Annotated in this window: 60 protein-coding genes and 1 pseudogene (2 of these 61 only partly in view); 36 read left to right on the top strand and 25 right to left on the bottom strand. The window is 68.4% G+C overall.

The window, feature by feature from the left end; translation table 11 throughout:
• From ACLIVD_RS02005 to ACLIVD_RS01985, 5 genes are all read left to right on the top strand, one after another.
• Positions 1-581, top strand: partial view of a septum formation family protein gene (locus ACLIVD_RS02005; RefSeq protein WP_280781892.1) — the 3' portion only. Its footprint begins 526 nt before the window's first position; 581 of the gene's 1,107 nt are visible here — the last part of the coding sequence; the start codon falls outside the window, past its left edge; its stop codon occupies positions 579-581.
• A gap of 1 nt (position 582) precedes the next feature.
• Positions 583-933 (top strand): metallopeptidase family protein, encoded by a 351-nt coding sequence (locus ACLIVD_RS02000; RefSeq protein ID WP_491931858.1) that lies wholly within the window; start codon positions 583-585, stop codon positions 931-933.
• 149 nt (positions 934-1,082) lie between these two features.
• Positions 1,083-1,388, top strand: a complete 306-nt coding sequence (locus ACLIVD_RS01995) for a PE family protein (RefSeq protein WP_144284647.1) — start codon at positions 1,083-1,085, stop codon at positions 1,386-1,388.
• 34 nt (positions 1,389-1,422) lie between these two features.
• On the top strand, positions 1,423-2,619 hold the full coding sequence (locus tag ACLIVD_RS01990) for a PPE domain-containing protein (RefSeq protein WP_477950792.1): 1,197 nt from the start codon (positions 1,423-1,425) through the stop codon (positions 2,617-2,619).
• Positions 2,616-3,410, top strand: a complete 795-nt coding sequence (locus ACLIVD_RS01985; RefSeq protein ID WP_491931857.1) for an ESX secretion-associated protein EspG — start codon at positions 2,616-2,618, stop codon at positions 3,408-3,410. Before ACLIVD_RS01990 ends, ACLIVD_RS01985 begins: the two co-directional genes overlap by 4 nt.
• Position 3,411: 1 nt before the next feature.
• Here the strand turns inward: ACLIVD_RS01985 and ACLIVD_RS01980 are convergent, their stop codons facing one another.
• From ACLIVD_RS01980 to ACLIVD_RS01965, 4 genes are read right to left on the bottom strand one after another with little or no spacing between them, the layout of a single operon-like run.
• Positions 3,412-4,815, bottom strand: coding sequence for a lipase maturation factor family protein (locus ACLIVD_RS01980; protein ID WP_491931855.1), 1,404 nt, complete (start codon positions 4,813-4,815; stop codon positions 3,412-3,414).
• A gap of 55 nt (positions 4,816-4,870) precedes the next feature.
• Entirely contained in the window at positions 4,871-5,542 is a 672-nt protein-coding gene (locus ACLIVD_RS01975; RefSeq protein WP_378471853.1) for a histidine phosphatase family protein, read from the bottom strand.
• Positions 5,539-6,456 (bottom strand): prephenate dehydratase, encoded by a 918-nt coding sequence (pheA, locus tag ACLIVD_RS01970; RefSeq protein WP_283332624.1) that lies wholly within the window; start codon positions 6,454-6,456, stop codon positions 5,539-5,541. The genes ACLIVD_RS01975 and pheA overlap by 4 nt, the downstream gene beginning before the upstream one ends.
• A 55-nt stretch (positions 6,457-6,511) precedes the next feature.
• On the bottom strand, positions 6,512-7,204 hold the full coding sequence (locus tag ACLIVD_RS01965) for a hypothetical protein (RefSeq protein ID WP_491931854.1): 693 nt from the start codon (positions 7,202-7,204) through the stop codon (positions 6,512-6,514).
• A gap of 116 nt (positions 7,205-7,320) precedes the next feature.
• Here ACLIVD_RS01965 and ACLIVD_RS01960 point away from each other — a divergent pair, with 116 nt between their 5' ends.
• The 4 genes from ACLIVD_RS01960 to ACLIVD_RS01945 all read left to right on the top strand — a co-directional run bounded on the left by ACLIVD_RS01960 (position 7,321) and on the right by ACLIVD_RS01945 (position 10,992).
• Entirely contained in the window at positions 7,321-8,085 is a 765-nt protein-coding gene (locus ACLIVD_RS01960) for a DUF2470 domain-containing protein (RefSeq protein ID WP_283353608.1), read from the top strand.
• 37 nt (positions 8,086-8,122) lie between these two features.
• Complete coding sequence (locus ACLIVD_RS01955; RefSeq protein WP_283332622.1) at positions 8,123-8,941, top strand: CPBP family intramembrane glutamic endopeptidase; 819 nt, start codon at positions 8,123-8,125, stop codon at positions 8,939-8,941.
• Between the two features lie 264 nt (positions 8,942-9,205).
• Positions 9,206-10,417 (top strand): LCP family protein, encoded by a 1,212-nt coding sequence (locus tag ACLIVD_RS01950; protein WP_491931853.1) that lies wholly within the window; start codon positions 9,206-9,208, stop codon positions 10,415-10,417.
• A gap of 23 nt (positions 10,418-10,440) precedes the next feature.
• Positions 10,441-10,992, top strand: a complete 552-nt coding sequence (locus tag ACLIVD_RS01945) for a ferritin (RefSeq protein WP_280781899.1) — start codon at positions 10,441-10,443, stop codon at positions 10,990-10,992.
• Positions 10,993-11,002: 10 nt separating this feature from the next.
• On the opposite strand, the gene ACLIVD_RS01940 is transcribed toward ACLIVD_RS01945, so the two are convergent.
• On the bottom strand, positions 11,003-12,193 hold the full coding sequence (locus ACLIVD_RS01940; RefSeq protein WP_491931852.1) for a lipase family protein: 1,191 nt from the start codon (positions 12,191-12,193) through the stop codon (positions 11,003-11,005).
• A gap of 228 nt (positions 12,194-12,421) precedes the next feature.
• Between ACLIVD_RS01940 and ACLIVD_RS01935 the strand changes: the two genes are divergently transcribed.
• Entirely contained in the window at positions 12,422-12,967 is a 546-nt protein-coding gene (locus ACLIVD_RS01935) for a ferritin (protein ID WP_280781901.1), read from the top strand.
• Positions 12,968-13,035: 68 nt separating this feature from the next.
• Here the strand turns inward: ACLIVD_RS01935 and ACLIVD_RS01930 are convergent, their stop codons facing one another.
• From ACLIVD_RS01930 to ACLIVD_RS01920, 3 genes are read right to left on the bottom strand one after another with little or no spacing between them, the layout of a single operon-like run.
• A complete protein-coding gene (locus tag ACLIVD_RS01930) occupies positions 13,036-13,950 on the bottom strand; it encodes a DUF5926 family protein (RefSeq protein ID WP_120659927.1) in 915 nt (304 codons plus the stop codon).
• A 33-nt stretch (positions 13,951-13,983) separates the two neighbouring features.
• Positions 13,984-14,748, bottom strand: a complete 765-nt coding sequence (locus tag ACLIVD_RS01925) for a glycerophosphodiester phosphodiesterase (protein ID WP_037228268.1) — start codon at positions 14,746-14,748, stop codon at positions 13,984-13,986.
• Positions 14,745-15,740 carry a DUF4328 domain-containing protein gene (locus tag ACLIVD_RS01920; protein WP_283354756.1) on the bottom strand — a complete coding sequence of 332 codons (996 nt, stop codon included), beginning with the start codon at positions 15,738-15,740 and terminating at the stop codon, positions 14,745-14,747. Before ACLIVD_RS01920 ends, ACLIVD_RS01925 begins: the two co-directional genes overlap by 4 nt.
• A 458-nt stretch (positions 15,741-16,198) precedes the next feature.
• On the opposite strand from ACLIVD_RS01920, the gene ACLIVD_RS01915 reads away from it, so the two are divergent.
• Entirely contained in the window at positions 16,199-17,980 is a 1,782-nt protein-coding gene (locus ACLIVD_RS01915; RefSeq protein WP_491931851.1) for a hypothetical protein, read from the top strand.
• Here ACLIVD_RS01915 and ACLIVD_RS01910 read toward each other — a convergent pair whose 3' ends face one another.
• On the bottom strand, positions 17,981-18,847 hold the full coding sequence (locus tag ACLIVD_RS01910) for a S49 family peptidase (RefSeq protein WP_491931850.1): 867 nt from the start codon (positions 18,845-18,847) through the stop codon (positions 17,981-17,983).
• Between the two features lie 41 nt (positions 18,848-18,888).
• Here ACLIVD_RS01910 and ACLIVD_RS01905 point away from each other — a divergent pair, with 41 nt between their 5' ends.
• On the top strand, positions 18,889-19,818 hold the full coding sequence (locus tag ACLIVD_RS01905) for an LLM class F420-dependent oxidoreductase (RefSeq protein ID WP_491931849.1): 930 nt from the start codon (positions 18,889-18,891) through the stop codon (positions 19,816-19,818).
• Here the strand turns inward: ACLIVD_RS01905 and ACLIVD_RS01900 are convergent.
• Entirely contained in the window at positions 19,815-20,294 is a 480-nt protein-coding gene (locus tag ACLIVD_RS01900; protein WP_280781906.1) for a RidA family protein, read from the bottom strand. The genes ACLIVD_RS01905 and ACLIVD_RS01900 overlap by 4 nt on opposite strands.
• Before the next feature lie 127 nt (positions 20,295-20,421).
• Here ACLIVD_RS01900 and ACLIVD_RS01895 point away from each other — a divergent pair, with 127 nt between their 5' ends.
• A complete protein-coding gene (locus ACLIVD_RS01895) occupies positions 20,422-20,577 on the top strand; it encodes a nuclear transport factor 2 family protein (protein WP_283332616.1) in 156 nt (51 codons plus the stop codon).
• A 26-nt stretch (positions 20,578-20,603) separates the two neighbouring features.
• Positions 20,604-20,915: a DUF3303 domain-containing protein gene (locus ACLIVD_RS01890; protein WP_005562556.1), complete on the top strand. Its 312-nt coding sequence runs from the start codon at positions 20,604-20,606 to the stop codon at positions 20,913-20,915.
• A 6-nt stretch (positions 20,916-20,921) separates the two neighbouring features.
• On the opposite strand, the gene ACLIVD_RS01885 is transcribed toward ACLIVD_RS01890, so the two are convergent.
• Both ACLIVD_RS01885 and ACLIVD_RS01880 read right to left on the bottom strand, forming a co-directional pair.
• Positions 20,922-21,515 carry an Rv1733c family protein gene (locus ACLIVD_RS01885; RefSeq protein ID WP_005248884.1) on the bottom strand — a complete coding sequence of 198 codons (594 nt, stop codon included), beginning with the start codon at positions 21,513-21,515 and terminating at the stop codon, positions 20,922-20,924.
• Positions 21,516-21,623: 108 nt separating this feature from the next.
• A complete protein-coding gene (locus ACLIVD_RS01880; protein WP_491931848.1) occupies positions 21,624-22,565 on the bottom strand; it encodes an AraC family transcriptional regulator in 942 nt (313 codons plus the stop codon).
• Positions 22,566-22,646: 81 nt separating this feature from the next.
• Between ACLIVD_RS01880 and ACLIVD_RS01875 the strand changes: the two genes are divergently transcribed.
• Both ACLIVD_RS01875 and ACLIVD_RS01870 read left to right on the top strand, forming a co-directional pair.
• The gene (locus ACLIVD_RS01875) at positions 22,647-23,477 is read left to right on the top strand and encodes a Rossmann-fold NAD(P)-binding domain-containing protein (RefSeq protein WP_491931847.1); all 831 of its coding nucleotides are present in this window, start codon (positions 22,647-22,649) and stop codon (positions 23,475-23,477) included.
• A gap of 3 nt (positions 23,478-23,480) precedes the next feature.
• Positions 23,481-23,948 carry an anthrone oxygenase family protein gene (locus ACLIVD_RS01870; protein WP_283354752.1) on the top strand — a complete coding sequence of 156 codons (468 nt, stop codon included), beginning with the start codon at positions 23,481-23,483 and terminating at the stop codon, positions 23,946-23,948.
• A 12-nt stretch (positions 23,949-23,960) separates the two neighbouring features.
• Here ACLIVD_RS01870 and msrA read toward each other — a convergent pair whose 3' ends face one another.
• Both msrA and ACLIVD_RS01860 read right to left on the bottom strand, forming a co-directional pair.
• Positions 23,961-24,671 carry a peptide-methionine (S)-S-oxide reductase MsrA gene (msrA, locus tag ACLIVD_RS01865; protein ID WP_105414062.1) on the bottom strand — a complete coding sequence of 237 codons (711 nt, stop codon included), beginning with the start codon at positions 24,669-24,671 and terminating at the stop codon, positions 23,961-23,963.
• Positions 24,631-25,824 carry an acyltransferase family protein gene (locus ACLIVD_RS01860; protein ID WP_491931846.1) on the bottom strand — a complete coding sequence of 398 codons (1,194 nt, stop codon included), beginning with the start codon at positions 25,822-25,824 and terminating at the stop codon, positions 24,631-24,633. Before ACLIVD_RS01860 ends, msrA begins: the two co-directional genes overlap by 41 nt.
• 258 nt (positions 25,825-26,082) lie before the next feature.
• On the opposite strand from ACLIVD_RS01860, the gene ACLIVD_RS01855 reads away from it, so the two are divergent.
• Positions 26,083-26,706 carry a superoxide dismutase gene (locus ACLIVD_RS01855; RefSeq protein ID WP_012691075.1) on the top strand — a complete coding sequence of 208 codons (624 nt, stop codon included), beginning with the start codon at positions 26,083-26,085 and terminating at the stop codon, positions 26,704-26,706.
• Positions 26,707-26,821: 115 nt separating this feature from the next.
• Positions 26,822-28,261, top strand: coding sequence for an amidase (locus tag ACLIVD_RS01850; RefSeq protein ID WP_477950824.1), 1,440 nt, complete (start codon positions 26,822-26,824; stop codon positions 28,259-28,261).
• 3 nt (positions 28,262-28,264) lie between these two features.
• On the opposite strand, the gene ACLIVD_RS01845 is transcribed toward ACLIVD_RS01850, so the two are convergent.
• Positions 28,265-29,614: a YhgE/Pip domain-containing protein gene (locus tag ACLIVD_RS01845; protein WP_317569617.1), complete on the bottom strand. Its 1,350-nt coding sequence runs from the start codon at positions 29,612-29,614 to the stop codon at positions 28,265-28,267.
• A gap of 199 nt (positions 29,615-29,813) precedes the next feature.
• Between ACLIVD_RS01845 and ACLIVD_RS01840 the strand changes: the two genes are divergently transcribed.
• From ACLIVD_RS01840 to ACLIVD_RS01820, 5 genes are all read left to right on the top strand, one after another.
• Complete coding sequence (locus ACLIVD_RS01840) at positions 29,814-30,341, top strand: hypothetical protein (protein WP_005248897.1); 528 nt, start codon at positions 29,814-29,816, stop codon at positions 30,339-30,341.
• A 276-nt stretch (positions 30,342-30,617) separates the two neighbouring features.
• Positions 30,618-31,328, top strand: a complete 711-nt coding sequence (locus ACLIVD_RS01835) for a TMEM165/GDT1 family protein (RefSeq protein ID WP_491931845.1) — start codon at positions 30,618-30,620, stop codon at positions 31,326-31,328.
• An 82-nt stretch (positions 31,329-31,410) separates the two neighbouring features.
• The gene (locus tag ACLIVD_RS01830; RefSeq protein ID WP_491931844.1) at positions 31,411-33,087 is read left to right on the top strand and encodes an NAD(P)/FAD-dependent oxidoreductase; all 1,677 of its coding nucleotides are present in this window, start codon (positions 31,411-31,413) and stop codon (positions 33,085-33,087) included.
• A 13-nt stretch (positions 33,088-33,100) separates the two neighbouring features.
• Entirely contained in the window at positions 33,101-34,549 is a 1,449-nt protein-coding gene (locus ACLIVD_RS01825; protein ID WP_491931843.1) for an ATP-binding protein, read from the top strand.
• Entirely contained in the window at positions 34,542-34,889 is a 348-nt protein-coding gene (locus ACLIVD_RS01820; protein WP_418341925.1) for a UBP-type zinc finger domain-containing protein, read from the top strand. Before ACLIVD_RS01825 ends, ACLIVD_RS01820 begins: the two co-directional genes overlap by 8 nt.
• A 9-nt stretch (positions 34,890-34,898) precedes the next feature.
• On the opposite strand, the gene ACLIVD_RS01815 is transcribed toward ACLIVD_RS01820, so the two are convergent.
• The gene (locus ACLIVD_RS01815) at positions 34,899-35,246 is read right to left on the bottom strand and encodes a hypothetical protein (protein WP_317569621.1); all 348 of its coding nucleotides are present in this window, start codon (positions 35,244-35,246) and stop codon (positions 34,899-34,901) included.
• A gap of 168 nt (positions 35,247-35,414) precedes the next feature.
• On the opposite strand from ACLIVD_RS01815, the gene ACLIVD_RS01810 reads away from it, so the two are divergent.
• The 6 genes and pseudogenes from ACLIVD_RS01810 (at position 35,415) to ACLIVD_RS01785 (ending at position 42,634) form a co-directional block, all read left to right on the top strand.
• Positions 35,415-36,182: an SDR family NAD(P)-dependent oxidoreductase gene (locus ACLIVD_RS01810; RefSeq protein ID WP_005562584.1), complete on the top strand. Its 768-nt coding sequence runs from the start codon at positions 35,415-35,417 to the stop codon at positions 36,180-36,182.
• 88 nt (positions 36,183-36,270) lie between these two features.
• On the top strand, positions 36,271-36,900 hold the full coding sequence (locus ACLIVD_RS01805) for a class I SAM-dependent methyltransferase (protein ID WP_491931842.1): 630 nt from the start codon (positions 36,271-36,273) through the stop codon (positions 36,898-36,900).
• Positions 36,901-37,369: 469 nt separating this feature from the next.
• Positions 37,370-39,188 (top strand): annotated as a pseudogene (locus ACLIVD_RS01800) (zinc ribbon domain-containing protein).
• A 38-nt stretch (positions 39,189-39,226) separates the two neighbouring features.
• Positions 39,227-39,562, top strand: coding sequence for a hypothetical protein (locus ACLIVD_RS01795; RefSeq protein WP_105422240.1), 336 nt, complete (start codon positions 39,227-39,229; stop codon positions 39,560-39,562).
• Positions 39,559-41,844 (top strand): TPR repeat domain-containing protein, encoded by a 2,286-nt coding sequence (locus ACLIVD_RS01790; RefSeq protein WP_491931841.1) that lies wholly within the window; start codon positions 39,559-39,561, stop codon positions 41,842-41,844. The genes ACLIVD_RS01795 and ACLIVD_RS01790 overlap by 4 nt, the downstream gene beginning before the upstream one ends.
• A 112-nt stretch (positions 41,845-41,956) precedes the next feature.
• Positions 41,957-42,634, top strand: coding sequence for a hypothetical protein (locus ACLIVD_RS01785; protein ID WP_283332599.1), 678 nt, complete (start codon positions 41,957-41,959; stop codon positions 42,632-42,634).
• Positions 42,635-42,685: 51 nt separating this feature from the next.
• On the opposite strand, the gene ACLIVD_RS01780 is transcribed toward ACLIVD_RS01785, so the two are convergent.
• Together ACLIVD_RS01780 and ACLIVD_RS01775 are read right to left on the bottom strand one after the other, a co-directional pair.
• Complete coding sequence (locus ACLIVD_RS01780; protein WP_280781924.1) at positions 42,686-43,360, bottom strand: YoaK family protein; 675 nt, start codon at positions 43,358-43,360, stop codon at positions 42,686-42,688.
• Between the two features lie 36 nt (positions 43,361-43,396).
• Complete coding sequence (locus ACLIVD_RS01775; RefSeq protein ID WP_491931840.1) at positions 43,397-44,953, bottom strand: TM0106 family RecB-like putative nuclease; 1,557 nt, start codon at positions 44,951-44,953, stop codon at positions 43,397-43,399.
• 162 nt (positions 44,954-45,115) lie between these two features.
• On the opposite strand from ACLIVD_RS01775, the gene ACLIVD_RS01770 reads away from it, so the two are divergent.
• The 5 genes from ACLIVD_RS01770 to ACLIVD_RS01750 are packed head-to-tail and all read left to right on the top strand — an operon-like array spanning position 45,116 to position 48,489.
• Positions 45,116-45,769 carry a DUF6474 family protein gene (locus ACLIVD_RS01770; RefSeq protein WP_280781925.1) on the top strand — a complete coding sequence of 218 codons (654 nt, stop codon included), beginning with the start codon at positions 45,116-45,118 and terminating at the stop codon, positions 45,767-45,769.
• Positions 45,770-45,787: 18 nt separating this feature from the next.
• The gene (locus tag ACLIVD_RS01765; protein WP_009760487.1) at positions 45,788-46,306 is read left to right on the top strand and encodes a hypothetical protein; all 519 of its coding nucleotides are present in this window, start codon (positions 45,788-45,790) and stop codon (positions 46,304-46,306) included.
• A gap of 40 nt (positions 46,307-46,346) precedes the next feature.
• Complete coding sequence (locus ACLIVD_RS01760; RefSeq protein ID WP_009760486.1) at positions 46,347-47,015, top strand: YcnI family copper-binding membrane protein; 669 nt, start codon at positions 46,347-46,349, stop codon at positions 47,013-47,015.
• Positions 47,012-47,545: a copper resistance CopC family protein gene (locus ACLIVD_RS01755; RefSeq protein ID WP_477952433.1), complete on the top strand. Its 534-nt coding sequence runs from the start codon at positions 47,012-47,014 to the stop codon at positions 47,543-47,545. The genes ACLIVD_RS01760 and ACLIVD_RS01755 overlap by 4 nt, the downstream gene beginning before the upstream one ends.
• 5 nt (positions 47,546-47,550) lie before the next feature.
• Positions 47,551-48,489 carry a CopD family protein gene (locus ACLIVD_RS01750; RefSeq protein ID WP_491931839.1) on the top strand — a complete coding sequence of 313 codons (939 nt, stop codon included), beginning with the start codon at positions 47,551-47,553 and terminating at the stop codon, positions 48,487-48,489.
• A gap of 50 nt (positions 48,490-48,539) precedes the next feature.
• Here ACLIVD_RS01750 and ACLIVD_RS01745 read toward each other — a convergent pair whose 3' ends face one another.
• Together ACLIVD_RS01745 and ACLIVD_RS01740 are read right to left on the bottom strand one after the other, a co-directional pair.
• Positions 48,540-49,469, bottom strand: coding sequence for an NADP-dependent oxidoreductase (locus ACLIVD_RS01745; RefSeq protein WP_491931838.1), 930 nt, complete (start codon positions 49,467-49,469; stop codon positions 48,540-48,542).
• 52 nt (positions 49,470-49,521) lie between these two features.
• Entirely contained in the window at positions 49,522-50,172 is a 651-nt protein-coding gene (locus tag ACLIVD_RS01740; RefSeq protein WP_280781931.1) for a UdgX family uracil-DNA binding protein, read from the bottom strand.
• A 105-nt stretch (positions 50,173-50,277) separates the two neighbouring features.
• Here ACLIVD_RS01740 and ACLIVD_RS01735 point away from each other — a divergent pair, with 105 nt between their 5' ends.
• Both ACLIVD_RS01735 and ACLIVD_RS01730 read left to right on the top strand, forming a co-directional pair.
• On the top strand, positions 50,278-50,643 hold the full coding sequence (locus ACLIVD_RS01735) for a RidA family protein (protein ID WP_009477076.1): 366 nt from the start codon (positions 50,278-50,280) through the stop codon (positions 50,641-50,643).
• A 108-nt stretch (positions 50,644-50,751) separates the two neighbouring features.
• Complete coding sequence (locus ACLIVD_RS01730) at positions 50,752-51,312, top strand: MarR family winged helix-turn-helix transcriptional regulator (RefSeq protein WP_192817853.1); 561 nt, start codon at positions 50,752-50,754, stop codon at positions 51,310-51,312.
• A gap of 9 nt (positions 51,313-51,321) precedes the next feature.
• Here the strand turns inward: ACLIVD_RS01730 and ACLIVD_RS01725 are convergent, their stop codons facing one another.
• The 5 genes from ACLIVD_RS01725 to ACLIVD_RS01705 all read right to left on the bottom strand — a co-directional run.
• Entirely contained in the window at positions 51,322-52,011 is a 690-nt protein-coding gene (locus ACLIVD_RS01725; protein ID WP_348539636.1) for a TetR/AcrR family transcriptional regulator, read from the bottom strand.
• Positions 52,012-52,031: 20 nt separating this feature from the next.
• A complete protein-coding gene (locus ACLIVD_RS01720; RefSeq protein ID WP_491931837.1) occupies positions 52,032-53,063 on the bottom strand; it encodes a Rieske 2Fe-2S domain-containing protein in 1,032 nt (343 codons plus the stop codon).
• Between the two features lies 1 nt (position 53,064).
• Positions 53,065-53,277: a recombinase-like helix-turn-helix domain-containing protein gene (locus ACLIVD_RS01715; RefSeq protein ID WP_005248918.1), complete on the bottom strand. Its 213-nt coding sequence runs from the start codon at positions 53,275-53,277 to the stop codon at positions 53,065-53,067.
• Positions 53,278-53,289: 12 nt separating this feature from the next.
• The gene (locus ACLIVD_RS01710) at positions 53,290-54,249 is read right to left on the bottom strand and encodes a PDR/VanB family oxidoreductase (protein ID WP_491931836.1); all 960 of its coding nucleotides are present in this window, start codon (positions 54,247-54,249) and stop codon (positions 53,290-53,292) included.
• A gap of 110 nt (positions 54,250-54,359) precedes the next feature.
• Positions 54,360-54,847, bottom strand: partial view of an oxygen-binding di-iron domain-containing protein gene (locus ACLIVD_RS01705; RefSeq protein WP_317569637.1) — the 3' portion only. The gene runs 247 nt beyond the window's last position; the window shows 488 of its 735 coding nt (coding positions 248-735); its start codon lies beyond the right edge, outside the window — the gene reads right to left on this strand; its stop codon occupies positions 54,360-54,362.

Genomic DNA, 54,847 nt, shown 5'->3' with positions numbered 1-54,847 from the left:
TGTTCCCCAGCGAGTCCGGTTGGGCGGCGGGCGAGCGGACACTGCGGTGCGGTCTCCAATTCTCCAGCACCGCAGGGACGTTGCTGCCGTTCACCGGCAAGGTGGCCGAGCAGGACCAATCCAACATCTGGGATCCGGGCACCTGCATCGGCATCAACCAGAACGTGCCCACCGATCCCGTCGACTGCGCGCAACCCCACGCCTTCGAAGTGATCTCCGTCGTCGACCTGGCCACCCAGTTCCCCGCGTCGATGCCGACCGTCGAAGACCAGGACAAGTACCTCGAGGGTGTGTGCACGCAGGCCGCCAACGAGTACCTCGGTTCCGCCGACGCGTTGCGGAACAAGACGCTCACGCTGTTCTGGGACAACCTGGAACTCGACAGCTGGCTCGCGGGCAGCAGGCGGGTGAACTGCTCGGTAGGCAAGGAGACCGACGCCGGCGGCTTCTCGACCATCACCGGTTCGGCGAAGGGCGAGATCCTCATCAACGGCGCGGCACCCGTGCCGCCGCCGCCGATCCCGGAGGGCAGGTCGATACCGACGCCGCTTCCCGGCGCCGCTCCGGTCCCCGGGAACTGATGTGGCGGTGAGCATGCCGCCCGACCGATTCGAGGAATTGGTGGGCGACGCACTCGATCTGATCCCACCCCAGCTCGCGGCCGCGATCGACAACGTCGTCGTCCTCGTCGACGACCGCAACGACGCGGACCCGTATCTTCTGGGCCTCTACCACGGGATCGCGCTGACGGAACGGGACAGCCATTACGGCGGATCGCTGCCCGATACGATTACCGTCTATCGCGACGCCCTCCTCGAAATCTGCAGTTCGGAGGAGGAAGTCGTCCACGAGGTAGCCGTCACCGTGATACACGAGGTTGCGCACTACTTCGGGATAGAAGAAGATCGCTTGCACGAGCTCGGCTGGGGATGAACGGTTTTCCCGAGAAGAAATTCTCGGGATCGGGGGGAACCGAAGAGCGCGTTGCAGCGTCCAAGTGTGTAGGGACAGCTGCACATGCAGTTCGTTTGCCGGGGGGCAACTGCCTTCCGCCTGCCTAGGTCAAGAAGGAGTTCGACGCCATGCCAGCTCTGCACGTCGCACCTGAAGCTCTTGTCGCCGCCGCCGTGGAACTCGACGCGCTCGCCGCGCGTCTCGAGACCGCGGTCGCTCTCAACTCCGCGGCCATCCGCGTGCTGCCCTCCGGGAGCGAAGAGGTGTCTCTGCACGCGGCCGGTTACTTCAACACCGTTGCCAACACGTTCACTCCCGCTGTCGCCCAGGGCATTCTCGAGATGCGCGAGACCGCGAACACGCTCCGCACCCAGGCCGCGCTGTACGTCGCCGAGGACCTCGCGCTCGGCGCGTCCCTCGCTGCGGGCATGTGACGGCCGGCGCCTCGAGACCACTAGGAGATCAAGCATGACCATGGGACTGACAGGTGTGATCTGGTTGCCCCGAGGGGCGACCGTCAACTCGACCACCCTCGCCGCCGGCGCGGGCCCGGTGCCGCTGAGCGTGGCGAGCGCGGCGTGGACGGCGCTGTCCACGAGCTTCGTCGACGCCAACCTCACACTGGTCCGCGTGATGGCCGAACTCGCGGCCGGCTGGCAGGGTGTCTCGGCGGTCGCGGCGCTCGCGAAGATCACGCCGTTCACGGTGTGGACGGCCGAATGCGCCGAACTCGCCGCGGACACCGCAGCGAAAGCGGGGCTCGAAGCCGGCGCCTACACCACTGCCGCGCTCATCATGCCCAGCATCCCCGAGATCGTCGCCGTGAAGACCGCGAAGGCCACCGCGTATTCGACGGGTGGCGCGCTCAACGGCACCGCCGCGGCCGCGGAAGCCGCGGACCGCGCGATGGACATTCGCGCCGGTCTCGTGATGGAGGGTTACGAGGCCGCGTCGAACATCCTGGCGCTCAAACGCACGTACAGGCAGCCCCCTCGGATCGTCACGAAGGCCGATTCGAAGGAGGTCGGGACGTTCGACGAAATCCCGTCCGACGGTGAATTCGATCCGACCCGTGCCGCAGCCGCCGCACTGATGGCCGCCGGCCAGAACCCGGCCGTCACCACGGCCGCGTCGCAGGTCGGCAGCATCGCGGGCACCACGGTCTCCACCGCCACGTCGGCGGCGAGCAACATCGGTGGCGCGGCGTTGTCCGCGGTCACCGGTGGCGGCGTCACCCCGATGGTGGGCGGTGCGCCGATGATGTCCGGTGGCGCGTACGGCGGCGGCTCTGCCTCGACCAGCGCTGCGGCAGCCCGCACCTCGGTCGGTGCGATCGGCGCCGGCGCCGTAGGCGGGGCGACCCTGCCGGAAGGCTGGGGTAAGACGGACGGCGGCCAGGGCGCGCGGCCCGGCGCACCGGCAACCGCACCCGGCGGGGTGATCGGAGACGTTCGCGCCGAAGTGAACCCGGCCGCGACGGCGCGCGGCGCCACCGGTAGCGGACCGATGACGGTCGGGCGCGGCGCGGCCGGGGCGGGTTCACAGGACGAGGACGAGCGGGAGACCCCCGACTACCTGAAGAACTTCGAGCACTTCTCCGACGGGCGCACCGTCATACCGTCGGTCATCGGTGCGAACCCCGACCACCGGGAGTCCGGACGGTGATCGATCTGGGCACCCAGCCGGGCGTACCGACCCTCCCGGCGGTGACCCTGAGCCTCGACGAAATGGACTATCTCGTCGACACGCTCGCACTCGACGTGCTGCCGGTGGTGCTCGACGCCACCCCGCGGTACGACACGTACGACGCCAGGGACGCAGCGTTCCGCGGCGCCGTCGACACCCTCGCCGCCCGGGATCTGCTCCCGGGCGGCGGGGTTCACCCCGAACTCGCCGACCGCCTCCGGGTTCTCGCCCGACCGCTGTGGGAGATCGCCCTGCGCTGGTACGTCGACGGCAGCATCTCGAGGCTGTGCATCTCCCAGGGCGAAACCCTCTCGGTCCTGGCCCTGCGCGCCGGCGACACGTACGTCGTGCAGGATGCGGGCGCCGACATCTTCGCCCCCGTCATCGGAGCGCTGGGGGCCGCCGACCCGATGATCGTCGGCGTCGTCAACGCACCCACGGTGCAGCTCGGCGAAGCCTTCGATCAGGGCGGGGACGGCAAGTCGCTCGCCGCCGCCCTCACCGCACTCGGGGTGAGCGCGGTCGACGCGACCGTCCTCGGCAACGCGATGGCAGCCTGCACCACCTACGCCGAGATCGTCGGAATCGTCTACGGCGACGGACGGTACGACCCCGTGGGTGGGCCCGTCACAGTCTTCGACACGTCGGCGGGACGCATCGTCGGCACGTCCAGTGTCTCCGCGCACGGGGTGGCGTGGTCGTCGCTCAGCCCCGGCACCCCGCAGCGCCTGCGGCAGGCGCTGGAGTCGCTGGCCGACCGGCTCCACTGACCTACACCGGTTGCCGCTTCCACCACGCGCCGGTCTCGCGGCGCTCCTTCCAGGTGGTGAATTCGTACCGGTACATGCGCGCACGCACGTGTTTCGGCGGTTCCTCCGGGAACGGGTTGTACTGCAACAGCTTCAGGGTGTCGCGATCGTTCCGCAGCAGCCTCTCGACGAAACCCCGGAACCACGGTTCGGCGTAGCCGGGCGAGATCGCCGTGAACCAGAACAACCAGTCGAGCCGCAGGTGATACGGCGCGAACTGCCGCGGTCGCCGGCGAACGTCTCCCGGTTTCCCCTTGAACCCGTACTCCTTCCACTCGGAACGCACACTGGCGTGTGTGTCCGACGTGCCCTCCACGATCACCTCGTAACGCACCCGGGTGATGCTGCCGAACGCGCCGTACGTGTTGACGAAATGCCACTTGTTGAACGACGCATTCATGCGCTGCCCATGGGAGATCAAGTTGCGGATCGGCCAGTAGCTCAACACGACGACGAGAGCCGTCACCGCGATCACCAGCACGACGAAGGGCATGGGCGCCGAGTCGCCGGCGGCCGGGACGTCGACGGGCAGCACCTTCTCGTACACGCTGTCCGGGATGACGGACAGTCCCAGCACGATGGTCGTCCAGTTCAGCCACGAGAAGTTACCGCTCGCCACCAGCCACAGCTGGGTGACGATCATGATCGTCGCGGCGACGGCGGCGACCGGTTGCGGCGCGAACAGCCCGAACGGCACCACCAACTGGGCGAAGTGGTTGCCGAGCACCTCCACCTTGTGCATCGGCTTCGGCAGCTGGTGGAAGTACCAGCTGAACGGTCCGGGCATCGGCTGGGTTTCGTGGTGGTAGTACAGGCAGGTGAGGTCCTTCCAGCATCGGTCGCCGCGCATCTTGATCAGCCCGGCGCCGAACTCGAGGCGGAACAGCAACCACCTCAGCACGAGCAGCACGAGAATCGGCGGACCGACCGACGCATTGCCCAGGAAGATGGCGAGGAAACCCGCTTCGAGCAGCAACGACTCCCAGCCGAAGCTGTACCAGATCTGGGAGACGTTGACGATCGAGAGGTACAGCACCCACAGGGCGAACCACACGAGCATGCACGCCGCGAGCGGGATGACCTGCGTCAGACCGAGCAGCGCGGCGAGGGACAGTCCGGCGCCGGTCCAGCAGACCGTCTCGAAGAATCGGTCCGAGTAGTGGAAATGGAAGATGCTCGGTGAACGTCCGAATGTGACGGCGTGGAGGAAGTTCGGGATGGGCAGCATCCCGTTGCTGCCGACGAGCGGCCTGAACTGGTTTCTCGCGGCCACGAACGCGACGAGATAGATCGCGGCGAGCCCCTCGGTGACGAGCAGCCGACCGAGCGAATAGTCATCGCCAACGAACCAATCCACCGCCGTCACTCCTCGAGGACGGTTTCCTCCATCGTCGCGCAACCCCAGGGTGCGCGCAACGACGTCACCCCATCGGGTCGTCGGCGCCGGGGATCACCCGGTGTTCGAACGGTGGCTCGACGGTTCCCCAGCGCACGCACTCCCAGCCGCCGCCCGCGAGTGGTGTCAGCTCCACCGACTGCGTGTTGGCCAGATGATTGTTGGCGGCGAACAACCCGGGCACCCCGGCGAGTTGCGCTGCCACGAGCCGGATGGCGGCGCCGTGGCTGACCAGCACGACGTCTCCCGATTCCGCCGGGTCGTCGAGGTATTGCTCACGCAGGGAGTCCACGACCGGCACATACCGTTCGAGGATGTCGTGGGCGGATTCCCCGCCGGGGACCCGGGCGTCCAGTTCGCCGGTGTGCCACAGGTGGAACGTCTTCATGAACAGCTTGTGCGACTCCTCGTCGCTGCGGTCCTCGAGTTCACCGGCCTGTGCCTCGTGCAGGCCCTCCCGCACCTGGACGGCGATGCCCGACGCGAGTTCGACGAAGCGCGCCGTCTGCCGGGCGCGCAGAGCCTGCGAGGACACGAGGGCGGCCGTCGTCGCCTTCGCGGCGAGGTCGGTGCCCAGCCGTTCGGCCTGGGAGAGCCCTTCGGGTGTCAGCCGGGCACCGGGCAGCCGGGTGTCGAGCCTGCGCTCGACGTTGGCCTCGGTCTGCCCGTGCCGGACCAGGATCAGCTTGCCGCTCACGATTCCCTCTCTCCCTGACGGATTCGTTCGATCCAGTCCGCTGCGTCTCCGTCGGACGGCGGCGGCGGGCCGCTGGGGTTCGCCGCGGGCCAGGACCCGAGGAATCGCACGTGCGACTTGCGGTGAAGCGCACGGAACGCCTCGGCGACGAGCGGGTCGTCGATGTGCCCGATGCAGTCGACGAAGAAGCGGTACAAGCCGGGGGTGGTGCGCACCGGGCGCGATTCGATCCGGATGAGATCGATTCCGCGGGTCGCGAACTCGGAGAGCACACCGACGAGGGAGCCGGGGGTGTTGTGGGGTTCGAGCACGGCCGAGGTGCGGTCGCCGCCGGTGCGTGCGGGCACCTGGGTCGGCGCGGTGATGAGAACGAACCGGGTGCGGGCGCTCTTCTCGTCCGCCACCCCGTCGGCGAGGCTGCGCAGCCCGAGCCGTTCGCCGGCGAGGGCGGTGGACACGGCGGCGTCGGCGAGGCCGTTCGCCACGTCCTCGGCGGCGCCCGCGTTGGAGGACGCCGTCTGGAGTTCGGCGCCGGGGCAGTTCTCCTCCAGCCAGATTCGCACCTGGCCGGCCGCCACCGGGTACGCCCGCACGGTGCGCACCTGATCGAGCCGCTCGATGCCGGCCCCGCCGAGGATCGTGAACGCCACGTCGAGCTCGGTCTCGGCCACGATCTGCAGGCGGTCGCCCAGCGCGAGCGAGTCGAGGGTGGGCACCACGGCCCCCTCCACGGAGCTCTCGATGGGAACGACGGCGCCGTCGACGACGCCGTCGCGCACCTTGGCCAGGCTGGCGGGCGGACTCGTCGCGGCTACCCGCTCGACCGGGCCGTCGAAGGCACCCGCGGCCTCGAGCTGGGCGAGCGCCATCTCCGTGAAGGTTCCCGAGGGTCCGAAATACGCGATCTTTGGCACGCCTACGAGATTACGCACCGAGCGTTGACGGACCGGCGCATTGGCGGTGAATGTTTTACCGCAGACCCGCGTCCGCCAGCTCACGGGCGACGAGCGCCGGGTCGTGTACCTCGACCCCCAGCAGGACCTCGCGGACGGCCTCCGCGGCCTCCGGGATCAGAGAGGTGAGCCTCGTCGGATCCGGTGCCGCGAGCGCCGCCCGCACATCGTCGCCGCGAAGGGACGCGACCGTCCCGGACAGGAGCGCGAGCACCTCGGCCGTGTCGCGTGCCCTCGCCACATACCCGACGTCCGCATGCGCGAGGACGGCCAGGAAGTCGGCGACCTCGCCGATGCCGCGCCCGCTCGCGAGGCCCGGGATGCGGCCGGCGTCCGCGAGTTGCTGCGCAGTCTCGGCGAGACCGGGGTCGTCGCTGCCGTCGGCGGTGACGAACACCGCGAGCGGAGACGGCAGCCGGAGCGCGACCGCGTCGCCGAGCTGGCCCGCGGGGCAGTCGAGGTGGAACCGGACCGCCTCGTAGGAGGCCTGCTCGCTGGTGCGGAGAACGGCGGGGTCGACGTCGAGACCCACGATGATGCGGCCGGCGTCGGTCCCGGCGGCGTCGAGCAGTGCGGACGCCGGGACCACCCGCGGTCCCAGCGGGCCGCCTGCGGCCGGGCCGGTGTCCTGGGATCCGCTGAGAAGTTCGGCGAGCAACGACTGCGGTCCACGGGAGCGCGGGACACCGAGGGAGAGAGGTATAGCCACCTCCCCACCGTAATGCCCACCTCGTGGACCGGATTCGTCTCGGGGTCTTGCCATCGCCGACCCGCCCACATTAGGTTAGGGTTACCTCAGTATCGCGGAACCCTGAAGGAGGCTCCATGCCCGTCACGACCACCGGTCCGTCCACCGCCGAGCGTGTGCGTAGCTCGTGCGCACGGACCCAGGACGCGGTACTCGCCGTCGAAGGCAGCGCACCGACCGTCACGTCGGTACACCACCTGCGGTCCGGGGGCGACGTCGTGGTCGCCGTGCCCACCGAATCGGCGGCCGCCACGCTGTCCTGGCTCGCAGGTGGCGGCGGGATCCCCGCTGTGCTCGAGCTGACCGACAACTCACCACTCGCGCTGCGTGAGCCCGTGCGGTCACTCGTCTGGCTGCGCGGCAACCTCCACGCGCTCTGCGAGGCACACACCCGGACGCTGGCCGACGAGGTGGCCTCCGAGTACCCGCACCCCGGACTTCTCGACGTCGGGCACGATGCGACGCTGCTGCAACTCCGCCTCGAATCGGCGGTGGTCGCCGATTCCAGTGGCGCCGAACCCGTCGCCCTCGACGACCTGCTCGCCGCCCGGCCCGACCCGTTCTGGGAAATGGAGACCGCCTGGCTCCAGCACCTCGACGAGGACCACCGCGACCTCATCGACATGCTGTCCCGCAAACTGCCGCCCCACATGCGACGCGGACGCGTCCGCCCGCTGGGCATCGACCGGTACGGACTGCGACTGCGCGTCGAGAACGATCACGGCGACCGCGACATCTGGATGCCGTTCTCCGCGCCGGTCGACGACGCCGTCGCGCTGAGCAGGGCGATCCGGCTGCTGGTGGGATGCCCGTTCGTGAACGGACTCCGCGCGCGCGGCTGATCGGCATTCCGGTTCGGCGCGCGCTAGCGTGTGCCGCGTGATCTCGCGTGCAACGCTCGCCTCCTGGATACGGCCCGCCTCACCCGAACCGGCCGCTCCGCCGGCCACCGGGAGTGAGCGGCGGGCCCTGTGGATCGAGATCACGATCGTCCTGCTCGTCACGTTCGGGACGAGCGGACTGTCGGGACTCCTGTCGCTGTCCGAATCGCTGCTGACCCCGGGCAACCTCGCCGATCAGGCCGTCGCCCTCAATGTCTCCCGCGCGGAGAACCAGATCATCGACGTCGCCCGGCAATTGCTCGGCGTCGTGAAACTTCTCGCCTGGGGTGCGCTGGGTCTGTACCTCCTGTGGCGCAGCGGCCTCGGCCCGCGCGCCGTCGGGCTCGGCCGGCCCCGGTGGCGTCCCGACGCGACGCAGGGTGTCGGGCTCGCCGCACTGATCGGTCTGCCCGGGCTCGGCTTCTACCTGCTGGCCCGCGCAATCGGCGCCAACCTCACCGTCGTGCCCAGCACGATCGGGGATCACTGGTGGCGGCTGCCGGCCCTGATCCTGTGGGCGATCGCGAACTCCGGCGCGGAGGAAGTGCTCGTCGTCGCATATCTGATCACCCGACTGCGGCAACTCGGGTGGAGCGAGAACTCGTCGCTGCTCGCGTCGGCGGTGCTCCGCGGGACGTACCACCTCTACCAGGGTTTCGGTGGCGGGCTGGGAAACGTCGCCATGGGTCTGGTGTTCGGCCGGTACTGGCAGAAGACTGGACGGTTGTGGCCTCTCGTGATCGCCCACGCCACCATCGATTCGGTCGCGTTCGTCGGCTACGCCGCCCTGCGCGGGCACGTCGGCTGGATTCCGTAATCCGGCGGGACCAGTAAAGTCGCGTGGGTGACCGGCGACGCCCCCTATCCTCCGCTGCCGCCCCGTCCGCCCCGGCGGACGCAGGGCGGGCAGCAGGTGCCGCCGCCCCCGAACCGCCGAATGCCGCCGCCTGACCAGCGGATTCCTCCGCAGACGCGGCGGGTGCCACCGCAAGGTCCCCCGCAACAGGGACCTCCTGCGCCCCGCCCGCGCCACCCCGCTCCCCGGCAGGGTCCCCCGGCGCCGCCGTCGGAGGGCACCCAGGTGATCCGCCGCGACGATCGGGGCGCCCCGCCGCCGCCCCAGCAGGCGTGGTCGCAGGCCCCCGAACCGCAGTTGTCCCGGTCGGCACCGCCGCAGGGACCGCGCGGCTACGCGCCCACCCAGACGCCGCAGCCGTACCGGGACGCGCCGCCACCGCCGCCTCGGGTGCCCGACCGGCGTCCCCCTCGCACGCCACCACCACCCCCGCCGCTCGCACCGCCACGGACCCCGGAGCCCCCGGGGCAGCGACGTCCCAAGCGCACGCGGAACTGGGGCCGGCGCATCGGCATCCTGTTCCTGGTGCTGGTCCTGGCGCTCGCGGGCATGACGTACTACCTCGACAGTTCGCTGAACCGGATCGACGCCGTGGCCGACTACCCCGGCCGGATCGACGACACCCCCGGCACGAACTGGCTGCTCGTCGGTTCGGACAGCCGCACCGGGCTGACCCCCGAGCAGGAACAGGAGTTGTCGACCGGCGGCAACAGCGGCCCCGACCGCACCGACACCATCATCGTGGTGCACGTCCCCAGCGGCGGCGGCCCGGCGACGATGGTGAGCATCCCGCGCGACTCGTACGTGTCGATCCCCGGCTACGGCGAGGACAAGATCAACGCGTCGTTCGCGTTCGGCGGTCCGCAACTGCTGACCCAGACGGTCGAGGAGGCGTCCGGTCTGCACATCGACCACTACGCCGAGATCGGATTCGGCGGTTTCGCCGGCATCGTCGACGCGATCGGCGGCGTCGACATGTGCCTGGACACCGCGATCGACGATCCGCTCGCGGGGATCAACCTCGCACCCGGCTGCCAGGAACTGACGGGGGCGCAGGCCCTCGGCTTCGTCCGCAGCCGCGCGACCGCGCTCGCCGACATCGACCGGATGAACCATCAGCGGATGTTCATGGCGGCGTTGATGTCGAAGGCCACCAGTCCCGCGACGTGGCTCAACCCGTTCCGCGTCTGGCCGCTCGTCACCGACACCGCCGCATCGCTGCGTGTCGACGAGAGCGACCACATCTGGCACCTCGCCGCACTCGCCTGGGCGGTACGCGGCGACATGGTCACCACCACCGTCCCCGTGGGCGGTTTCGAGGACGTCGACGGTGCCGGGAACGTGCTGCTCTGGGATCACGACCGGGCGTCGCAGTTCTTCGACGCGCTGGCGAACGACCGTCAGGTCCCGGCCGAACTGGTCACCACCGGACCGTGACCGACGCCCGTAAACTGACACTCATGTCTCAATCGGCGACGAAGACCCCCACCGAGTTCCACGCCCTCCTGCTGCAGCAGATCCGCAACGAGTTCACCGCGTCCCAGCAGTACATCGCGGTGGCCGTCTATTTCGACTCGCACGATCTGCCGCAACTGGCTCGCCGGTTCTATTCGCAGGCCGCCGAGGAGCGCGGCCACGCGCTGATGATGATCCAGTACCTGATCGACAACAACCTCGAAGTGACCGTCCCCGGCATCGACGACGTGGTCACCGATTTCGATTCGGTGCGCGCCCCCGTCGCTCTGGCGGTGGAACGGGAACGCGTCGTCACGGAACAGATCACGAAGCTCGCCCGTACGGCCCGCGACACCGGCGACTACCTCGGCGAGCGGTTCATCCAGTGGTTCCTGGAGGAACAGGTCGAGGAGGTCGCGAGCATGCACACCCTGCTCACCATCGTCGAGCGTGCCGGCGACAACCTGTTCGACATCGAGGATTTCATCGCCCGCGAGATGAGCGGGAACTCACCGATCCGGCCGGGTGCGCCGAAGAGGGCGGGCGGCGGCGTCTGACCCTGTCGGGTCAGCATCGGGTGGGCGCCGGTTCGCCGCGGAACCGCGCGGCCACGTATTCGTACGCGTCCGGAAAGCCCACCACTGCCGTCGTCATGTGCTCGGATATCTCGTACGGGACGAACGTCAGTCTGGCACCGGCGGCGCAGTAGCGGTGCGCGGTCTCGGCAATCGAATCGAACGGTGTCAGCCCGTCGAGGGTGCCGTGCCACAGGTAGAGGGGTGCGGTCGGGACACCTTCGAAGTACCGCAGACTGTTGTCGCGCAGCACCTGATGCGCGCCCGAACTCGCCATGAGGCTGGTCGATGCGGCCAGCTGTCCGGCGCTGCGGAAGGCGCCGTGAAACAGGAGGAACCGGCGGCATTCGTTCGACATCCACTCGCGCAGCCACAGTCCGGTCGCGTTCAGCTGCGACGAAATCGGTAGCTGTTCCGGGTATTCCCTTTCCAAGCCGATCGCGGCAGCGAACGCGAGCCCGAACCCCGGGTGCGGATTGAATCCCAGGCCCTGGGCCATCTGCTCGAGGTCCGCGGGAATCCCACCCGCCACCACCGCGTCGAGTTTCAGCTCCGGCGCATAACTCGGGGCCAGCGCCGCGGCCCACGCGCTGGCCATTCCCCCACCCGAATACCCGGCCAGCGCCACCGGGCTGTGCGACAACCCCAGTTCGGCCACCCGCTGCACCGCCCGGACACTGTCGAGGGTGATCATGCCGCCGAGTTTCGCGGCACCGTAGGCGCCGGTCGGGCCGAGATGGTCGGGCACCGAGACCGCCCAGCCGCGTTGCAGGCCCAGATACAGGCCCGGCGACTCCTGCAGTTCCAGATTGAACAACGACCGCGACGGGGCGCACTTGGTTCCGAGCGAATTCACGATCGCCTGATACGACACGAGCGGAGGATTCGCAACACCGCGAGGAAGCAGAACCGTGGTGACGGCCAGGATCGGATGTCCCGTCGAATTCGTCGACCGGAACGCGACCTGCCACCCGTCCGAGTTCGCGTACATCCAGGTGTCGATTCGCCGCGTCCGCACGACGTCGCCGGGACGAAGGACCCCGAGGTCGGCCGGAGCGAGATAGAACGGGTCGGGATCCGGCCACGGATACAACGGTTCGGCCTGCGCCGGGGCCGGAATCGCCGCCCCCAGGAAAAGGGCACCGAGAATCAACGCTAGCCACGCACCGGATCGACTCAACATGTGTCTGCCCCTCCGGGCCGCGCCGTCAGAACGCTGTGAATCTTATACACGGGCGAGGCCCCGCCGACGTGGTTTGCCTCGTTCCCGTCGGGGATCCGCCGCCAGTTCAGGTTAGGAAAATGACATCAGAATGGTCCCGAAATTAGGTTGACTTTAGTTTGGACAAGCTTCCCAAAATTAGGTCGAACTTGGATGACACCCGCTCTGACCAGCGATATTATCCATTTCATGACTTCCACTGACGCGCACAAGACGAAATTCCACGCTCTGCTCCACGATCAGATTCGCAACGAATTCAACGCGTCACACCAGTACATCGCGACTGCCGTCTATTTCGACAACGCGGACCTGCCGCAGTTGGCCAAGCACTTCTACAAGCAGGCCGTCGAAGAGCGCAACCACGCCATGATGATCGTCCAGTACTTCCTCGACCGCGACATCTCCGTGGAACTGTCGGGTGTCGACGCGGCGAAGGGCCAGTTCGAGAACGCACGCGAGCCGATCGCCCTCGCCCTGACGCAGGAGCAGACGGTCACCGAGCAGATCGTGCAGCTGGCCAGCACCGCCCGCGAGGAGGGCGACTACCTCGGCGAGCAGTTCATGCAGTGGTTCCTCAAGGAGCAGGTCGAGGAGGTCGCGAGCATGACGACGCTGCTGACCATCGCCGACCGCGCGGGCAGCAACCTGTTCGACCTGGAGGAGTTCGTCGCACGTGAGATGAGCGGCCCCGCAGACACGTCCGGGGCACCGCACGCAGCCGGCGGTTCCATCTAGGCGGCTCCGCCACCCGTGCGCCTTTCTGGTTGTGGTTGCTACCAGAAAGGCGCACGGGCCCGAAGGGCCTATCGCAACGTGACCTGACGGCCACGCAGTCCGTCGCGGGCGCGTCGCTCCTCGGTGGTGAGCGGCGCGTCGACGGCGAGCGCTTCGGCCAGTCGCTGACCGAGTTCGACGGTGGCGGCGGCCCACTCGTTCGCATGCTTTTCGCGGTCCAGGTCGAACACCGGGACCAGCAGTCCGTGTGTCCGGAACGACCCGGCGTAGCGCGAGCCCTCACCGAGGTGGAGGCCGCCGGTCGCGTGCACGCGCGCCAGGGCCAGCATCAGATCGTCCTCGTTCTCCGGGCGCACCCAGCGGATGTGCGCCTTCTCGCCCGCATCGACCCACCACGCCGCGACGACACCCTCGGCCTCGACGCGCGCAGACGGCATGATCGCCGCATTCGCGTGCTGCACGGTGGTCGCGACCTCGGGGGCCGGCTCCACGCCTTCGGGAATCCACCAGTTGAAATCCTGGTGCACGGTGATGTCGAGCGGTGCGTCCGCGTCGATCACGTCGGCCAGTGCCGGGGTGTCGGATCCGGGGTTGGCGGAGGCCAGCGATTCACCGGCCGCGGCGTCACGGACCCAGGCGACGGACGCGGCCAGATCGGCGCCGAGATCCGCGGAATGCGCCTGGACCTGCACACCGACGAACCCGGTTGCACTGTCGCCCTCGTCGCGGACCAGCGCCGCGACAGCACCGGGCAGCACGGTCGCGAGGGTCACCGGGCGGGACGAATCCTTGACGGGCAGCGGGGCGGTCGCCGACGGGACGAACTCGCGCAGCGCCACCAGATCGCATTCGGCGGCGAGGCCTTCGAACGGCCGGGTCACGGCCGCTGCGGCGCTCTCCCGTTCCGCCTGCCGCTGCGCGAGCTTCTCGGCGCGGGCACTACCGGGCTTCGGACCACTGTTTCTCTTGCTCTTCTTTGCCACGACGCCAAAACCTACACGCCGACGCCGGTCCGGTCAGGACGCCAGCCACTTCTTGGTGCGGCCGGGGTGGTTGGTGGCCACCCAGCTGACCCCGAGTTCGCGGCACAGTTCGACGTCGCTGCGGTTGTCGACGGTCCAGCAGTAGGTGGCTCGTCCTGCGGCGGCGGCCTTGTCGACGATGTCCGGGTGTTCGTGCAGCGTCTTCACCGACGGACCGACCGCGGTGGCGCCGACGGTGGTCGCGGCTCCCCCGCCGAGGTACCGGGCGGATTCGCCGAGCAGGACGGTCGGGAGCATCGGCGCCGACCGGCGGATCCGCCACACCGCTCCGGCGGAGAACGACATCACAACGGCTCGGGAGTGGTCGGCGGACGGCGGCGCTGCGATGCCGAAGCGTTGCAGTTCGGCGAGCACCTTGCTCTCGACGAGGCCGCCGAAACGCACGGGGTGCTTGGTTTCGATGAAGAGTTTCACCGGGCGCGCCGACCAGTCCAGGGTGAGTGCGATCAGCGCACTCAGCTCGAGGAGTTCAGCCGGCTCGTCTTCCGTGCCGTAATTGAATTCCGCGAGCTCTTCGAGGGTCATCTCGCTGACGACGCCGGTTCCGGTGGACGTCCGGTCGACGGTGCGGTCGTGGACGCACACGAGGTGGCCGTCGCGGGTGAGCCGCACGTCGCATTCCAGTCCGTCCGCGCCCTCTTCCAGCGCCAGCTCGTACGCGGCGAGCGTGTGTTCCGGCATGGCCGCGGATGCGCCGCGGTGCGCCACGACCAGGGGTCCGCGCCGGTCGGGGCTCACGACGCGACGGCTTCCCGGTCGCTGGCCTCGGGAGTCTTCTCGGCGGACTTCTCGGCAGCCTTCTCCGCGTCCTTCTGCGGCGGCGGGTCGGTGGCGATCACCCAGCGGGTGACGGGTTCCTTCGCACCCTTCAGCGTCCGGCCCTCGAGTCGTCGGAGCACCATCAGTGCGAGTACGGCCGTCGTGGAGGCGACCAGCGCCGTGAAGGCGGCCAGCAGGACACCGTCCGCCATGGCCTGCAGTCCGGGCCTGGACCGCCAGAACCAGTTGAAGACGACGAGCACCGCGCCGAATACCCACAGGCTCCACCAGGCCCGGACGAGCAGGACGGCGCGGGGGTCGCGGCGAATCACCTCGAGCAGGTACACACCCGGCATCACCAGGTTCAGGCCCGGCACCGCGCAACCGACGATCACCTCGGTGGGGGTGCGCGGGTCGGACGTCTTGGCACGGGCGAACGTGCGGCGACGCATCCGCAGCAACCAGCACACACCGCCGATGCCCGACAGCAGCGCGAGGAGCATCCCGCCGGCCTGGCCGAGGAACACCGCGATGTCGGACACGACGAGCAGGGTGGGATCGATCAGCCGGGTCCGGTTGCGAAGGAGCACGGCGTACCGGCCCAGTTCGGCGAACACGGCGAACGCGTACAGACCGGCGGTGAGGGTGAGGAAGAAGGCCGCCTTGCCGGCGAGCAGTTCCGGCCAGTCGCGGCGCGCGGAGGCGGTCTCGACGTGATCGTGGAGTCCCCAGCGGGGGATCTCGGTGTAGTGCGGGGTGGGGCTCGGCGCCGACGGCTCGGCCGCGAGGCCGCTCCGCCGCAGCGGGGATCGCGCGATCCAGTGGAATCCCCGGCTCGCGGGTGGCTGGTGCTGGTCGGTGCGAACGGGGGCGAGCAGCACACCGTGGCAGCGGGGGCACCACTGCGCCGGGGAGCCGAGGACCGGCCACCGAGCCGCGCATCGCGCGCACACCTGAACGACGACGCTCATCCCCTCCGCACCCACTTCACATTGCCGATTCTGTCACGACCCGCGAATGCGGGCAGCCCACGACCGAATCGTCCTTTTTGGGGAGAATGTGTGAGCTGCACCACGGAAAATGCCGAGTTATCCACAGTTTCCACAGGTTCATACACAGTTATGGACAGTGTGAGGAGTGCTCATACACAGGTCAGAGCGCATGCGAATCCGTGATTGTTGACAGCTTCGGATGAACGGTCCACAACGGTGGATGAATTTGACATCGCAGCTCGGTGAACAATCACCACTCGGTGGCCGACGGCTCGGCCCGGAATTACCCCTCCAGTTCGGATCGCCCGCGAAGCGACCCGAGAACTCCGGACCGGCCGTCGTCTCCCCCACCTGTGCCGGGGCGAAAATGCCCCGACACTTGATCTGACGCAGCCCGGCGCGGTTTGGTTCCACCTGATCTGTAATCTCGGAAAACGATGACGGACGACGTCGGATCGCGGTGGCACCTCGGGCCCGCCCGTGTCCTCCAGGTGGCCGCCGCCCTCGTCGTGGTGCAACTTCTCGTGCGGACGTGGGTGGCCGCGAACAGCGACTTCTACTGGGACGATCTGATCCTCGCCGGGCGCGGCGGAAGCCTCCCGCTGCTCTCCGCCGACCTGCTGCTCTACGACCACGACGGTCACCTCATGCCCGGGGCCTTCCTGGTGGCGGGTATCGCGACGCGGTTGGCGCCGTACGAGTGGATCCTGCCGATGCTGACGACGATCGCGCTGCAGGCGGTGGCGTCGTATGCGGTCTTCCGGCTGCTTCGCACGATCCTCGGGCCACGTCCGGTCCTGCTGGTTCCGCTGGCGATCTATCTGTTCTCTCCGCTGACCGTGCCGGCGTTCGCGTGGTGGGCGGCGGCGCTCAACGCACTGCCGCTGCAGATCGCGCTGGCGTGGGTGGCGCGCGACGCCCTCGAGTTGTGCCGCACCGGGCGGCGGCGGTACGCGGTGTCGGGCACGCTCGTGCTGATCGCGTCGCTGCTGTTCTTCGAGAAGTCGGTCGTGGTCCCGTTCGTCGCGTTCGCGACCGTGGCGCTGCTCGCGTACGTCGGGGAGCGGGAGCGGCCGGTGCGGTCGACGCTGCGGCGAGGTGCGGCCCTCTGGGTCTCGTCGGCGGCGGTGCTGGCGGTGTGGGCGGCGTTCTATTTCTCCACCGTCGCGTCGCAGTGGGAATGGGCGGGCGCGTCGCGTGCGTTCGAACTGTTCCACCACGGCACGTCGCTCGGGTTGCTGCCCACGTTCGTGGGTGGGCCGTGGACGTGGGACCGGTGGATTCCGAGTCCCCCATGGGCGTCCCCGTCGACGGCGCTGGAGGTGGTCGGCTGGGTGGTCCTCGTCGCGGCGGTGGTCGCGACGGTCCGGCTGAAGCGCCGCATCGGCTGGGTGTGGATCCTCACGGCCGCGTACTTTCTGCTGTCGGTGACGGCGATGGTCGTCACCCGGTGGGGCGCGGACACCACCTACGAACTCGCGCAGACGCTGCGCTACTTCACGGACACCGCCGTGATCCTCGCGATCGCCGTCGCGCTGATCGCCCGCGCACCCCGCCGACGCGCCGTCCCCGTCCGGGTGCGGCCGCTGGTGGCCGTCACCGCCGTGGTCGCGTTCGTCGCGAGCAGCCTGTGGTCGACGTACACGTTCACCCGCAGCTGGGAGGAGAACCCGACCACGGCCTACCTCGCGACCGCGCGTGCGTCGCTCGCCGAACGGGACGACGCGCCGATCCTCCAGCAGCCCGCGTCCATCTGGGTGCTGTTGCCGGTGGCGTACCCGAACAATCTGGTGAGCCGGGTGTTCGCCCCGCTGCGAGACCGCCCCGAGTTCTCCGACAGCACCCCCGACCTCCGGATGATCGACGACGACGGTTCGGTGGTCGACGCCCAGGTCACGTGGGTGCGCGCGATCGAGCCCGGACCCGTCCCGGATTGCGGGAACCTGGTGGATCAGCGCAGTTTCGTGTCCCTCCCCCTCGACGGACCGCTGACCGGCTGGGAGTGGACTGCGCAGCTCAACTACATGGCCACCGCGGACGGTGAGATCGCCGTCGCGATGGAGGTCGGCAGCCCGGTGCGGGTGCCGGTGCAGCGCGGCCCGAATTCGGTGTTCGTGCGGCTCACCGGTGGCGGTCAGAGCGTGCGGGTGAGCACCCTGACCCCGGACCTGTCGCTGTGCATCGGCGCGGGCCCGGTCGGGGTAGTCGTGCCGAAGTAGTTACCGCCCGTACCGCGACCACGCGACACGGGCACTGGCCGCACCGACGATCGCGGCGGCCACCTCGTCCCAGCTCGCGGCGGGCAGCCCGAGCTTCGCGAACAACGAGCGGCGCGGCCCGGTCATCTCGAGGGTGGCGTCGGGGAACCGCTTCTCCACGACCTCGCGCAGCGTGCCGACCCCGTCGACGATGCCGAGCTCGACGGCGCGGCGCCCCAGCCAGACGTCGCCGTTGAACAGCTCGGCCCCGTCCGCCTTCAGCTTGTCCCCACGGCGGCCGACCACCCAGTCGCGGAATTCGTCGTGGATACCTTCCTGGATCTGTTCCAGCCACTGCACGTCCTCGGACTTCTCCGCGAAGAACGGGTCGAGGCGGGCCTTCGCCTCGCCGGCCGAGTGCAGCCGCCGTTCGATGCCCAGGCGGTCGATCAGTTCGGAGAACCCGAAACCCGCCGAGATGACACCGACGGAGCCGACCACCGACGTGGCGGTCGCGTAGATCTCGTCGGCCGCGCAGGCCAGCCAGTAGCCGCCGGACGCGACGACGTCTTCGCAGAACGCGAGCACGGGCAGTTCGTGTTCGGTGGCGAGCTGACGGATGCGGGCGGCGATGTATTCGCTCTGCGTCGGCGACCCGCCGGGACTGTTGATCAGCAGCGCCACCGCTTTCGCACCGTGCGTGGTGAACGCGCGGCGCAGCGGTTCCTCGACGGATTCCGCGCTCAGCACACGCCCGAAACCTGCTCCGCCGGACGCGATCATGCCCTGCAGCCGGACCACCGGCACCACGCCGGCGCTGCTGCCCCCGAACGCGTCGGGCAGCTTGTCGGCCAGCGGTTTCGGCAGGTTCAGTGGGATCTTGGCCATGAAATCAGCGTACCGATCACGGATCGGGCAGAGTGGTTCACATGGAGTTGCGAATCTTTACCGAACCCCAGCAGGGTGCCACCTACGACGATCTTCTGGCGGTGGCGCAGGCCGCCGAACGTTTCGGATACGGCGCGTTCTTCCGGTCGGACCACTACCTGGCCATGAACACCGAGGGCCTTCCCGGACCGACCGATGCGTGGATCACGCTGGCGGGTCTCGCCCGCGAGACGTCCACGATCCGTCTCGGCACCCTCGTCACGTCCGCGACGTTCCGGCATCCCGGCCCGCTGGCGATCTCGGTGGCGCAGGTCGATCAGATGAGCGGCGGCCGCGTCGACCTCGGCATCGGCGCCGGCTGGTACGAGGAGGAGCACCAGGCGTACGGCATCCCGTTCCCGCCGCTGAAGGAGCGGTTCGAGCGGCTCGAGGAATCCCTCGCCGTGATCACGGGGCTGTGGCGCACTCCGCTCGGTGAGACCTTCTCCTACGACGGGACGCACCTGACGATCAAGGATTCGCCCGCGCTCCCGAAGCCGCGACAGCCGCAGGGTCCGCCCGTCCTGATCGGCGGCACCGGCAAGAAGAAGACGCCCGCCCTGGCCGCGAAGTACGCGGACGAATTCAACGTCCCGTTCCAGTCCGTCGACGACACGCGGGACGTGTTCGAACGGGTCCGGCTCGCGTGCAAGTCCATCGATCGCGACCCCACCGAGTTGGTGTATTCCAACGCGCTCGTCCTGTGCTGCGGGCGCACCGAGGAGGAGATCGCGACACGCGCCATGAACATCGGACGCGAAGTGAGCGAGCTGCGGGAGAACGGACTCGCCGGGTCGCCCGCCGAGCTCGTCGACAAGATCGGCCGCTACGCCGAAGCCGGGGCACAGCGGATCTACCTGCAGACCCTCGATCTCAGCGACCTCGACCACCTGGAACTGGTCGCGAGTGAGGTCGTTCCGCAACTGAGCTAGGCGAGCTCGAGTTCGGCGGCCACGACGACGGGAAGATTCAGGGGCAGCGCGGCCACCCCGATCGCCGTCCGGGCGTGGTCGCCGACGTCCGGGCCGAATACGTCGAGCACTACCTCGGAGAACCCGTTGAGCACCGCGGTCGTCTGGTCGTAGCCCGGTTCGGCGTTGACGAACCCCGTGACGGTGAGCCACGCACCGATGCGGTCGAGATCGCCCACCGCGCGGCGAACCCCTGCCAGCACCGCGAGGGCGGTGAGCCGGGCGGAGTGCGTGGCGTCGGCGGCCGACACGTCGGCGGGAACGGAGCCGAACGGTCCGGCGGGTGTGCCGTCCTCGGCGAGCGGCCCGTGTCCGGACACGAGCACTCTGCGGCCGTGCACGCGTACCCAGCTGAACGGCAACTCCACCCCCGGCGGCAGCTGGACGGCGCGGGGCAGCACCAGCCCCAGATCACGTAGTCGGGACTCCGCGCCCATCACCCCTCCGCTCGACGACTGCCCGGGTCATTCGGCGTGCTCAGCAACATTCCGTTCCCTTTCCACCGGTGGAAAGCTCGAAGTACGGCCGGAACGGCCGTGTCACTCAAGTGCTCCGGAGGTTGTCATGGGTTCTGCGGAAGAAGCGGTAGTGCGTCGATTCTACGAGGAGATGAACGCGATCTCGATCCATCGTCTGGCCGACGGCAAGATCGCCGAGACCTGGCAGGTGTGGGACACACTCGGATTCCTTCAGCAGCTCGGCGCGGTCCCTGCGAGCTGATCCCGGCACGCCCTCGGGAGGGTGCAATGAAGTACGTGATTACCTGGACGCTGCGTGACGGTGGGTCCGCCGCCGAGAACGAGGCAGCTGCGCGGCGGAGCCTGGAAGTGTTCGCGAGATGGACGCCGGCGGAAGGGGCGACCTTCCATCATTTCCTCGGTCGCCTGGACGGAACCGGGGGATTCGCCTTCGTCGAGGCGGATGACCCGAACGACATCTTGGACGGTCCGACGAAATTCGGACCTTTCTTCGAGTTCCACGTCTACCCGGTCGCCGACATCGCCGTCACCACGCAGGCTGCGCAGCAGGCGGTCGAGTTCAGGGGCTCGATCAGCTGAGCGGGCTCAGTGCCGGGTGGTCGAATCCAGGAACTGTCGGAGGTCGCGGTCCCACTGCGCGTCGCGGGCGCGGTTCAGGGAGGCGCGGCAGATGAGGAAGCCTGACAGCGCGATCATCATCACCGCGAACCAGGTGAACATCCCGGCGATCACGCCGGCGACTCGTGCCGCGGACGGCGACATCGGTTCGGTGGTGAGGTTGCCGTCGGCGTTGACCCAGATGTCTTCCTTCGTTCCCGAAGGCGTGGCGGGGTCGACGGTGATGTCGGCGTGGCGGGTTTCGTTGCCCCACGTCCACTTGGCGGGGGCGGTGTCGACGCCCGACGGTGCGACGTCGGAGGTGACGGACACGCCGGTGGAGTCGGCGAGCGTAGTGGCGGAGACGGTGCGGTAGTCCGCGACCTGCTTCTCCGCCAGCGTCAGCTGACTGTCGATGGTCCGGGCACCCACGAGGATGGCCAGGGGAAGCATGGCGAACGCGAGCACCACGACCGCGAGGGTGAGCATGTTCTCGATCCGGTCCGAGCGCCGGAGTAGCGGGTTGTGCCGCTGACGGGCCGACCGCTTACGCAGCCCCCGTGCTTGAGAGTTGTTCCACATTCCGGATCCGGTCCTCTCGCCGACAATTCCCTACCATCCAGGGTCGTACGCAAGGCAAACAAGATCAAGTCAATCCGGTGTGTCTTTCGGCACTGTGCCGTAATACACTCATCTGCTCCCCGCCATCTCACGATGCTCCTTGGGGCTCACTCCGCGCACTCGTTTGAACGCCGCACTCAGCGCAAATCCGCTCCCGTACCCCACCCGCTGGGCCACCGACGCGACCGTGGCGTCGGGTTCGCGGAGCAGATCCGCGGCCAGGGACAGCCGCCAGTCGGCGAGGAATGTCATGGGCGGTTCGCCGACGAGGTCCGTGAATCGTCGCGCGAGGGCTGCCCGCGACATGCCGGTTTCCGCGGCGAGCGACTCCACCGTCCACTGGCGGGAGGGGTTGTTCTGCAGGATGCGCATCGCCTTGCCCACCACCGGGTCGCTCTGCGCCCGCACCCACGACGGCGCCTCGCCCGCCGGCCGCGCGAACCAGGCGCGCAGCACCGCGATCAGCAGCAGGTCGAGCAGACGGTCGAGCACCGCTTCCTGTCCGGGTTCGTCCCGCACCACTTCGTCGTGCATGAGGGTGACCAGCCGCGAGTCCCAGTCGGCGCGGCGCTGCACGACGAGTTCCGGGAGCGCGGTCAGTAGTCGCATGCTGATCTCGCCCGGGGTCTGGTACGTCCCGGTCAGCATGACCGTGCGGCCGTCCGCACTGTTTCCCCAGGTGCGCACGCCGAGGTCCATGGCCTCGGCGAGCGGTTCCCCGCGGAGCGTCGTGCAGCTCTGGTCGGGGTTGATGATCACGTGCGGCGGGGTGTCCGGATGGTCGGCGACGACGTAGCGCTCGGGTCCGCGAACGATCGCGACGTCACCCTCGGTGAGCTGCACCGGGTCGCCGGTGTGCGGCAGGATCCACGCCTCGCCCCGGCCCATCGCGACGAGGCTGAGCGGCGCGTGGTCGTCGATCTGCAGCGACCACGGCGGTTCCATGATCGAGCGGAGCACGAACGCGCCTGCGGCGCGGGGACCACTGATGAGACCGGCGAGGGGATCCACACATCCACCGTAGACGCTCGCGTATGGATCAGCGGGTTTCAACCATGGAAAGTCTCGGCGTCGCCGTCTTGACTGAAAGACATGACAACGACACCGCACACACTCGTCCTCACCGGCACCGGCAAGATCGGCAGCCGCGTCCTCGCCCGGCTCGCCGCCGCGGAAGTACCTTCCCGGGGCGGTTCCCGCTCCGGCCGTCCCCCGTTCGACTGGGAGAACAGGGACACGTGGCGGCCCGCGCTGGAAGGAACCACCTCGGTGTACATCGCCTACTACCCGGATCTCGCGGTGCCGGGAGCGGCGGAGGTCGTCGAGGAGTTCGCGGGCCTGGCCGTCGCGAACGGCGCCCGGCGACTCGTCCTGCTCTCCGGTCGCGGCGAAGCCGAGGCGGAGCGCAGCGAACTCGCGATCCGCAAGGCGGGAGCCGAGTGGACGATCCTCCGGTCCAGTTGGTTCAGCCAGAATTTCAGCGAGAGCTTCATGCTCGACTCACTGCTTGCGGGCGACCTCGCACTGCCCGTCGACGGGCACGTGCTCGAACCCTTCGTCGACGCGGACGATCTCGCCGAGATCGCCGTCGCCGCTCTGACCGGGGACGGCCACGCCGGCGAACTGTACGAACTGACCGGGCCACGGTTGTTGTCGTTCGGTGACGCCGTCGCCGAGATCACGAAGGCAACGGGTCGTGAAATCCGGTACACCCCAGTCACTTCGGAAGAGTATTCGACGGCGCTGGCCGGGCAGGGGGTACCGTCCGACGCGATCGGCCTGCTCACCTACCTGTTCGACGAAGTGCTGGACGGGCGCAACGCGTCACTCACCGACGGGGTGGAACGCGCACTGGGGCGCGCGCCCCGCGACTTCACCGACTACGTCCGCGCCGCTGCAGCGGCCGGTGTCTGGAGGGTCTGACCAATGGAGCGTTATCTGACGATCGTCACGGCGGTGGGCGCCGGCGTGGTGGGCGGCGTGATGTTCGCGTTCTCCACGTTCATCATGACCGGGCTCGGTCGCCTGGAGCCGGCTCAGGGCATCGCGGCGATGCAGGCGATCAACCGCGAGGCGCCGAACTTCTGGTTCATGACGGCGCTGTTCGGCACCGCACTGACGTCGATCGTGCTCGCGGTCGTCAGTGTGGTGCGGCACGACGGTTCGGCCGTCTACGCGGTGATCGCGTGCGCGCTGTATCTCGTGGGAATCGTGCTGACCATCGTCTATCACGTGCCGCACAACAACGCGCTGGACGAAATCGACCCCACCGCGGCCGACTCGGCGGCGTACTGGCGCGACTACGTGTCGGGATGGACCGGGTGGAACCACGTGCGCACCGTCAGCGCCATCGCGGCGTCCGCGGTGCTCACATGGTCGGCGACCCGCGGTTGAGACCGGGAGGGACTACGAGGGCGGCAGGATGTCGGTCTGCGCCGGGACCTCGTCCTGCTTCAGCAGACCGACCGGGCAGCTGACGCCGGTGGCGTGCACGGGGCAGTAACCGCCGGGGTTCTTCGCGAGGTACTGCTGGTGGTAGTCCTCGGCGTAGTAGAACTGCGTGAGCGGGGCGATTTCCGTGGTGATCGCCCCGTATCCAGCGTCGGCGAGCCTCTTCTCGAAGGCCTCACCGGTGGCTTCGGCGATCTCCACCTGCTGTTCGTCGATCGTGTAGATGGCCGAACGGTATTGCGTTCCCTGGTCGTTGCCCTGCCGCATGCCCTGTGTGGGGTCGTGGTTCTCCCAGAACTCCTTGAGGATCTCGGCGTACGAGATCACCTTCGGATCGAAGACCACGAGCACGACCTCGGTGTGACCGGTGCGACCGGAGCAGGTCTCCTCGTAGGTGGGGTTGGGCGTGTAGCCGCCGGCGTATCCCACCGCGGTGGTGTAGACGCCGTCGAGTTGCCAGAACTCCTTCTCGGCGCCCCAGAAACATCCCATGCCCAGCACGGCGGTCTGCATGCCCTCGGGGAACGGGGGTTGCAGGGGGTGACCGTTGACGAAGTGCGTCGCCGGAACGGGAATCGGTTGACTGCGGCCGGGGAGGGCGTCCTCGGCGGTGACCATCACGGACTTAGCGGCTGCTCGACCCAGAAGCTCGTCGTACCAAGACATGATTCGATGCTACGCGCGGTGCCGGAGTGGTCTCCCGCGCGAGCGCCGGCTGTCTGCGCATCCGCTCGACGCGAGCGGTCACCCACCCCGTGGCGGGGACCTCCACCCACCGGTACATCGCCTCCGACACCAGTGCCGTCACCACGAGGAATGCGATCACCGCCCCGGTCTCGCCGAACGAGCCGACCGTGTGCTCGTACACGCGGTACAGGATCAGGGTGTGGACGAGGTAGATCGCGTAGCTGCGCGTCGCGGTCCACCGCACGACGGCCCAGTGCGCCGCGGGACCGTCGTACCGGCCCACCAGCACGACGCACGCGGTGACGACGGCGAACGTCCAGAGGTAGTGATCGCCCGCCCAGTACACGCGGAAGTCGGTGGCGAGGCGGATGACCTCGACCTGGGCCAGCCCGGCGACGATGATCCACCGGCAGTCCGCGAGCCGGGCCCAGCCGAGGTAGATGATCTGCCCGAGGAACACGGCAGGCAGCGTCGCGGCGATCTTGGACAGCATCGGGACCGTGTACGGCTGCGGCGCGTACAGGTTGTAGAGCAGGATCAGTGCGCAGACCGCGGCGCCGGCCATCGGCATCGCGATGGGCAGGGTGCGCAGCACGGGGCGCGCGGCCACGCAGGCGAGGTAGAAGAAGATCTGCACGGCGAGGGTCCAGGTGACCCCGAGAACCGCCACCTCGGGTTTGAGGAAGAAGCCGCCGAGCACGAAACTCAGGGCCGCGTCGACATTCGACACCCCGTCCTGGCCGCTGAACATGCCGTTGATGCCGAGGCGGACGAGCACGATCGCGGCGAGAACGGCCACCCAGAATGCGGGCAGGATTCGTCCGAGCCGGTTGAACAGAAATTGCCCGGGCTCGTGACGAATGGCCGAACGGGTGATCAACACCCCGGTCAGCATCATGAAGACGGCGACCCCGAGAAAGGACAGATGCTGGTTGAGACCGCCCCTCTCGATGAAGATTTGATAGACGACGTCGATGAACCACCATCCGGTTCCGAGGTCGTCGATCAGATAGAACGAGATGTGCGAGTAGATCACGGCCAGAACTGCGAAGAAGCGGAGCAGATTCGCGCCCGTGAGCTCCACACGCGGCGCGGCCGCATGCGAATCTGCAACAGGTATCAGCGAAGGCATCGCGTCAGCTTAAGGTTCCGTTCACCGGTCGGACGAATTCTCACGACATCCAGTGTCACCTCGTCAGCATTTTTTCGGGTGCCCGAACTTTCCTGTGAGGGAATCGCTCGGTGACCCCAACTGTTGCGCAGGGTGTACCAATGAGATTGGGTATATACCCGAGAACGATTCGCCAAAGGCGGGTGTCAGACGCGTGCCCACGTGTCGTCGGCACCCGGAAACACAAGGGCTCACACGCCCATAGATGAAGGGACCCTCGTGTCTGTTTACACGCTGCCGGAACTCCCGTACGACTACGCAGCTCTCGAGCCGCACATCTCCGGCAAGATCATGGAACTGCATCACGACAAGCATCACGCCGCGTACGTGACCGGTGCCAACACGGCCCTCGACAAGCTGGCCGAGCTCCGCGAGTCGGACACCCTGCCCGCCGTGGTCAACCTGCACGAGAAGAACCTCGCCTTCCACTTGGGCGGCCACACCAACCACACGGTCTTCTGGAACAACCTCTCGCCCGACGGTGGCGACAAGCCGACCGGTGAGCTCGCTGCCGCGATCGACGACCAGTTCGGCGGTTTCGACGCGTTCCGCAACCACTTCTCGGCCAACGCCAACGCCATCCAGGGCTCCGGCTGGTCCATCCTGGCCTGGGACTCCATCGGCCAGCGCCTGCTCATCGTCCAGCTGTACGACCAGCAGGGCAACATCCCGATCGGCCTCACGCCGCTGCTGCTCCTCGACATGTGGGAGCACGCCTTCTACCTCGACTACCAGAACGTCAAGGGCGACTACGTAAAGGCCTTCTGGAACATCGTGAACTGGGCGGACGTTGCCGCTCGTTTCGAGAAGGCACGCACGCAGACCGCGGGCCTGATCGTCTAGTTTCCTCTCCGCAGCCACGGGCGCACGGACCACTCTCGGGTGTGTGCGTGCGCCCGTGCTCGTTTCGGGTCCGGAATTCCTTCCGAGCAGGCCGAGCGTCCAATAGGCTTCGGAAGTGACCGAGTTCAGCAACCCCGCCCGGGACGACACCGTCGTCCACGCCTTCCGCGACGACGCGCTCGGCGACCTCGACGCCACCGGCCTCGCGGCACGGATCGCCGCGGGAGAGGTGTCGATTCGCGAGGTGACGGAGGCGGCGATCGCGCGCGCCGAGTCGGTCGGACCCGCCCTGAACGCCCTGGCATTCGCCGACTTCGACCGTGCACTGACGGAAGCGGACCGCCCACACGAGGGCGCCTTCGCGGGGGTGCCGACCGTCGTCAAGGACAACGTCGACGTCGCGGGCCTGCCCACGCAGCACGGCAGCGTCGCCTTCGCCGCACAGCCCGCCCGGGTCGACAGCGACTTCGTCACGCAATATCTGTCCACAGGTGTGCTCTCGCTGGGGAAGAGCCGGCTCCCCGAGTTCGGGTTCAGCGCGTCCACCGAGTTCATGGACGCCGAGGCCGTGCACAATCCGTGGAATCCCGCCTTCTCGCCGGGAGCGTCCTCGGGTGGTTCGGCCGCACTCGTCGCTGCGGGTGTCGTGCCGATCGCGCACGCCAACGACGGCGGCGGCTCCATCCGCATACCCGCGGCCGCGTGTGGGCTCGTCGGCCTGAAACCGTCCCGCGGGCGGACGGTCCCCGACGCCATGGACAAGACGTTGCCGATCCGGATCATCGCGCAGGGCGCCGTCACCCGCTCGGTGCGGGACACCGCACGGTGGATGGCGTCCGCCGAACGCTACTACCGCAATCCGGCGCTGCCACCCATCCGGTTGGTCGAGGGGCCGAGCAGCACCCGGCTGAAGGTCGGGTTGGTGGTCGATTCGGTCACCGCCTCCCGCACGGACGACGAGACGCGCAAGTCGGTCCACGCGACCGCCGATCTGCTGGCCGACCTCGGGCACCACGTCGAGGAGTGCCCGATGCCGGTGAACTCCTCGTTCGTCGAAGACTTCTGCATCTACTGGGGATTCCTGTCGTTCGTCATCTCCAGCAACGGCAAGCGGATGCTCGGACCGGACTTCGACCGCGACGCCACCGACAATCTGACGCGCGGACTCGCCGCGATGTACCGCAGGAACATCGCGAAGACTCCGCGGGTGCTCTACCGGTTGCGGCGCACGTACCGTGAGTACGCGCAGATCTTCCAGAAGTACGACGTCATCCTGTCGCCCACCCTGGCTCACACGACGCCGGAGCTCGGATACCTCTCGCCGACACAGAGTTTCGAGGAGTTGTTCGACAAGCTGATCGCCTACACGGCGTTCACGCCGCTCAACAATGCTTCGGGCGGACCGGCCATCTCGCTGCCGCTGCACGAGACGTCCCGCGGCCTGCCGCTGGCGTCGCACTTCTCCGCCGACCACGGCGACGAGCGGACACTGCTCGAGTTGGCGTTCGAGCTCGAGCAGGCCACACCGTGGCGTCGTATCCAGGACGCCCGCTGACGGTCAAGCCCTGCGCCGCAGGCCCATCCACACGACGGCACCCGCCAGCAGCACGGTGGTGATCCCGAAGCCGACGGCGAGGTGCTCGGCGGTGAGGATCGGTGACGGCGCGGACAGTGTGCGGGTCACCGCGACCGGTTCGGCGAGCACCGTCGCCAACTGGTTCTGCTGAGCCGCCGTGCGCACCGGCATCGCCGCGACACCGTTGTTGAGGTCGGTGGACAGCTGCCCCGACAACGTCTTCAGCTTCGCGAACCCGTCGACGATCTGCGAGGTGGCACCTTCGAGCATCTCCGGTGCCTGATCGGCGATCGGGACGATACCGTCGTTCAGTTGCCGTGCCCCGCTGCTCAGCTGATTGCTGGCGTCGGTGAGCTGACCCATCGCAACGCGCACGAGTTCGCCCAGGTCCGTGTCGGGACCGACTCCTCCGCCCAGCAGACCGGGCACCGAACCCAGCTGTGCGGAGAACAGATCGAGGTCGGCACTGACCTGCCGGAGCGACGGGACCACGTCCGATGCAACGGGAGTGGCGTCGAGAACGCGGATCGCCTCGTCGATTCCGGTGCGCATCCGGGTGGCGCTGTCGTTCGCTTCGCCCAGCGTCAGCCCCAGCGCGCTCAACCGGTCCGCGAGGTCGTCGGCCGTTCCCGACGTCTGGTCGACCACGCCCGCCACCTGGTCGGCGACGCCCAGCAGTTGCACCGAGCCGGAGCGTGCCTTCTCGAGATATGGGAGCAGAGTGTCGGCGCCCTCTGTGAGCTGTTGTGCCGCATCGTCCGCCGCCGCCGTGCCGGCTGCGAGGAACCCGGCTGTCATTCCCGCCTGCTGGAACCGCGTCCGCGACGAGGACATGTCCGCCAGCAGATCCGTGATGCCGTCCGCGCCGATCTGGGACGACACCACTCCGGAGAGTTCCTCGGACGCACCGGTGTCGGAACCCGCGACGTCGAGGTCGAGGGTCGCCTGCCGTGGCTTCGCGCCCCACACCGAGGACACCGCCTCGCTGAAGTCTTCGGGCACGGTCACCGTGGCGAACCAGTCGCCGTCCGCCGCCGCGTCCGCGTCGACCACCTTCCAGTCGAAGGCCTCGTTCGCCTCGAGCTTCTCGATGAGGGTGTCGCTCGCACGCACCGGTTTTCCGTCCACGGTGGCGCCGGCGTCGGTGTTGACGATGGCCACGGTCCGGCTGTCTGCCGCGCTGTCACCGAGGAACACGTACCCGAGTCCCCCCGCGGACGCCAGGACCAGACCGGCCATGGTGGCCGCGGCGACGCGCCGCGAAGTGAGGACCTTTCGCGTCGACTCGGTTCGGGCGTGATTCGCGGAATTCCGTGCGCGCTCAGAGGTCATTCCGGTGAGGGTAGGTGGCTTTCGTAGCGGCACATTGTGACCATTCTGAGGATTCTCTGAGATGTTCGTCCGCGTGAAGACCCGTTAGCACTCCCCTGCTCTTGTGTGCCAGGCACTGTCGGGCGCATTCTTCAAGTACCCAACGAGGTGTGCAGAACGAATCATGTTCGAAGCGTGTCATCACACCGAGGAGGCAGAGATGAACAGGGACGGCTACATCGGCATCTCGCCCTTCCAGGCCGCGGGTACTTTGCGGGGATTCGTCATTTCCGGGCGCTGGCCCGACACCACCAAGGAATGGGCCCAGTTGCTCGCGCTCGCCGTGCGGGTGGCGTGCGTTCCGGGGCTGCTCCACACCACGACCGTCTTCGGCGCGCACGAGGACCTGCCCGAGGAGCCCGAACCCGAGACCGTCGGCCTCGTGGTGGCCGAGGGCACAGTTCTCGGGGAGTTCGCGCTCGCTCCCGGCCGCTTCGCGGATCATCAGCCGCCTGCGCTGATGATGCTGCACCCGCCGTCCGAGACGACCCCGTCGCTCCCGGAGTGCGCGGGCGCCGCGTCGGGCTGTGTCCTGCTCCCCGGACTCCCCCACCTGGGGCTGGAACACCGGGCGGCATGGGTGGAGGCAGAAGCGGACGGGACGGTGACGTCCATGGTCAGCCGGGTCGGTATCGACCCGATCAGCGATCCCGACACTGCCGTTTTGGCCATGCTGCTGGCCTCGTGAGGGTACCCGAAGTTTCTGCGGTCGGTGCCCCAAACTTATTGCCGCCTTTGCCTTTTCAAATAAGTCACGCTAACGTTACGGACATCGAAGGGGAGTAGCCCCCAATCGCCTGTGTCGACATACCGGCTCGTTGCTTCACCGCACCGGACCCGGCCTGGCGAACCGCCGCCGGATCACTCGGCGCCGGTGGGCGAGACCTTCGGCCGGACAGACGTACCCGCGTCTGCCAGGCCGGAGGAATCCACCCGTCATCCTCCGACCGACCACAGGAGGAGGATGCCCGTGCTGACCGCCGCACTACTGAGCTTCGGCGTGATCTTCGTCGCCGAACTGGGAGACAAATCCCAGCTGATGGCGATGACGTTCGCCCTGCGCTACCGCTGGTGGGTCGTGATCGCCGGCATCACCGTCGCGACCACCGGGGTCCACCTGGTGTCCGTCGCCGTCGGCCACTACCTCGGTGTCGCGCTCCCGACCGCGGCGATCAGCATCGTCGGCGGTGCGGCCTTCCTGATCTTCGGTGCGTGGACGCTGCGCGGCGACGACCTCAGCGAGGACGAGCAGCTCAAGGCAGGGCGGGCCACCCGCTCGGCGTTCCTGGCCGTCACGTCCGCCTTCTTCCTCGCCGAACTCGGCGACAAGACGATGCTCGCCACCATCACCCTCGCCACCGACCACGACACCATCGGGGTGTGGATCGGCTCGACCGTCGGCATGGTCGCGGCCGACGCCCTGGCCATCGTCGTCGGCGCCGTGCTGGGTAAGCATCTGCCCGAGAGTGTCATCCGCATCGGCGCGGCCGTTCTGTTCTTCGCGTTCGGCATCTGGTTGCTGCTCGAGGGTCTGCTCCCCGGCAACGTGGCCGGACCGATCGCCGGCGCCGCCGTCGTCGTTCTGGCGCTGGCCGGTGCGGCCGGTCGCGCAGTGTGGTCCCGGCGCCGCCGCGGTGCCGCGGCAGAACCCGAACAGATGCAGCACCAGGACTGAACCCGGTCGACAAAGACGCGCCCTCGGGCAATACTCGGAAGCCTTGGAGTACCTCGCAGTTCTCACGGACGAGAGGGCGTGTGTGAACCATCCCGTAGCGAGCGGCAAGCCTGCGATTCTCACCGTCGACGACGATCCCGGGGTCTCGCGCGCCGTCGCCCGCGATCTGCGGCGCCGATACGGTGAGAAGTACCGGATCATCCGCGCCGAATCCGGCGAGTCCGCACTCGACGCGATGAAGCAGATGAAGCTGCGCGGGGATCCCGTCGCGGCGATCCTCGCGGACTACCGGATGCCGTCGATGAGCGGGATCGAGTTCCTCGAGAAGGCCATGGACCTGTATCCGGTCGCGCGGCGCGTGCTGCTCACGGCCTACGCCGACACCGACGCGGCCATCGAGGCGATCAACGTCATCGACCTCGACCACTACCTGCTCAAACCGTGGGACCCGCCCGAGGAGAAGCTGTACCCGGTGGTCGACGCCCTGCTCGAGGCGTGGGCGTCGTCGGATCATCACCCCGCCGAGGAGACGAAGGTCGTGGGTCATCGCTGGGCGCCGCGGTCCTCGGAAGTGCGCGAGTTCCTGGCCCGCAACCAGCTGTCGTACCGCTGGTACATGTCGGACGAGCCGGAAGGCGGTCGGCTGCTCACCGCCGCAGGCGAGGACGGCCGGCGACTGCCCGTGGTGATCTGTTCCGACGGCGAATGCCTGGTGGAGCCGTCGGACACCGAACTGGGACGGCATCTCGGACTCCGGACCGACCCGTCGGAGAACTTCTACGACCTCGTCGTCGTCGGCGGCGGACCGGCCGGCCTGGGCGCCGCCGTCTACGGCGCCTCGGAGGGTCTGCGCACCGCCCTGATCGAACGGACCGCAACCGGCGGGCAGGCGGGTCAGAGTTCCCGCATCGAGAACTACCTCGGTTTCCCCGACGGCGTGTCCGGCGCGCAGCTCGCCGAACGGGCCCGCAGGCAGGCCACCCGATTCGGGGCCGAACTGATCACCACCCGCGATGTGGTGGCGCTCGAGGTCAACGGATCGGCGCGGACCGTCCGGTTCGCGGACGGCGACACCATCGACGCGCACACGGTGATCCTGGCGACCGGCGTCTCCTACCGGCGTCACCCCGCTCCCGGAGTCGACGACCTCACCGGTCGCGGCGTCTACTACGGATCCGCCGTCACCGAGGCCGCCCGCTGCACCGACCAGGACGTCTACATCGTCGGCGGGGCCAACTCCGCCGGACAGGCGGCGGTCTACCTGTCGCGGGGCGCCCGGTCGGTCACCATCGTCGTCCGGGCGCAGTCGCTCGAGGATTCGATGTCGTACTACCTCGTCCAGCAGATCGAACGGAACCCGCGCATCCGCGTCCGGCCGTGCACCGAGGTGATTGGCGTCGAGGGCGAGGGTCACCTCGAGAAGGTCCGGCTGCGCAACAACGCGACCGGCGACGAGGAGACCGTCGACGCCGGGTTCCTGTTCCTGTTCATCGGCGCCGCCCCGCGGACCGAATGGCTCGAGGGTGTCGTCGCGCGGGACGAGAACGGGTTCGTCGTGTCCGGACCCGACCTCGTCGTCGACGGGAAACCACCGAGCGGCTGGCCCCTCGACCGTCTCCCCCATCACCTCGAGACGAGCGTCCCGGGGATCTTCGCGGCGGGCGACGTGCGCTCCGAATCGGCGAAGCGGGTGGCGTCGGCGGTCGGCGAAGGCGCCATGGCCGTGATGCTCGTCCACCGCTACATCGGCCGACCGTGACCAGGGGCAGACCATGACCCAACTCCCGTGCAATCCCCCCGAGCTGAGGACGTTGTTCCTCTTCGAGAAGCTCACCGACCACCAGCTCGAGCAGCTCTGCGAGAAAGGGCACGTCGAACTGATCGAACCCGGCCCCGTGTTCGCGGAAGGTGAGGTCGCGACGTGCTTCTACGTGCTGATCGAAGGCGAGCTCGTGCTGAGCAAACTGTCGGGCGGCGAGGAGATCGAGTTCAGCCGGACGTCCCAGCGCGGCGTGTACTCCGGGGCCTGGCAGTCGTATCTCGGCGACCGCGCACCCCAGACGTACACCGCGTCGATGCGCGTCACCGCCCCGTCGAAGTTCTTCGTCCTCGACGCCGACCGCTTCGGGCAGCTGATGCGCGAGTGGTTCCCGATGGCCGTGCACCTGCTGGAGGGGCTGTTCTTCGGCAACCAGAACGCGAAGCAGGTCGTCGATCAGCGGGAACGCCTCCTCGCGCTGGGGTCGCTGTCGGCGGGGCTCACACACGAGCTCAACAACCCGGCGGCCGCCGCGGTCCGGGCGACGGCGTCGCTGCGCGACCGGGTGTCGCACATGCGGCAGAAACTGGGCGTGATCGCCTCGGGCGTGTACGACCGGCAGGCGCTGGCCACGTTGATCCGGTTGCAGGAGGAAACAGCCGAACTGGTCGCGAAGGCGCCGACGCTGACCCCGCTCGAAGCGTCCGACCGCGAGGACGAACTCGGCGACTGGTTCGACGACCACGGCGTCTCCGAGGGCTGGGACCTGGCGCCCACGTTCGTGCAGGCAGGTCTCGACGTGCCGTGGCTCGAGCGGATCGTCGCCAGCGTCGACGACGAATCGATGGTCGAGAGCGCGATCCGCTGGCTCAACTACACCATCGAGACCGAACTGCTGATGAACGAGATCGCCGACTCGACCGCCCGGGTCTCCACCCTGGTGAACGCAGCGAAACAGTACTCGCAGATGGACCGTGCCCCCTACCAGCGCGTCGATCTGCGGGAACTGCTCGACAGCTCGCTGGTGATGCTCGGCCGCAAGATCGGCGACTCCGTCACGGTGGTGAAGGAGTACGACCCGACGCTGCCGCAGATCCCGGCGTACGCCGCGGAACTCAACCAGGTGTGGACGAACCTCATCGACAACGCCGTCGCCGCCATGGACGGCCACGGCACCCTCACCGTCCGCACCCGCCGCGACGGCGACATTGCCCTCATCGAGATCGGCGACACCGGACCGGGTGTGCCCGAAGAGATCCGGTCGCGCATCTTCGAACCGTTCTTCACGACGAAACCCGTGGGTGAGGGAACCGGACTCGGCCTCGACATCTCGTGGCGGATCGTCGTGAAGAAACATCGCGGCGACCTGCGCGTGGAGTCCGAACCGGGCGACACCCGGTTTCAGGTCCGCATTCCGATCGAACCCGAAGTCGCAGCAGCGGAAGGAGCCTCAGATGGGTGAGCTGGAGGGAATCGACCCGAGCGTGCCGCCGAGCGGAGAGGGGTGCGCCGAGTGCGACAGCGACGGCGGGTGGTGGGTGCACCTGCGCCGGTGCGCCCAGTGCGGCCATATCGGTTGCTGCGACTCCTCCCCGGAACAGCACGCCACCAAGCACGCCGCCGACACCGGGCACCCCGTCGTGCGGAGTTTCGAACCGGGCGAGAACTGGTTCTGGAACTACGCCACCGAGATTGCCTTCGAAGGCCCCGATCTTGCCCCGCCGCAACATCATCCGATCGACCAGACCGTCCCCGGTCCCGCCCCTCGGGTTCCGGCGGACTGGCAGGCGCACATTCACTGACGCGAGTGGTCAGAGTTGCTCGAGGCGGTGTGCCGTCGCCGCATCCTGCTCGTCGTACCGGGCGAGCGCCGCTTCGAACGTCGCCTTCAGATCCAGCGCGTAACGCTCGTGCGCCGCGAACGTCCCGACCGCCGAGTTCTCGACAGCGACGCCCGGGCCGCCGATCGCCGTCGCCCGGAACCGGGCTGCCAGGTCTGCCGCCGACCGCAGGTGGGTTTCGCCGAGACCGAAGCTCTCGGGCGCGAGTTCGCGATGCGCTCGCTCTCGCAGGTCCTGCATGTCGGCAGCCAACACCTCGCACGCGGCGATGCACCGCACCAACGCGTCGCGATCCACTTCGAGCCGGTCCTCGCTCATCCGTCCCCCTACGGTCCTGCGCGTCCCCTGATCCGCGCGAGAAGACAAACTACCCGGTCCCCCGCCCACCACGTTTCCCTCGCTGCTGCCGTCACACCGAGCGGGCGTTATGGTGCAGGTCACCAGGGTCGGCCAACGGAGGCCGCCGGGAAAGTAAGGATGCGAACTGTGGAAATTCAGGGAACCGCCGCACTGGTCACCGGAGCAGCCTCGGGCCTCGGCGCCGCCACCGCCAAGCGTCTCGCCGACGCCGGAGCCACCGTGTTCGGACTCGACCTGCAGCAGTCCATCGAGCGCGCCGGCGACAACGTCCCCGACGGCGTGACCCTCCTCGCCACCGACGTCACCAGCGGTGACGAGGTCCAGGCCGCGATCGAGAAGATCGTCGAATCGGGTCTGCCGCTGCGCATCGTCGTCAACTGTGCCGGCGTCGGCTGGGCCGGGCGCATCCTGTCGAAGAAGGGCCCCCACGACCTCGAACTGTTCCGCACCGTCATCACGGTCAACCTGCTCGGCACGTTCAACGTCATGCGCCTCGCCGCCGACGCCATCGCCAAGACCGACACCGTCGACGAGTCCGGGCAGCGCGGCGTCATCATCAACACCGCATCCGTCGCCGCGTTCGAGGGCCAGATCGGGCAGATCGCGTACTCCGCGTCCAAGGGTGGCGTGCACGGCATGACCGTCCCCGCCGCCCGCGACCTCGCGCAGTTCGGCATCCGCGTCAACACCATCGCCCCCGGCATCATCGACACCCCGATGCTCGCCGGCGTCACCGACGAATACCGCAAGGGCCTCGAAGCGGGCGTGCCGTTCCCCTCGCGCCTCGGTCAGCCCGCAGAGTATGCCCAACTCGCCCAGATGATCGTCGAACACGACTACCTCAACGGTGAGACCATTCGTATGGACGGCGCTCTGCGCATGGCGCCGCGGTAGGCGGCTCCGCCACCCGTGCGCCTTTCTGGTTGCTCCAACTACCACAAAGGCGCACGGGGCGCGAAGCGCCCTTCGCTGGGAGGTGGGCATGGGGTTCTACTCGGACCGGATCGTTCCGCGGCTCGTCGACATCAGTTGCGGGATGAAGTTCACGGAGCCGACGCGACGACGCGTCTGCGCCGGTCTGCACGGGCGCGTGGTGGAGATCGGATTCGGCTCGGGTCTCAACGTCCCGTTCTACCCGGCCGCCGTCGATTCGGTGAGCGCCGTCGAACCCGCCGACCTCGGCTGGAAGCTGGCGGGCAAACGGCTGGCGGCGTCGACGACACCGGTCGAGCGGTCCGGTCTGGACGGCCAGTCACTCCCCTTCCCGGACAACAGTTTCGACACCGCACTGTCGACGTGGACGATGTGCACCATCCCGGACGTCGACGCCGCACTCCGGGAGGTCCGACGCGTCCTGAAACCTGGCGGCATACTGCATTTCGTCGAGCACGGTCTCGCGCCGGACGCCAACGTCCAGCGGTGGCAGCGCCGGCTCGAACCGATCCAGAAGGCCGTCGCCGGTGGGTGCCACCTCACCCGCGACATTCCCACCCTCGTGACGAACGCCGGATTCGACGTCCAGGACCTCGACCGGTTCTACGAGACATCCGCGCCGAAGATCGTCGGCGCCTATTCCCTCGGAGTTGCGGCTTCGCCACCCGTGCGCGGTTGAGGAGTCCAGGGACTCGTCGGGCACGCACGGGACGCTAGGCTTCCCGCTGTTGATCGAAATTCCATGACTATCTCGTAGTATCTACTACTTTCTGCGGCAGGCGGATTGGGGAGGCCGCGGAGTACCTGGGCACGTCGGTGGCTAGTGTGCGTTCGGCGGCGTCGGAGGGTCGGTTGCGGGTTTCGGCGTACCGGTGCGGGACATCAGGTGTTTGATCGCGTGGATCTGGACGTCTACCCGGGCAGGCGCGCGTCGGGTTCGGTGGCGGTGGCGCCGGCCGGGGTGGAGGCGCAGTGTTACCGGGTTCCTGTCTCCACCGGGCAAGAGGCATCGCTGGAGAACCGGGAGAAGACGCTGCGGGATAGTGCCGGTGGTGTCGCTTCCCGGCCGGTGCCGCCGGCTGCGCTCGCAGCGGAATCGGCGCAGGCGCCGGGGCGATGCCGCAGCCCGGTTGGGGTCGGGGTAACCGATGAGTACCAGCGGGGATCGTCGGACTGCGGTTGCGGCGCGGCAGTTTTCGGTGACCACCCGCGCCCATGTGGCGGTCGACGACGCGACCGGCGAGCCGATCGGCCTCGACGACGTCGACACCCGGGTGGGGTGGCTGCTCGACCTGATCACCGCGGCCGGCGCCCGGGTTGGTGTCGCGGCTGTGGCAGCCGGCGACGTTCGATGTGCTCGCCGCCGGCCGTGACCGGCAGGACCGCAGGCTGCCCGCGCAAGGTCATGTCGCCGCGGCCCGTCTCGGCTGGACTCCGATCTACCCGGACGGGGTCTATGTGCCGTCGCGGGTGAGCCGGGTGGTGACGGCGCAGGTGGTCGCGACCTTGCGGACCCTGGCCTATCGGGACACCGCGATCACGGCACTGTCGGCCCGATTCGATCCGGCCACCGGGGTTGTGTCCCCGCCGACCGGGCCGGGCGACGATGTACCCTCGGGTTTCGCTCGAGGAGTGCGACGCCAGCTCGCCGCACGCTTACGCAGGGACGGCGGGGCACCGGCCGGCCCGTTGCGGATCACCGAAATACAGGAACCACCCCGGATGGCGGCGATGGCCCAACTGTCGGCCGCCGATCAGCAACTCGCGCAGATCACCGTGGCAGACCGTGAGCTGGTGTTGACGGTGAAGTTGCCGACCTGCCCCGCCCCGGCGGGGCGGGCGCAGTGGCGCAGTGTCCGACTGACCGCGACCATCCCTGCGCATCTGTACGGCAGGGCGATCACTGATTGGCATCTGCCGACCCTGGTCCTCGACCGCCGGGGCCTGCTGTGGCGGTGCGCCGCGACCGCACTCGTCCCGGCAGCCGCCCTGAACTCGGCCACGATCGCTGTGGGGGTGGATTGGTCACCGACCACTCTGGGTGCCGCCGCCATCGTGGCAGAGGGTTCCGGCGGGTTGTCCTCAGATTACCGGGGTTGGACCTACGACGACCGCGGCCTCGGGATCAAACTGGCCCGCCTGCAGGCCGAAGGCCAGCTGCTGCACCGCAAGGCGGCCCGGTTGACACGGCTGGCCGCCACCGCTCTACCGGAGGTCCGCGCCGAGTTGCAGGCGAAGATCGCCGTCCTCGACGAGCATCGCACGGCGGTGGGTATCAAGAGGGGGAGGATCAACCGGGAACTGGCCTTCGACTTCGCCCGCCAGGTCACCGACTACGCCGCCGCAGCCGGCGCGCAGGTGATCGCGGTGGAGAATCTCACCACCCTCGAGACCCGCGGACACGGACAGGTCAACAACAATCGGGCCGCGCAGTCCGCCCGCCGCCAAGCCGTCGCCGCCCTCGCCCACACCGCCGCCGGTGCCGGCATCACGGTGGTCTCGGTGCCCGCCCGAGGCTCCTCCGCACAGTGTCCGGGCTGCAACGAACCGCTTGCACGTCCCGGCGGCTATCACGACGCGTGGTGCCCACGTTGCCGGGTCGGCGGCAACCGGGACCACGTGGCGGGGGTGAACCTGGCCAAACGCGCGCTGCTCGCCAGAAACAAGGTCACCCGGCGGCGTGGTCAGATGCCTACGATCCGGGTCGCCGAGCATGCGCCGGTGCGCAAGTGCCGGGACAAGAACAATCCCACCCCGAGCAGAGCACGGCATCGCCGGGTCCGCCACAGCCTCCCTGCCGCAACACCGTGGTTGGGGGTGACTCCGAAACAGCATGTTCCTGCACCACAAGCGTCGGTGTGGGACACGGTCAAACCCACACCACCGCACGGTGATGCGGGTAGCCGTGACACACATACACCTCTACAGTCTGCTAAACGAGTGGCAGATAGTATGAGATCTATGTAGACGCTGCTCTCGATTCGTGAACAGACGAGGGGGGCTTCGTGGGAACGTTGAAAGCTGATCTGGATGAGCTCGAAAAGCTGGGGGGAACCTTGCACGGGCTGGCCGACGAGGCGAGCGGTTTGAGAACCGGCCCGGCGGCGGGACCGTTCATGTCGAGCGTGGGGGGCGTGATGTCCTCGGTCGTCGAGGCGGCCGGGATCTCGGCGGATCTCGTTGATGGAGCGCTTGTCCCAGCGATCAAGGAAAGACTCGGCGAGACCGGGGACGTGATGATCCACGTTGCGCAGGAGTACCGCAGCCAGGACGAATCGTCGGCCGACCGATTCGTTACTGCCTACACGAACGCAACGGGCGACTGGAGCGGTGACGCATGAGCATCACCCGGACCCAGATCGAATCCTGGAATCCCTCGACGCTGAACGAGATCGGTGACGCCTGGATCGCCCTCGGCACCAAGGTCGAAGATCTCTTCACTCGATACGTCGACGGCGTGACCAAGGTCAACGACGCCTACTGGGAGGGTAAGACCGCCGAGGCCGCCCAGAACAGAGCGAACGCCGACAAGAAGACAGCCCTTGTGGTGGTGGATCAACTCGAAGCTCTCGCCAACCGCGCGAAACAGGGTTTCCACGATGTGGACGCGCCCCTGCAGCGCGCACGGATGGCGATCACGGCCGCGGAGTCTGCGGGTTTCCGTGTAGCCGACGACTTGACCGTCACCGATCCCGCGAACCCCGATCCCGACAACGATCGCGTGACCGAGATGACCGGATGGCAACGCGAGATCGTCGACGCGGCGTCGGCGACGGAGACCGCCGACGCGAGCGTCATGGCTGCGCTCAATTCGGCTCGCGACGGATTACGGGCCACCTTCACTTCAGCCGCGGCACTGGGCTCCGATCAAGGCGCGTCCGATGGGACGCAACTCGTGTCCGATCCCGCCGGAATGGATCCAGAGCAGGTCCGGCGGCTGATTGAGGCCGGGGAACTGACACCCGAACAACTCGACGCCGTGAACTCCGGCAACACCGCGACAGTCCCTGCGTCTCAGATGGAGTATCTAACCCAGATCAGCCGGTCGCTGGATGGAAAAAGCCCGCAGGAGATCCAGCAGATCATCGACCAACTGCCCCCGGATTCGGGGCGCGCCCTGGCGAACTCACTCCAGATCGTGTCGAACGACAAGGTCACCGCCACCGTCACAGGCGACTCGCAGGTGCCGACCAACGGCGGCCTGAACCTGCTACCCGACAAGATGCGCGAATCGCTGACCCGCGACGACCTCGTGAACCGCGATTTCAAGATGGTCGGATCCACCGGCGCAGCCAGCGTCGAACTGAACGGTGTCGCCGACAACCAGGCCATCGCGCACATCGTCCAGGCCGGCGATGCGCAATACAAGAACGGCAGCAGCCTCGATCAGCACCTGCTGGAGGTGGGTCGCCAGTACCTCGACGCCCAGGTTGCGCACGAGCAGAACCCCAACCACACGTTCGAGTACTTCACAGTCGACGGTCGAGGTACCGAGAACACGGCGATCACCGAAAGCATCTTCACCGCCGTCGGCGACGACAAGATCGCCGTCGAGAACGCTGTCACCCATCCCGACACCGGCCAGAACCTGGTTCGCGACGTCCTCACGCACAACTGGTCCGACAACGGGCAATCGGCAGCATCGATGTTCCAGTTCGGCGTCGCCGAGGCCACAGTCGAGGACCCCGACAATCGAGCCGACGTCGTATCCGCCACACGCAGCGGGCAGATCATGTCGGCCGTCGCCGAGAACATGAGTACCGACTGGGACACGCTGAGGGGAATACCCGGAACCAACGGGCAATCCGTCGGGGAGATCAATGCGGACCTCCTTCGGACCGTGTCTCAGAGCATGAGTCCGTACATCGGCGATCTCGCGGGTGCCGGCAGACCGGAGAACCCCGGATTCGACATCGGCACTTGGGCAGACCCGGCCGACAACAACCACTTCGGCGGCTCGTCGAACGTCGTCGCCGTCATGAACACCGACCCGGAGGCGGGTACACATTTCACCCAGTCCTCGATGCAGGAAATCCTCGCCGCCGAGGGCCAGTACGCGCACGACCCGTCGGCACCCCTGGCCGGTGGCGACCTCTCCGCCGCCGGCCGAATCCACGGCCTCATGGACCGGGGGCTACTCCTCTCGACCGAGGACAGCTACAGCGACAAGGCCGAGCAGGCGCAGGCCATCTACGACCGCAAGGCCGCGGCCTACGGTGCGCTCACCAGCGTCGGCTCCGTAGGCCTGGACCGACTGCCCGGCGGGGAGTTCATCAACACCATGATCGACGCCGGCGGCGACCCGTTGAAGGACGCCATCATCGGCAAAGCGCCGGGGCCGGCACCATCCGTTCCCCTGGAGGCTCCTGACTTCTACCGCGACTACTACAACATCATCCGAGCCGCACCCGTTCTTCCCGAGTCATTCCGTCAGGAGTACCCATGGGCGTTCGACGGGTCCGGAAATCTCCTGTCGTGGGATGACGTGAGGTCGAATCCCGACCTGGATCTGCGGATGAAAGATGGTTACCAAGACATGTTCAACCATCTCGGAGATCCCGCTGACGGCAATGGCGAGCGCATCCGAAACGGGTACGACGATGTGGTCCGCAATGACGGGTAACCGCGGAGCGCGGATCGGGTGGTCAGCGGCGGCGACGCTGATGCTCGCATCAGGATGCGGGACGAACCCGAGCAATGAACCGGCACCGGCACCAGCCGCACAAGGACGAGAAGTGCTGTATTCCAACGTCTGGTCAGCCGATCAGGGGATCGACCTGTTCGGCCGGGGCGCCGAATTGGTACGAGCAAGCTACGAGGCCGGCGACTACACGGCATTCGTGGGTCTCGAGAACTCGTATCCAGGTTTCGGCAGAGCGGTGGGTGGCGAGGCTCATCATGGTGATCCCGACATCGAGTCCTTCATGACCGCACTCGAACCCGAGAACGATTCGCAGGCTCCGGGAACGAGCTTCGCGCATATCAGTGCCTATGAGTCCACCGAGACCACACTTGCGGCAACGGTGTGCAATTACTACCTTTTCCCGCAGAACGGTACGAATATCTCGCTCAATCCACTCAACATGGCGTTCCGGGTCGAACTCGAGCGCACTGCCGACGACCCCGGACAGCCGGGTGTTCCTGACACCGACCCCGCCCAGCAGGATCCCCGCGCGCATCGGGTACCGACGTGGAATGTGTTCGAGGGCTGGAAGATCACCAAGCTCCATTACCTGCGTCGGCTGAATGGTGATGTCATTCCACAGGGCTGCACGGACTGGTGGCAGCAGCAGTTCCCGGCGTTCGCCCCGAATGCGTCCGGCAACCTCGTGCCGCCTGCCGGGTTCGAACCGCCGACCATGCCTGTTGCCGTGCAGTATCCGGAGTGGATCGGGCCCGCGAATTCCGAGTAGCCGGCTTCGCCGCCCGTGCGCGGTTGAGGAGTCCAGGCACTCGTCGACCGCTCACAGGCGGCGGCGCCGCCTGTCGTCGATGTAGAACAGCACGAGGGCTCCACACAGGAGGGCGGCGGGGATCCAGGCGGCGGATCCGCCGAAGTAGCGGGTGGCGAATGCTCCGACGACGGCCCCACCGGCGAAGCTGCTGACGATGGCGGCGTACACCCGGGTGTGCTGACGCGATTCGGGGACCTTCTCGATGAATCCGGCATACGCCGACTCGGTGAACCGCATGAGGTTGCCGGTGGTGGCGACGGCGATGTACGACAGCGACCCGATGGTGCGGAACAGGCCGAACTGCATGGCCGCGACGAACGCAATGGGAACGGTGACCAGCGCATTGGGGACGTTTGCGGGAACGAACGCGACCGCGACGAGTACGACGATCTGCGCGACCATGGCGATCCGTATCGGGTGGTCGAAGACGCTGTGGGCGAGTTCGCTCTTGAGCAGGTGTGCGAACGCGACACCGACGATGAACGCGAGGATCGGCCACAGGTGGGCCCGGGCGGCGTGGAAGTGACGCTCCGACAGGTCGATGGCCATGAGGATGACGTTGCCGGTCTGGGCGTTCGCGAAGACGCCGCCGCGGCTGATGTAGGTGTAGGCGTCGAGGAAGCCGCCCGCGGCGGTGAGGAGCAGAGCGAACCGCAGCGTCGTGGATGTCTTCGGCACCTCCACCTGACCACCCCTACCGAATCGGGCCTGCTTTGCAGCCTAGAGGTCGGACGCGAGCGCGATCTCCTTCTCGGCCCGATCCGACATCCATTCGCGCAGTACTTTCGTGGCGATGACGTCGTCCTCGTTGTATTGCAGCAGTCGTTCGCGCTGGGTGAGGTCGGGTTCGCCGTCGTAGCCGACGGCTTCGCGGTACCAGCTCATCGACGCTTCACCGCTGGCGTCGGCGTCGCGCCACCGGAATCCGGCGACCGGGGCGATCTTCTTGAGGCCCTTGCCGCCCGGGCAGATGAACTGGTCGCTGATGGCCTGGTAGATGTCGACCCATTGTGGGCTGTCGATGAATTCCCGGATCTCGGCCTCGGTGGGGATGCCGGGTGTCCCGGCGAACCGGCGGGCGGAGTCCAGCAACCATTTGTCCTCCGCGGACCGCGAATAGCAGTACGCGGCGAAGGTTCTGCCGCTCAGCGCCGCCGCTTCCCGCTCGGCCATCAGCCACGTCCAGAATTCGGCGAACGACCGCGCCTCGTCCTGCGTCGGCACCGGGTCCCAGCTGACGAACGGCCGGTACGCCGACACCCCGTCCACGTTGAGCAGCGTGCCCCACAGGTAGGCGCCGTGTTCCTGGTAGCTCTCCATGTCGACGTCGACCTCGACGTCCGCGCGGGTCACCCGGATCTCCGGGAACCGTCGCACCAGCGGTGCTCCCGCGAGCCACGCCTTCGCGGTGACGACGGCGTCCTCGAACGCGCCGTGCGGCCAGTCCTCGAGCGGTTCGCGGTCCCACGCCGCGAGGTCGTCGATGGTGTGGCAGCCCGCGTCGCGCAGCATGTCGGCGCGGGAACCGGTGGCCACCAGGCTCACGTCGTGTGTCTGGGTCAACTGTTCCTCGCACCCGGGCCACCACGGGCAGGAACGGCATTCGCCGATCCTCGACGGCACGGTCGCCGATTCCCCGCGGGCGACGGCGAGCCGGTCGGCGAAGCGTTCGTCGTAGTCGTCGAGGATGGTGGTGAGGTCGTGCACGAAGATGACATCGGAGCCGTAGCCGATCGCACCGGCCACCAGGGCCGGACTCGCGAACCCGTGCCGCTCGAGCATCCGATACACCTGCGCGACGCGCATCTGGTCGCGGACCTGACCGCGCGGCTTCCGCGTCGCGTCCTCCCGCGGTCGCCACTCGAACATGTCCGACGTCAGCGCGCCGCGGCCGGGATCGGTGACCTTGTGGTTGACGACGATCACGGGGATGTACCCGCCGTGGTCCTCGTCACGGATGAGGATCTCGCAGCGCGCCCGCCGGCCGGCGTCCCGGTCGAGTGGGAGCACGGCTCCCCAGATGCGGTCGGCGCCCGCCTCGCACGCGGCCAGGGTGTCCTCGGCCCGCAGGCGCAGGCTCTGCTCGGTGTCGATCTGCACCCACCGTTCCGGTGCGTGGCCGGTGAGGATCCGGCGGACGTCTTCACGCTTGGCGGCGGCGGCATCCTGACGCTGGCGGACGCCCGGATCCTCGGGCGCGGCCGCGAGTTGGTCGGGGAACGCCGCATCGAGGTGCACCCGGTGGCGGCACCGCGTCAGTGCGCTGGCATCGATCACCGTCCCCGACGCCTTTCCGGGAGAGGCGTCGGGTTCTGATTGCTGACCGATATGGGAACACACGATGACGAAGATTATGTGCTCCCCTAGGCTGATCCCGAAGCACCGGATGCAGTTGGTAGCGTGGGCTGCGCTGAAACACCAGGAAAAGGGGTCTTTTCGATGGGGTTGTTCAAGAAACGTAAGTCCCGAGCCACCCGCAAGGCGGAAGCCAAGGCACTCAGGCACAAGGCCGGAGTGGAGGCGAAGCTGAGCGCGAAGAACGAACGGAAGCGCGACAAGCAGTCCGCCAAGGCCGGCCGCAAGCTCGAGGCTGCCGAGCTGAAGTCACTGAAGAAGGTCGAGAAGGCTCAGATCGCTGCGCTGAAGGCCGAGGAGAAGGCCGCGGCCCAGAAGGGTTTCACGGTCGCCGCCGTCCGCAAGTACCTCGGTGTCGCACGCCTGCTGACGCCGGTGCTGCTGCCGATCGCCTACCGGGCCGCCACGGTCGTGCGCGGGCAGATCGATGCCCGCCGTGCCGACCGGATGGGCGTCGACATCGACCAGCTCGCCAACTTCACCGGGCACGGCGCCAAGCTCAGCGCCCGCATCGCCGGTGCCGAAAGCTCCACCACGGAGATCCTCGGGCAGAAGCCGGACGACGCGGAGACGCAGAAGTTCGCCGCCGCGATCCGTGAGCGCCTCGGTGATCTGAGCACCGCCGTCCGCGCGGCCGAGCAGATGCCGCAGGCCCGCCGCAAGGCCGCTCATCACGCCATCTCGTCCGAACTCGACGGAGTCGAAGCCGATCTCCTCGCCCGCCTCGGCGTGCGCTGAACGACCCGACCCACCGCAATGTCCCCTGCCCGCCCCGCCGCGACCGCCACCCTTCGGGGCTCGGCGGTCGGCGCGCTCGTGGCCGCTCTCGCGGTCGCCGCGCACGGCATCGGCGGGGGCGGCCTCCCCGAATCCGCCGCGCTGACCCTGCTGCTCGTCACGTGCAGCGGTGTCGGTGCGGTCACCGCGCAACTGCCCGCCCGCTTCCACGGACCGCTCGCGCTGATGGGTGCCCTCGGTGTCGGCCAGGTGGCCGGACACTTCGCACTGACGCTCACCTCGCACGTGCACTCGGTGGTCCCGGCCTTGCCGATGCTCGCCGCGCACGCGGCCGCCACCGCGATCTGCGCCCTGCTGGTCGCGAACGCCGAGCGTCTGTACGGCCCCCTCGTTCACGTCTGGCGGGTGGTGCTCCGCGGCGCACCGCAGCCCGTCTCGGCGGTGACCACGGCACACGTCCCCGCGCGTCCCGCGAATCCCGTGGTCGCCCTGCTGCGCGCGAGCATTTCGCGTCGCGGTCCCCCGGTCCCGGTCTGACTCTCACCTCTTCTCCGTTCAGACCCTCAAAGGACCTTCGATGAATTCCCTCGTTTCCCGTGCCCTTTTCACGGCCGGTGCCGCCGGTAGCGCCATGCTGCTCGCGGCCGGTGTCGCCGCCGCCCACGTGACCGTCGTCGCCCCCGGCGCCGAGCAGGGCGGCTACTCCGTCCTGACATTCCGCGTTCCGACCGAGTCCGAGACGGCGTCCACCACCAAGCTGACCGTCACGCTCCCCGACCTGAAGTCGGCCCGCACCACACCGCTGCCGGGGTGGACGTCCGTCGTCGAGAAGGACCCGACGTCCAAGCTCGCGAAGTCCGTGACGTGGACCGCCGACCCCGGTGTCGGTGTGGCGCCCGGCCAGTTCCAGCAGTTCGAACTGTCCGCCGGACCGCTGCCGGAGCAGGACGAGGTGTCGTTCCCGGCCGCCCAGACGTACAGCGACGGCGAGGTCGTCAACTGGGATCAGGCGGTCGGCGCCGACGGCGCGGAGCCCGACAAGCCGGCACCCACGCTCACACTGGCCGCGGCGAGCGGTGAAGACCACAGCCACGACGCGGGCGGCGCCACGACGTCCGAGGAGACCGAGACGACGGCGTCCGGCACCGACGACACCGCCCGCTGGCTGGGCGGCATCGGCCTGGTCCTCGGCGCGCTCGGTGCGGCCCTCGGCCTCGGCGCCATGGTCCGGAGCCGTCGCTCATGAGAGGACGCACCACCTTCACGTCGGTGAAGGTGATCGCGGTCGGGCTCCTGACCATGCTCGCGAGCATGCTCGGGGCCGGCACCGCGCTCGCCCATTCCGTGGTGATCAGCTCCACCCCCGAGAACGGCGCGGAGATCGCGGCCGGCCCGGAACGGGTGAGCGTCACGTTCAACGAGGCGCTGCAGGAATCGTTCGCGTCCCTCACCGTGGTGGGGCCCGACGGCAACCTGTGGACCAAGGGTGACCCCGCCGTCGAGGGGCCCACGGTTAGTGCCGAACTCGGCGAACTGGGACCGGCCGGTGTGTACACCGTCGCGTTCCGCGTCACGTCCGCCGACGGGCATCCGGTGAGCGGAACCCGCACGTTCACCCTCACCGAGGAGGGGTCGGGCACCCCCGGCGCCGCAGCGGACAGCTCGGGTGAATCCGGCAGCGGCGGAGTTCCGCTGTGGCCGTTCATCGTTGCCGGTGTGCTCGTGTTCGGCGGCGGACTGTGGTTCGCGCTCCGCAAGCCTCGCGGCGAGAACTGAGCACGGTGGGTACGGCGCGACAGTCCTGGCTGCTGTTCGCCGTACCCACATCGCTCGTCGGGGTCGCATGCGGTTGGGCGTTGGCGCAACCGGAAGACCCCTCACCGTCGAGCGCCGTCCGGGCGCTGTGCCTGGTGCTCGGTTCGGCGGTGCTCGGACTCGCCGCGCTGGGCTGGTGGAGTCGCGCGGACAACCGTCCCCTCGTGCGGGACGAACGGCTGTGGCGGCTGTCGACCGCCGTCGCCGGTGCGTGGATGCTCGCCGAGGCGGTGCTGCTGTCGATGACGGCGGCGGAGGCCGACGCCCTGGGATTGTCCGAGCTGTCGGTCGGACGGTTCGGCGCGTACGTGACCGAGATCAGCGCGGGACGCGTCGACCTCGCCGTTCTCGTATGCACGGCCGCGGCCACCGCGTGGTCGGCGGTCGCGTTCCGCCGCAGCGACGCCCGGCTCCCCGTCCCGGTGCTGGTGCTCGCGGCGCTCGCCCTGGTGGCCCGCCCGATCACCGGCCACATGTCTCAGCAAGTTCTCGGCTCGGTCCTCGACGTCGTCCATGCCCTCGCCGCCGCCGTGTGGTTCGGGCTCCTCGCCGCCCTCGGTCTGACGCTCCGGTCGCGCGGGGACTGGTCGTCGTGGCTGCCGCGGTATTCCGTCGTCGCGTGGCGGTGCGTGTGGTTGCTGACCGCGACCGGGATCGTCGACGCCGCGGTCCGGCTGGGCGGGGTGACGCCGCTGTTCGACACCGGTTACGGCCGCATCGTGCTCGCCAAGGCGGTGGCGTTGGCGGCGCTCCTCGGGCTCGGCTGGTGGTGGCGGCGAACGTGGGTCGGGCAGGCGGCCGCGCACCGGATCAGCGCCGAGGGGTCCCTGCGACGGGCGATCGTGGAGGTGGTGGTGATGGCCGTTCCGTTCGGTCTCGCCGCCGCCCTTGCCACCACCGCCTGACCCGTGAGTACTTATTAACGTGCGGCGGTTAATAAGTACTCACGGGCGCGTCAGCGCAAGAGGATCTTTCCGCGGCTGCCGCCCTTCTCGCCGGCGCGCTGCGCGTCGGCGGCGTCGGTCAGCGGGAACGTGCGGGCGGGTGGGAGGGACAGTTTCCCGTCCGCGGCGAGGGCGCCCAGCCGGCGCAGTGTCTCCGCGTTCCGGTCGCCGGCGTTGCCGGACGAGAACGTGATTCCCAGCCCGAACGCGGCACCGTCCGACAGCGTCACGATCCGGTCGGTGCCCCCGCGCAGGTCCATCGCCGCCTCGAGCCCGCCGAAGCCGACGTCGAGGACGGCGTCGACACCGTTCGGGGCCAGTTCGCGGACCCGGCCCGCCAGCCCCTCTCCGTACGTCGTGGGGGTCACGCCCAGCTCCCGCAGCGCGTCGTGGTGCTTCTCGCTCGCGGTGCCGATCACGGTGACACCCGAATCCAGCGCCAGTTGCGCCGCAAGGGTTCCCACCGCCCCCGATGCGCCGTTCACCAGCAACGTCTCACCGGATTTCAGCTTCAGGAGCCGCAGTCCACGGGTGGCTGCCTCGCCGGCGACGGGGATGGTGGCGGCGTCCGTCCAGCTCAACCCTTGCGGCTTCGGCACGACGATCGAGGCGAGCGCGTATTCGGCGTAGCCGCCGGTGTCGGACCAGCCGAACACCTCGTCACCCACCACCACGCCGGTCGCGTCCGGACCGACCGCGTCGACCACGCCGGCGATTTCACTGCCCGGGATCTTCGGGAACTGCACCGACATCACCTCGGCCATCGACCCCGACCGCAGCTTCCAGTCGATGGGGTTCACGCCGGCGGCCCGGATGACGAGGCGTACCTGGTTGCCGGTGGGTTCGGGGACGGGCACGTCGTGGGTCTCGAGCACCTCGGGACCACCGTAGGACGAGTAGGAGACTGCCTTCATGGTCTGCTTCGGGTTGGAATTCGTCATGCCAACAATCTCGTCCTCGGCGGTCCGTCGCGCCAGAGATTCGGCTGGTTGATCACAGGGCTGCGGCGGCCTTCTTCAGATCGGCGACGAGGGCGCCGAACGCGTCGTCCCGATCCTCCGAAGGTCCGCGGAGCACGGCGGACGGGTGGATCGTCACGAAGACGTCCGGATCCACGTCGACGTCGACCTCGCCGTCGAGGTGCAGCAGCTCCCCGCGGTGTTCGGTGAGGCGGAACGACGGGCCGAGCAATGCCTGCGCGGCGGTGGCCCCGAGGCACACGAGGACGTCGGGCTGGACCGCCGCCAGTTCGGCGATCAGCCACGGCCGGCACGCGACGATCTCGGTGCGGTTCGGCTTCTTGTGGATTCGACGCTTGCCGCGTTCGGCGGGGACGAACTTGAAGTGCTTGACCGCGTTGGTGACGTAGGTGAGGTCCCGGTCGATGCCCGCCGCGTCGAGCGCCTTGTTCAGGAGTTTTCCTGCCGGACCGACGAACGGTTCACCGACGCGGTCTTCCTGATCGCCGGGTTGTTCGCCGACGAGCATCATCCGTGCGGATCGCCTGCCCGCGCCGAAGACGGTCTGCTCGGCGTCGCGGTACAGATCGCAGCCGTGGCACCCGTCCGCCGCGCGGGACAGTGCGTCGAGGTCGACGGTGTCCGGCACGAACGGTGCGGCCGAGGGCTTCGTGGCTCGGGGCATGGGCGTCGAGTACCCGTCGGGCGGAGCTTCATTCGCGCCACCCTGTCAATTAGTTTAGCGCTAAGATATAATCACCGGAGTAGCCCACCCAGAAAGCGAGCCTCCATGTCCCTCACCGAAGTCACCGCCCACCACCCCTACAGCCCGGCCGTGGTCGCCGGCGGACTCGCGTTCGTCTCCGGAGCACTGTCCGTCGATGCCGAGGGCACCGCCGTCCCGGGCCGCACCGAGGCGCTCGACGCCGCCGTGGACCGCATGGTCGATCGCCTCGCCACCGTCGGCGGACAGCTGAAGGACGTCGTCAAGCTCACCTACTACGTCACCGACCTGTCGTTGCGCGAGGAGGCGAACCGCCAGTTCGAGCGCATCTTCGACGAGCCGCGTCCCGCGCGCACCTTCCTGGAGGTCAGCAGCCTCCCCTACGGCGCCATCGCCGAGATCGACGCCGTCGCGGCGGTCGAGGGACGCTGACAGCGCACCCCGCCCGGCAGCGCCGCGGGTCCCCGTTCCGAGGAATCGACGGGGACCCGCGGCGCGTCGCCGTCACCTATGCTCGTTCGATATCTTGGTACTAAACAGATGAGACCCTCGAGGATCCAGGAGGTGCGCCCGGTGACGCAACGCCCCGTTCCAGATCGCGATGCCGTCGACGACATCGTCGACCAGTGGGCCCACCAGTGGCCCGACCTGGATGTGAGTCCGCTGAAAGTGCTGGGCCGCCTGCACCGTTCGTATCTGCGGTACCAGACGTCCCTTGCCGCCGTGTTCGAGGAGCACGGCATCAACATGGCGTCGTTCGACGTTCTGGCCGCCCTCCGACGTTCGGGTCCGCCGTACCGGATGACGTCCGGACAGCTGGCGGAATCCGCCCTCGTCACCACCGGCGGAGTCACACTGCGCGTCGACCGCCTGGAGAAGGCGGGACTGGTGCAGCGGGAGCGTGACGCCGAGGACCGCCGCATCGTGCACGCGCAACTCACCGACGAGGGCTTGCGGGTGATCGAGAAGGTCGCGGAGGCCCACTTCGCCAACGAGTCGCAGATCCTCAGCGGGATGTCGCAGGACGATCAGGCGGCGTTGGCCGAATTGCTCCGCAAGCTCGAGCACTCGATCGTCGAGAACCAGGCCCCCACCGCCTGAGCGGAGGACTCAGCTGGCCGCGCGGGCGGTCAGGTCGGCGACCTCACCGAATCCGATGAACCGTTCGGACGCCGCCGTCATCTCCACGATGAAACGTCGCTGCTCGTCCTGCGATGCACCGATCAGGCGCGCCGCACCCGTCCACTGCGCCTCGGACAGCTTGCGGGCGAGCTGGGCGGGTTCGGCGCACGGCGTCGCGATCCCGGCCTGGTTGAGCCGTTCGATGAACCGGATGTACCGGCCGAGGATCCGGTTGTGGGCCGCCTCGAGCTGTTCCCCGATCACTGGGTCGACGGCGGCGCGGTCCTCGATCATCGTGAACAGGCGGCCGCTGCTGTAGACGGTCTCGATGAACGCCGCGGTGGCCGCGCGCAGGACGGTGCGCGGGTCCGCGTCCGGCGGGACCGGGATGCGCTGAGCCTCGACGAACGTGTCGAACACCGCGGCGGCGACGGCACGGAACGCGTCGTCCCGGGATGCGAACCGGGCGGAGAATTCGGCCTGCGACACCCCGGCGGCAGCGGCGATGACCGCCTCGGTGGTGCGCTCGTATCCGAGCTCGGCGAAGCACCGCCCCGCCGCCTCGACCAACGCGAGCCGACCTCGATCGTCACCGTTCGTAAGCACCGCTCGCGCCTCCTCGTACCCCGGCCGGCGCCCGACGTGTCGGCCGTCACACATTCTTAGTTGACATTTCATTCACGTCAACCCGGGCGACCCTACGCCTGCTGAAGTGCCTTCGCCTGGGCTTCCGCCTGAGCCCGGTAGAGCCGGCGGAGCCGGATGACGCCGAGGTCGTGCTGGTACAGGTTCTCTGCCTGGTCCGCGTCGAATGCCATCGCCTCGAGCATGGTGCGGTCCTGCTCGAGCACCACCCAGTGCCGCTCCTCGAGCTTGGTGCGGTACAGGAACCGCCAGACGTCGCGTTCCCAGCCCTCGACGCGGCGGTACCGCCAGAAGAACACCGCGGTGGTCTCGGCGTCGATCGGCGTTCCCATGCCGACGATGCCGAACGAGCCACCCGGGCCCGCGGTCGGCGGGTAGGGAATCTCGAGGTCCACCCAGTCGATGCCGGTCCGGCAGAATTCGACCCAGTCGAAGTTCACGCCCCGCTGGTCGGTCTTCTCGAAGAAGAACCCGCGATCGGTTTCGCGGATCCGGAACTTCGCGGACGTCTCGCCGCCGAACATCGAATGCGATTCGCGGTGCAGGAACGCTCCGTGCATCGGGTCGAGCAGGTTCTCCAGCGTGAACCGCCACGGCGCCTTCCACTCCGCGTAGCAGAGGAAGTTCGAGATGCCGTCGTCGGTGAGTCGCTCGGGGAGTTCGAGGGGCGCGGGCTCGGCGTCGGGGTCGGTGCCGAACCAGGCGAGCACGGCGCCGGCCACCTCCCGCACGGGGAGGCTGGTCACCAGCCGCTTGCCCTCGAGGTTGCAGCCGGGCATTCCGGGGACGGAGACGACGGTGCCGCCGCCGTCGACCTGCACGCCGTGGTACTGGCAGGCGACGCGATCACCGAGGTGCTGACCCTGCGACAGCGGGGCGCCGCGGTGCGGGCAGCGGTCGGCGAGCATGCGGAGGGTGCCGTCGGACTGACGGAACAGCAGCCAGTCCTCGCCGAGGCGCCGCACCTTCTTCATGTCGCCGCGCGCGACGAAGTCGGACGGGCACACCGCGTGCCACTGGTCGCGCATCCCGGTCGCGAAGATCTCGTCGCCGGTCAGTGCCGCCTTGTGCAGTCGGTTCACCATGTCAGGCCCCCATCCGTCGGATCTCGTCCGTGAAAGTGTCGGTGGTCCAGGCGTCGCCGCCGGGACTGTGGATGCCGAGGGCGTTCAAACCCTTCACCAGGCCTTCGAGGTGGTGCACACCGGTGCCGAAGACCTCTTCGATCGCACCGGCCAGCTTCCGTTCGTACGGGGTGGGTGCCGTGCCGGACTGGCGTGGTTGCAGATACAGGCTCATGGTTCTTCCCTTCTAGAGATCCAGCACGAGCTCGTCGGAGCGGGCGCGGGAAACGCAGATCATGATGGTGGTGCCGGACTCCTGCTCGGAGCTGGAGAGCAGGGAGTCGCGGTGGTCGGGGGTGCCGGCGAGGACGCGGGTTTCGCACGTCCCGCAGATGCCTTCGCGGCAGGAGTTGGGGACGTCGACGCCGGATTCCTCGAGGGTGTCGAGGATGGTCCGGTCGGGGGCGACGGTGGCCGAGATGCCGGATCGTTCGCAGATCACGCGGACGGGACGGTCGCCGGCGAGGGTGTCGGCGGGGATCTCCTTCGCCTTGAACCGCTCGAGCCGGATCGCGCCGTCCGGCCAGGAATCGGTGTACCCCTCGACCGCGCCGAGCAGACCCTCGGGGCCGCAGGCGTAGACGAATGTTTCCTCACGGGCGGCGCCGAGGATGCCGGCGAGGTCGAGGATGCCGTCGGTCTCCTCGGTGACGACGTGCACGCGGTCGCCGTATCCGGACAGTTCGTCGAGGAACGCCATCGACGCGCGGGCACGGCCGCCGTAGTGCAGTTCCCATTCGGCGCCCATGCGTTCGGCTTCACCGATCATCGCGAGGATCGGCGTGATGCCGATGCCGCCGGCGATGAACACGTAGCGCGGCGAGGGCAGGAGTTCGAAGTTGTTGCGGGGCGTGCTCACCGACAGGCTGTCGCCGGGCCGCAGCGTCTCGTGGACGTGCCGGGAGCCACCTCGGCCGGTCACCTCGTGGAGGATCGCGACGCGGTACCCGGTCTTGTCGTCGGGGTCTCCGCAGAGGGAGTACTGACGGATGGTCCCGCGGTTCAGGTGCAGGTCCAGGTGGGCGCCCGGCGTCCACCCGTCGACCGCGCCGCCGTCTTGTCGTTCGAGGCGAAGCGACACCACGCCCGAGGACTCGACCCGCATCTGACGCACCATCATGGGGACGGTGTCTGCGTCTGTTGTCATCGCTCACTCCCAGGCTCAACCGAAGGCGTAGTTCCTTAGTGCTCAATAATTTAGCACTAAGATGTATCGTGCGCCACAGTTGAGGGGAAATTCGTCGAGTACAGGCCGGGCTACTCCGCTTCGCGGTACCGCACGGTCTCGGCCGCGAGCCGCTCCTCGTATGCCTGTGCGAGATCGTGCAGAGCCTGCACGCAGTCACCGGTGAACACCGGCGCATGCATCGGCGCCAGCAGCAGGGGTTCCAGATCGGCGAGTCCCCGGATCGTGGGGCCGAGCGCCGGTGACAGGCACGTCGCGTTCCCCATGTCCTCCGCCGCGATGGCCGGGCCGACGATCTCCTCCTCCGTGGCAGGCGGATGATGCCCGAACGCGGTGAACAGGTCGCCGCAGAACAGCGTCTGCGTCGTCTCCTCGAAAACCAGCCCGGCGTCCCACCCGTGCGGAACGTGCGGAGTGTCGAGATGACGGACTCGCCTGGTGCCCGTCTCCATCACGTCGCCGTACTGCAGGGGACGCGGCATACGATCGGCCAGGTCGTTGACCTGCACGAAGCAACCCATCGCCCCGTGCGCGACCTCGGCGTTCGGCGCGGCCGCCA

It is taken from the genome of Rhodococcus sp. G6(2025) (assembly GCF_058628105.1).
Note: the sequence above shows the minus strand (reverse complement) of the source record. Positions and strands in the feature narration are given on the sequence as shown.

Coding starts and splice junctions, on each gene's coding strand:
- ACLIVD_RS01995 (WP_144284647.1), top strand. CDS start 1,083: ATGCCAGCTCTGCACGTCGCACCTGAAGCTCTTGTCGCCGCCGCCGTG.
- ACLIVD_RS01990 (WP_477950792.1), top strand. CDS start 1,423: ATGACCATGGGACTGACAGGTGTGATCTGGTTGCCCCGAGGGGCGACC.
- ACLIVD_RS01960 (WP_283353608.1), top strand. CDS start 7,321: ATGCCCGTCACGACCACCGGTCCGTCCACCGCCGAGCGTGTGCGTAGC.
- ACLIVD_RS01945 (WP_280781899.1), top strand. CDS start 10,441: ATGTCTCAATCGGCGACGAAGACCCCCACCGAGTTCCACGCCCTCCTG.
- ACLIVD_RS01940 (WP_491931852.1), bottom strand. CDS start 12,193: ATGTTGAGTCGATCCGGTGCGTGGCTAGCGTTGATTCTCGGTGCCCTT.
- ACLIVD_RS01935 (WP_280781901.1), top strand. CDS start 12,422: ATGACTTCCACTGACGCGCACAAGACGAAATTCCACGCTCTGCTCCAC.
- ACLIVD_RS01920 (WP_283354756.1), bottom strand. CDS start 15,740: ATGAGCGTCGTCGTTCAGGTGTGCGCGCGATGCGCGGCTCGGTGGCCG.
- ACLIVD_RS01915 (WP_491931851.1), top strand. CDS start 16,199: ATGACGGACGACGTCGGATCGCGGTGGCACCTCGGGCCCGCCCGTGTC.
- ACLIVD_RS01910 (WP_491931850.1), bottom strand. CDS start 18,847: ATGGCCAAGATCCCACTGAACCTGCCGAAACCGCTGGCCGACAAGCTG.
- ACLIVD_RS01905 (WP_491931849.1), top strand. CDS start 18,889: ATGGAGTTGCGAATCTTTACCGAACCCCAGCAGGGTGCCACCTACGAC.
- ACLIVD_RS01900 (WP_280781906.1), bottom strand. CDS start 20,294: ATGGGCGCGGAGTCCCGACTACGTGATCTGGGGCTGGTGCTGCCCCGC.
- ACLIVD_RS01895 (WP_283332616.1), top strand. CDS start 20,422: ATGGGTTCTGCGGAAGAAGCGGTAGTGCGTCGATTCTACGAGGAGATG.
- ACLIVD_RS01890 (WP_005562556.1), top strand. CDS start 20,604: ATGAAGTACGTGATTACCTGGACGCTGCGTGACGGTGGGTCCGCCGCC.
- ACLIVD_RS01885 (WP_005248884.1), bottom strand. CDS start 21,515: ATGTGGAACAACTCTCAAGCACGGGGGCTGCGTAAGCGGTCGGCCCGT.
- ACLIVD_RS01875 (WP_491931847.1), top strand. CDS start 22,647: ATGACAACGACACCGCACACACTCGTCCTCACCGGCACCGGCAAGATC.
- ACLIVD_RS01870 (WP_283354752.1), top strand. CDS start 23,481: ATGGAGCGTTATCTGACGATCGTCACGGCGGTGGGCGCCGGCGTGGTG.
- msrA (WP_105414062.1), bottom strand. CDS start 24,671: ATGTCTTGGTACGACGAGCTTCTGGGTCGAGCAGCCGCTAAGTCCGTG.
- ACLIVD_RS01860 (WP_491931846.1), bottom strand. CDS start 25,824: ATGCCTTCGCTGATACCTGTTGCAGATTCGCATGCGGCCGCGCCGCGT.
- ACLIVD_RS01845 (WP_317569617.1), bottom strand. CDS start 29,614: ATGACCTCTGAGCGCGCACGGAATTCCGCGAATCACGCCCGAACCGAG.
- ACLIVD_RS01840 (WP_005248897.1), top strand. CDS start 29,814: ATGAACAGGGACGGCTACATCGGCATCTCGCCCTTCCAGGCCGCGGGT.
- ACLIVD_RS01835 (WP_491931845.1), top strand. CDS start 30,618: ATGCCCGTGCTGACCGCCGCACTACTGAGCTTCGGCGTGATCTTCGTC.
- ACLIVD_RS01825 (WP_491931843.1), top strand. CDS start 33,101: ATGACCCAACTCCCGTGCAATCCCCCCGAGCTGAGGACGTTGTTCCTC.
- ACLIVD_RS01820 (WP_418341925.1), top strand. CDS start 34,542: ATGGGTGAGCTGGAGGGAATCGACCCGAGCGTGCCGCCGAGCGGAGAG.
- ACLIVD_RS01815 (WP_317569621.1), bottom strand. CDS start 35,246: ATGAGCGAGGACCGGCTCGAAGTGGATCGCGACGCGTTGGTGCGGTGC.
- ACLIVD_RS01805 (WP_491931842.1), top strand. CDS start 36,271: ATGGGGTTCTACTCGGACCGGATCGTTCCGCGGCTCGTCGACATCAGT.
- ACLIVD_RS01790 (WP_491931841.1), top strand. CDS start 39,559: ATGAGCATCACCCGGACCCAGATCGAATCCTGGAATCCCTCGACGCTG.
- ACLIVD_RS01770 (WP_280781925.1), top strand. CDS start 45,116: ATGGGGTTGTTCAAGAAACGTAAGTCCCGAGCCACCCGCAAGGCGGAA.
- ACLIVD_RS01765 (WP_009760487.1), top strand. CDS start 45,788: ATGTCCCCTGCCCGCCCCGCCGCGACCGCCACCCTTCGGGGCTCGGCG.
- ACLIVD_RS01760 (WP_009760486.1), top strand. CDS start 46,347: ATGAATTCCCTCGTTTCCCGTGCCCTTTTCACGGCCGGTGCCGCCGGT.
- ACLIVD_RS01755 (WP_477952433.1), top strand. CDS start 47,012: ATGAGAGGACGCACCACCTTCACGTCGGTGAAGGTGATCGCGGTCGGG.
- ACLIVD_RS01745 (WP_491931838.1), bottom strand. CDS start 49,469: ATGACGAATTCCAACCCGAAGCAGACCATGAAGGCAGTCTCCTACTCG.
- ACLIVD_RS01740 (WP_280781931.1), bottom strand. CDS start 50,172: ATGCCCCGAGCCACGAAGCCCTCGGCCGCACCGTTCGTGCCGGACACC.
- ACLIVD_RS01735 (WP_009477076.1), top strand. CDS start 50,278: ATGTCCCTCACCGAAGTCACCGCCCACCACCCCTACAGCCCGGCCGTG.
- ACLIVD_RS01730 (WP_192817853.1), top strand. CDS start 50,752: ATGAGACCCTCGAGGATCCAGGAGGTGCGCCCGGTGACGCAACGCCCC.
- ACLIVD_RS01725 (WP_348539636.1), bottom strand. CDS start 52,011: ATGAAATGTCAACTAAGAATGTGTGACGGCCGACACGTCGGGCGCCGG.
- ACLIVD_RS01720 (WP_491931837.1), bottom strand. CDS start 53,063: ATGGTGAACCGACTGCACAAGGCGGCACTGACCGGCGACGAGATCTTC.
- ACLIVD_RS01715 (WP_005248918.1), bottom strand. CDS start 53,277: ATGAGCCTGTATCTGCAACCACGCCAGTCCGGCACGGCACCCACCCCG.
- ACLIVD_RS01710 (WP_491931836.1), bottom strand. CDS start 54,249: ATGACAACAGACGCAGACACCGTCCCCATGATGGTGCGTCAGATGCGG.